This is a genomic window from Mycobacterium paraterrae, from assembly GCF_022430545.2.
Lineage (GTDB): Bacteria > Actinomycetota > Actinomycetes > Mycobacteriales > Mycobacteriaceae > Mycobacterium > Mycobacterium paraterrae.
In genome coordinates this window covers 344963-402633 of sequence record NZ_CP092488.2, presented here as the reverse complement: position 1 = coordinate 402633, position 57671 = coordinate 344963, and the positions used below count along the sequence as shown (strand labels likewise).

Annotated in this window: 35 protein-coding genes (1 of these 35 cut by a window edge); 22 read left to right on the top strand and 13 right to left on the bottom strand. The window is 66.0% G+C overall.

The window, feature by feature from the left end:
* From MKK62_RS01725 to MKK62_RS01715, 3 genes are all read left to right on the top strand, one after another.
* Positions 1-381: the end of an MFS transporter gene (locus MKK62_RS01725; protein ID WP_240262692.1), read on the top strand. The gene continues 822 nt to the left of window position 1, outside the view; 381 of the gene's 1203 nt are visible here — the last part of the coding sequence; its start codon lies off the left edge, out of view; the stop codon is at positions 379-381.
* Positions 382-770: 389 nt separating this feature from the next.
* Positions 771-2006 carry a PPE family protein gene (locus MKK62_RS26405; RefSeq protein ID WP_286670882.1) on the top strand — a complete coding sequence of 412 codons (1236 nt, stop codon included), beginning with the start codon at positions 771-773 and terminating at the stop codon, positions 2004-2006.
* Positions 2007-2074: 68 nt separating this feature from the next.
* Entirely contained in the window at positions 2075-2953 is an 879-nt protein-coding gene (locus tag MKK62_RS01715; RefSeq protein WP_240262693.1) for a DUF4436 domain-containing protein, read from the top strand.
* 144 nt (positions 2954-3097) lie between these two features.
* Here the strand turns inward: MKK62_RS01715 and MKK62_RS01710 are convergent, their stop codons facing one another.
* Genes MKK62_RS01710 through MKK62_RS01695 form a run of 4 tightly spaced genes read right to left on the bottom strand, consistent with a single transcriptional unit; the run spans position 3098 to position 5307 of the window.
* The gene (locus MKK62_RS01710; RefSeq protein ID WP_163776065.1) at positions 3098-3382 is read right to left on the bottom strand and encodes a WXG100 family type VII secretion target; all 285 of its coding nucleotides are present in this window, start codon (positions 3380-3382) and stop codon (positions 3098-3100) included.
* Between the two features lie 31 nt (positions 3383-3413).
* The gene (locus tag MKK62_RS01705; RefSeq protein ID WP_067336047.1) at positions 3414-3710 is read right to left on the bottom strand and encodes a WXG100 family type VII secretion target; all 297 of its coding nucleotides are present in this window, start codon (positions 3708-3710) and stop codon (positions 3414-3416) included.
* Positions 3711-3766: 56 nt separating this feature from the next.
* Positions 3767-4993 (bottom strand): PPE family protein, encoded by a 1227-nt coding sequence (locus MKK62_RS01700; protein ID WP_240262694.1) that lies wholly within the window; start codon positions 4991-4993, stop codon positions 3767-3769.
* A 17-nt stretch (positions 4994-5010) separates the two neighbouring features.
* Positions 5011-5307, bottom strand: coding sequence for a PE family protein (locus MKK62_RS01695; RefSeq protein WP_240262695.1), 297 nt, complete (start codon positions 5305-5307; stop codon positions 5011-5013).
* Positions 5308-5607: 300 nt separating this feature from the next.
* Here MKK62_RS01695 and MKK62_RS01690 point away from each other — a divergent pair, with 300 nt between their 5' ends.
* The 8 genes from MKK62_RS01690 (at position 5608) to MKK62_RS01655 (ending at position 35429) form a co-directional block, all read left to right on the top strand.
* Positions 5608-6318: a thioesterase II family protein gene (locus tag MKK62_RS01690; protein ID WP_240262696.1), complete on the top strand. Its 711-nt coding sequence runs from the start codon at positions 5608-5610 to the stop codon at positions 6316-6318.
* Between the two features lie 652 nt (positions 6319-6970).
* Positions 6971-8716, top strand: coding sequence for an AMP-binding protein (locus MKK62_RS01685; RefSeq protein ID WP_240262697.1), 1746 nt, complete (start codon positions 6971-6973; stop codon positions 8714-8716).
* Between the two features lie 258 nt (positions 8717-8974).
* Entirely contained in the window at positions 8975-14269 is a 5295-nt protein-coding gene (locus MKK62_RS01680) for a type I polyketide synthase (RefSeq protein WP_240262698.1), read from the top strand.
* Positions 14269-19038 (top strand): type I polyketide synthase, encoded by a 4770-nt coding sequence (locus tag MKK62_RS01675; RefSeq protein ID WP_240262699.1) that lies wholly within the window; start codon positions 14269-14271, stop codon positions 19036-19038. Before MKK62_RS01680 ends, MKK62_RS01675 begins: the two co-directional genes overlap by 1 nt.
* A 6-nt stretch (positions 19039-19044) precedes the next feature.
* On the top strand, positions 19045-24324 hold the full coding sequence (locus MKK62_RS01670; protein WP_240262700.1) for a type I polyketide synthase: 5280 nt from the start codon (positions 19045-19047) through the stop codon (positions 24322-24324).
* Positions 24325-24340: 16 nt separating this feature from the next.
* The gene (locus MKK62_RS01665; protein WP_240262701.1) at positions 24341-29752 is read left to right on the top strand and encodes a type I polyketide synthase; all 5412 of its coding nucleotides are present in this window, start codon (positions 24341-24343) and stop codon (positions 29750-29752) included.
* Positions 29753-29796: 44 nt separating this feature from the next.
* A complete protein-coding gene (locus MKK62_RS01660) occupies positions 29797-34149 on the top strand; it encodes a type I polyketide synthase (protein WP_240263877.1) in 4353 nt (1450 codons plus the stop codon).
* A gap of 26 nt (positions 34150-34175) precedes the next feature.
* Positions 34176-35429: a phthiocerol/phthiodiolone dimycocerosyl transferase family protein gene (locus MKK62_RS01655; RefSeq protein WP_240262702.1), complete on the top strand. Its 1254-nt coding sequence runs from the start codon at positions 34176-34178 to the stop codon at positions 35427-35429.
* Here MKK62_RS01655 and MKK62_RS01650 read toward each other — a convergent pair.
* Positions 35422-36252 carry a class I SAM-dependent methyltransferase gene (locus MKK62_RS01650; protein ID WP_240262703.1) on the bottom strand — a complete coding sequence of 277 codons (831 nt, stop codon included), beginning with the start codon at positions 36250-36252 and terminating at the stop codon, positions 35422-35424. The two genes, MKK62_RS01655 and MKK62_RS01650, sit on opposite strands and share 8 nt — an antisense overlap.
* Positions 36253-36294: 42 nt before the next feature.
* Between MKK62_RS01650 and MKK62_RS01645 the strand changes: the two genes are divergently transcribed.
* From MKK62_RS01645 to MKK62_RS01610, 8 genes are all read left to right on the top strand, one after another.
* Positions 36295-37002, top strand: a complete 708-nt coding sequence (locus MKK62_RS01645) for a flavodoxin family protein (protein ID WP_240262704.1) — start codon at positions 36295-36297, stop codon at positions 37000-37002.
* Between the two features lie 7 nt (positions 37003-37009).
* Positions 37010-37510, top strand: a complete 501-nt coding sequence (locus MKK62_RS01640; RefSeq protein WP_240262705.1) for a DUF2505 domain-containing protein — start codon at positions 37010-37012, stop codon at positions 37508-37510.
* A 49-nt stretch (positions 37511-37559) separates the two neighbouring features.
* A complete protein-coding gene (locus tag MKK62_RS01635; RefSeq protein WP_240262706.1) occupies positions 37560-37814 on the top strand; it encodes an antitoxin in 255 nt (84 codons plus the stop codon).
* On the top strand, positions 37811-38263 hold the full coding sequence (locus MKK62_RS01630; protein WP_240262707.1) for a type II toxin-antitoxin system VapC family toxin: 453 nt from the start codon (positions 37811-37813) through the stop codon (positions 38261-38263). Before MKK62_RS01635 ends, MKK62_RS01630 begins: the two co-directional genes overlap by 4 nt.
* Positions 38256-38984 (top strand): nitroreductase family protein, encoded by a 729-nt coding sequence (locus MKK62_RS01625; RefSeq protein WP_240262708.1) that lies wholly within the window; start codon positions 38256-38258, stop codon positions 38982-38984. Before MKK62_RS01630 ends, MKK62_RS01625 begins: the two co-directional genes overlap by 8 nt.
* Before the next feature lie 190 nt (positions 38985-39174).
* Complete coding sequence (locus MKK62_RS01620; protein ID WP_240262709.1) at positions 39175-40896, top strand: hypothetical protein; 1722 nt, start codon at positions 39175-39177, stop codon at positions 40894-40896.
* Positions 40897-41180: 284 nt separating this feature from the next.
* Positions 41181-42914 carry a hypothetical protein gene (locus MKK62_RS01615; RefSeq protein WP_240262710.1) on the top strand — a complete coding sequence of 578 codons (1734 nt, stop codon included), beginning with the start codon at positions 41181-41183 and terminating at the stop codon, positions 42912-42914.
* Positions 42915-43142: 228 nt separating this feature from the next.
* A complete protein-coding gene (locus tag MKK62_RS01610; RefSeq protein WP_240262711.1) occupies positions 43143-44882 on the top strand; it encodes a hypothetical protein in 1740 nt (579 codons plus the stop codon).
* Positions 44883-44891: 9 nt separating this feature from the next.
* On the opposite strand, the gene MKK62_RS01605 is transcribed toward MKK62_RS01610, so the two are convergent.
* Together MKK62_RS01605 and MKK62_RS01600 are read right to left on the bottom strand one after the other, a co-directional pair.
* The gene (locus MKK62_RS01605) at positions 44892-45716 is read right to left on the bottom strand and encodes an SDR family oxidoreductase (protein WP_240262712.1); all 825 of its coding nucleotides are present in this window, start codon (positions 45714-45716) and stop codon (positions 44892-44894) included.
* A 9-nt stretch (positions 45717-45725) separates the two neighbouring features.
* Positions 45726-46979, bottom strand: coding sequence for a PE-PPE domain-containing protein (locus tag MKK62_RS01600; protein WP_240262713.1), 1254 nt, complete (start codon positions 46977-46979; stop codon positions 45726-45728).
* Between the two features lie 150 nt (positions 46980-47129).
* Between MKK62_RS01600 and MKK62_RS01595 the strand changes: the two genes are divergently transcribed.
* Positions 47130-47933 (top strand): SDR family NAD(P)-dependent oxidoreductase, encoded by an 804-nt coding sequence (locus MKK62_RS01595; RefSeq protein WP_240262714.1) that lies wholly within the window; start codon positions 47130-47132, stop codon positions 47931-47933.
* Positions 47934-48012: 79 nt separating this feature from the next.
* Entirely contained in the window at positions 48013-48798 is a 786-nt protein-coding gene (locus MKK62_RS01590) for an alpha/beta hydrolase (protein WP_240262715.1), read from the top strand.
* Position 48799: 1 nt separating this feature from the next.
* On the opposite strand, the gene MKK62_RS01585 is transcribed toward MKK62_RS01590, so the two are convergent.
* The 3 genes from MKK62_RS01585 to MKK62_RS01575 form a co-directional block, all read right to left on the bottom strand.
* Positions 48800-50116, bottom strand: a complete 1317-nt coding sequence (locus MKK62_RS01585; protein ID WP_240262716.1) for a cytochrome P450 — start codon at positions 50114-50116, stop codon at positions 48800-48802.
* A gap of 58 nt (positions 50117-50174) precedes the next feature.
* Positions 50175-51011, bottom strand: coding sequence for a phthiotriol/phenolphthiotriol dimycocerosates methyltransferase (locus MKK62_RS01580; protein WP_240262717.1), 837 nt, complete (start codon positions 51009-51011; stop codon positions 50175-50177).
* 153 nt (positions 51012-51164) lie between these two features.
* Positions 51165-52154 carry an AurF N-oxygenase family protein gene (locus MKK62_RS01575; RefSeq protein ID WP_240263878.1) on the bottom strand — a complete coding sequence of 330 codons (990 nt, stop codon included), beginning with the start codon at positions 52152-52154 and terminating at the stop codon, positions 51165-51167.
* Positions 52155-52582: 428 nt separating this feature from the next.
* Here MKK62_RS01575 and MKK62_RS01570 point away from each other — a divergent pair, with 428 nt between their 5' ends.
* Entirely contained in the window at positions 52583-54076 is a 1494-nt protein-coding gene (locus tag MKK62_RS01570) for a flavin-containing monooxygenase (protein ID WP_240262718.1), read from the top strand.
* 7 nt (positions 54077-54083) lie between these two features.
* Here MKK62_RS01570 and MKK62_RS01565 read toward each other — a convergent pair whose 3' ends face one another.
* The 3 genes from MKK62_RS01565 to MKK62_RS01555 are packed head-to-tail and all read right to left on the bottom strand — an operon-like array spanning position 54084 to position 57180.
* Entirely contained in the window at positions 54084-54890 is an 807-nt protein-coding gene (locus MKK62_RS01565) for a phthiotriol/phenolphthiotriol dimycocerosates methyltransferase (protein ID WP_240262719.1), read from the bottom strand.
* A 30-nt stretch (positions 54891-54920) separates the two neighbouring features.
* Positions 54921-56288 carry a cytochrome P450 gene (locus MKK62_RS01560; protein WP_240262720.1) on the bottom strand — a complete coding sequence of 456 codons (1368 nt, stop codon included), beginning with the start codon at positions 56286-56288 and terminating at the stop codon, positions 54921-54923.
* Positions 56289-56340: 52 nt separating this feature from the next.
* Positions 56341-57180 (bottom strand): phthiotriol/phenolphthiotriol dimycocerosates methyltransferase, encoded by an 840-nt coding sequence (locus tag MKK62_RS01555; protein ID WP_240262721.1) that lies wholly within the window; start codon positions 57178-57180, stop codon positions 56341-56343.
* Positions 57181-57671 lie beyond the last annotated feature (491 nt).

The following is a 57671-nucleotide window of genomic DNA, read 5'->3' as shown; positions in this document are numbered from 1 at the left end:
CGTTGGTCGGACCGTGTTGATTCGCGGTTGCGCCCGATGCGCGCGGTCGCCGTAGCCGGTTTTCTCGCGCTGATCACGACGGCGTTGTTCGATTACGTCGACTCACCGCTGGCGGCGCCGGCCATGGTAGTGGCAGCCGTGACGGCGGTTGGCTATAACGGGCTGGCCGCCACCGCCATCGTCGAAGTTGGCGGGCCCTTTTGGACGGGTCGAGCGCTGGGCGTGCAAAACACCTGTCAGCGATTAGCTGCTGCCGGCACCCCGCCAGCATTCGGCGCGCTAGTTACCGCTGCGGGCTATCCGCTGGCTTTTGCTGTATGCGCCGTGATGTCACTTGCGGCTGTTCCGTTGGTTCCGGTGCTTCTCGAGCGAAGCGATTGAGACTCCGATCGGACGGCGTCGGACAAGTCGCATTTTTGGTATTAGCGTCCCGAATTTCGGCCATATTGCTGCGGCAAAGCTGATTTTCTGCTGAGATTTGAACACGCAAACAGTTGGTGGGGGAGGAAGCATCATTGATCGGTTGACCTGACGACCGCGCCCTGAAAATCGCATCAGACAACGGTTTTCAGTCACCCGTCAATATCCTTCTGCTGTTGCAGGTTTCTTGGTCGAGCGCCGAAGCTCGTCCTCATCTCTGAAATGTCTCCGCTGCGGTTGAGCGTTGTCTTGCTGCGGTCGTCGACATTATCTTCCTTGTCCCGAGGAGCACCCGTGTCGCCAACCGCGCATGTCGAAGCGTCGTCTCTATTTTCGCGGAGCCTATGGTGATGGATTTTTTCGCGCTACCGCCTGAGGTGAACTCGCTGCGGATCTACAGCGGCCCGGGGTCCGGACCGCTGATCGCCTCCGCAACCGCATGGCAAGGCGTGGCGTCTGAGTTGCAGTGGGCGGCACGCGCATTCGAAGCCATCGTCACTGGTCTGACGACGCAGGCCTGGCTGGGTCCGTCGTCAATGGCGATGGCCGCTGCGGCCGCGCCGCAGATCCAATGGTTGACAACGACGGCGGGGCTCGCAGAGCAGACCGCGCTGCTCGCCCAGGCCGCCGCGGGCGCGTTCGAGACGGCATTCGCTATGACGGTGCCACCGCCGGTGATCGCCGCCAACCGTGCCCAATTGATGACCTTGATCGCCACCAACCTACTCGGACAGAACACCGCGGCGATTGCAGCTACCGAGGCGCAATACGCCGAGATGTGGGCACAGGACGTTACGGCGATGTCGAATTACGCCGCTTCCTCAGCGGCGGCCACGAACCTGACGTCGTTCGCGTCTCCGGCAGCAGACCCTCCTGCCAATAATTGTGGCTGTGACGATGACGAGGAAGAGGAGGAACTCGCTGCCTTGAACGTGACCCAGCTTGCTGGGTTGGCAGTCGGCATCGTCGGTATCAGCATCGCTGCCACCAATCTGCAGCGGAATTACTATCGGGACTACCTCAGCGACGTCAAGGATGCCGAAAAGGCCGCCAAGGAAGCTCAAAAGCCTGCTGCCGCAGGCGGTCTCGGCGCAGCTGCGTTGCGGGGCTTCGGCGGCGCCGGCGGTAACGGATACCGAGCCGTCACGGCCGGTGTGGGCCGAGGCCCAGTGTTGAGCGGCCTGTCTCTACCGCAGGGGTGGACGCTGCCCGCCGAGATTCGTCCGGTGGTGCAGGCGTTGCCGTTGAAGACGGCTACCGCCGCTGCTCCGGCCGCACAAGACGACGAATTCGGCAATCCCTATACCGGGATGGCGTTGGCCAGCGGAATCGGCACTGGCATGGGAAGTTTCGCCGGCCACGGTGTGCAGGGCGTGGCCGCCGGCGCGAGCCGCCCGGGTGCGGTTGCGGCTGCCAACACGAAGACGGCGACGCCCACCGTCACGCCGCAATTCGCGCCGGTCACCGTGACAAATAGTGATGCGGTCCCGGTAGAGGACACTGTGGCGCAACTGGCGGCTGCGCTGGCCGCGATGCCTGGCGCCACTGTTGTGCTCATTCCGCCGGCGGCCGCGGCGACAGATTGATCGCGGTGGCCAGGTTTCAGTTAAGGCTATTCGAATCTTGTTGCCGGACAATGCTTCTGGGAGGTTGAGTGGAAATCAAACGAGCGTGGGGCAAGACGCAGACGATCTTCTCGGTAATCGTCGCAACCGTCATCGGCATCGCACTCTATGGCGTCTTCATCCGGGCTGCATGGCACGGCGAGGAGGCGCAGCCCCTGCGCGTCGTGGAACGGCTGCCGGATGCTGCGTCGACGGAAGTCACCCTCGAAGTCGAGGACGTCGAGTCGAACTACAGTGTGCTGCAGACCAATTTGACAGTGTTGCCTGGTGCGCAGCTGCTGGATCCAGTAACCCGGAGCCTCAAAGAGGATCTGACGGTCGCGGTCACATCCGTCGCCAAGCCGACCACCATCACCTGGTCAAAAGGCACCTTCCCCGGTGTCGTTCCGGTACCGCTGACGCTGGCGGGCAATGTCGAGCTTTGGCCATTCGACCGTTACCGTTCTGGCCCGGTGAGTGTCGAGGTCTACACCGGGCCTGATCACCAGCCCTTCCGTGCGGCGGTGACGTTCTTCGACCAAATGCCGGGCTGGAAGGTCGAATCCGTGCGGAGTAAGCGGGGTGACCTGTTGCCCACTTACCGCATCAAGTTGCACCGCTCGGCTGGTGCCACGGCTTACGACATCGTCGTCCTCGCGGTCCTGGTGGCCATCGCGTGCGTCGCCGCGACGGTGTCGATATTGACAATTCGCGGCCGTCGTAAGTTCCAGCCGCCCATGACGACTTGGTACGCGGCCATGTTGTTCTCAGTTGTCCCGCTGCGCAACTCGTTTCCCGGCGCTCCTCCTTTTGGCAGCAACATCGACTTGGTGCTCGTGCTCTGGGTCATCGTGCTGCTGGTCGCCTCAATGCTCGGCTACATCTATTGCTGGTGGCGCGATTTGAGGCCCGCGCCCACGGGGGCGTGAACTATCCGCGACGCCCAGACCGGTCGACAGGTGTGGCGACGGGGCCGTCAGCAAAGCGGCCGAAAACCGGCTAAGAGATAACGAAAGCGCCGGCAGGCCCGCAGGGTGCGGGCGCTGCCGGCGCCTTTGATCGACTGTTAGGTGTCAGGCCCAGCTGGATCCGACGGCGGAGTCGGTGGACGACATGTTGTTGCCTGCCGTCTGGACCTTCTGGCCGTGGGAGTTGGCTTGTTCGTAGATGACCTGGAAGTTGCGGCCCAACTGGGTGATGAACTCCTGGCAGGCCACCGAACCCGAGCCACCCCAGAAGTCACCGGCAGCCAGCACATCGCGAACGATGGCTTGGTGCTCGGCCTCCAGGGAAGCGGCCTGGGCGCGGATTAGGGCGCCGTGGGCATCGACGTCACCGAACTGGTAGCTGATCGACATGAGCGTTCTCCTAAGTAGTTTCGGTGACCGGCTAGCTGGACAGGATCTGCTGGCTGGACTGCTCTTGGGCTTCGTAGTTGTTCGCGTCGCGGATCAACCCGTCGCGCACACCGTGCAGCATGTTCACGATGTTGCGAAACGCCGTGTTCATCTGACCCATGGTGTCGTAGCTGGTGGCCTGAGCGGTACCGGACCAGCCGGCCCCGGCGATGTTCTGGCTCGAGGCCCACATCTTGCGGGCTTCGTCCTCCACGGTCTGGGCGTGGACATCGAAACGTCCCGCCATCGCCCGCATTTCGTGCGGGTCAGTCATAAAACGAGTAGGCATATCTCTTCTCCTTATGTGGGCGTGTAGAGAGGTTATTGCGTTGTCGGATAACGGATTTATCCGCCGGCGGGCGAACGTGGCATCACCTTGGCAGCGACACGCGAGCCCATGGAACTCATACCGCGTCCCGCGAGCGCACCCATCAGACCCTGCGAGAAGGGGCTACTGGGCAGGCCGTGCATCATGCTCGGCGGGGCGACGCTGGTGGACGGCAGCAGCGGGGCGGCGCGGGTCATATCCGCACCGGGAGCGCCGGTGTGCCAGGCTCCGGGGACGGACAACCCGCCCGCGTGCATCGCGTTGGCCATCTGGGCCTGGATACCGGCCTGGATACCCGCACCCCATTTGCTCAGCTGGCCGCTCACTCCGCTCATCACGGTCGAGGCTTTGCCGTCGATCATCTTGCCGACGTTGTCGAGCAGCGAGTCCTTCATGCTGACCAGCGTGTCGAGCGTGCCGGTCGCGCCACCGCCGCTTCCCGAGCTCATGAACATACGAGCGGGCGTGCTGCCGAGCATGCCCATGTAGTAGGCCGCCTGGACGGGAAGCAGAGCGGCGCTAGGGTTGACCGAAATCGCCGTACCTACCGCCGGAAGGTAAGTCCCCAGGTCAGCGAGTGAGGTCAGCGTTGGAAACCCACTGGCTCCGCCACTAAATAAGTTGAAAAAGCCCTCGATGCCCCCCACCAACACCGCTTCGAGGCCGTTCGATGCGGCCGGCGCGGCCGCGGCGGCCGCAGCTGCTGGCTCGGCCCCGCTCGTCACCATTGGCGCCGGCGTCTGGGCGGGCAGACCTGACGCCGCTCCGGTCGAGTTCACCTGGTAGGTGTCCATGCCCAACGCGTCCTGGATCCACATGTCCAGGTACTCGGCCTCGTTCTGGGCGATCGCCCCGGTGTTCTGGCCGAGGAAGTTGTTCGACACCAAGGTGGCCAGCTCGGCCCGGTTGGCCGCGATCACCGGCGGCGGAACCATCGCCGCGTACGCGCTCTGATAGGCGGCGGCGGCGGCCTTCGCCTGTGCCCCCGTCTGGGCGGCTTCGGTCGCCGTGCTCTGCAGCCAGGCGATGTACGGCTCGGCGGCCGACGCCATGTGCGCCGACGACGGGCCGAGCCATGCCCCGGTGGTGAGGTTGGTGACGGCGGTCTGGTACTGCGTGGCGGTGGCCTCCAGGTCGGCGGCCAACTCGTCCCACGCCGTCGCGGCCTCCAACAACGGTCCAGACCCCGCACCCTGATACATCAGCGCGGAGTTGATCTCAGGCGGTATCAGCGAAAAGCTCATCGGAACCCGCGGTCCGACTAGTGGGCGGATGCGACGTTGGTCGCCTCAGTCAACGCGTAGGCGCCGGCACCGGAACGCAGCGCGGCCACCAACTGCTCGTGCACCTCGGCGGCCTGAGCGGCGATCTGCTGGTACAGCGCGCCGTGCTGACCGAACTGAGCGGCCGTCATCGCCGAGACCAGATCCGAGGCCGCCGGGGCCAAGGCTGTCGTCGGCGCGGCGGCTGCCGAATTGCGGGCGACCATGGCATCCCCAATGCCGGCCAACGTGCCCGCAGCCCCCTGCAACACGTCTGGTTGTGTAGTAACGAACATCTTGTAAACCCTTTCCCACGACCCCGGGCCGGTACTAGAACGAACAGTACGTGAGGCCGGGCGTTTGGATAGACCTCCCCTAGACCGATCGCCACACCTGGTGGCAGGGAAATCCTAAGGCCTTTTCGCCTTTGGCGATAGCTGAATCAACGAACCGGTGTCACCTAAATCGGCCCAGTTCTCTTGGCCTTTTCACAGGTTTTGTATTGCTCAACTCGGCGCCGTTAACGAGAGTTGTCCGGGTCGCATCGCAACCCGTCACCTCTGAGGGCGCCGACGATGGGACTGTATCGTTGCCGCGTGACCGGGCAGCCACCGAAACTTTTCATCTTTCCGCACGCCGGGGGATCGGCAGAGTTTTACGTCCCCTTTGCCAAAGCCTTTGCCAGCGATATCAAACGGGTGGCCGTTCGGTATCCCGGCCGCGGCGGTAATCACGACCTTGGGTCGTTCACCACTATCGGCGATCTGGCCGACAAGGTTTGCCAGATGATCAAGCCGCCGGTCGACCCCGAGGAGAAGATCGCGTTCTTCGGCCACAGCATGGGTGGTCTGCTGGCCTTCGAGGTCGCGCGCAGGTTCGAGCACGAGGGCAGTCCGATTTCGGCGCTGTTCGTCTCGGCGGTCGCCGCGCCGGGTCACGTCGGCTACGAACACGTCCCCGAGTCGGACCGCGGACTCCTAGAGGCGGTGAGCGAGATGACGGGTGTCAATCCCGAGTTTTTGGAGAACGAGGAATTCGCGGCGAGCATCCTGCCGACGCTGCGTGGGCTCAAAGCGATCTCGAAATACGACTGTCCGCCCGAGGAGAAGTTGTCGTGCCCGATCTCAGCCTTCCTCGGCGACGACGACGAAGTGGCCACTCCCGAGAAGGTTCGACCGTGGGTGGACCGCACCACTTCTGAATTCTCTATGAAAGTATTTCCCGGTCACCATTTTTATCTGACCGAGCATATTGCCGAGTTGGTAAGCGAGATCGAACCGAAGATCTTGTCCTCGACGAGAGGTTGAACGATTCGTTAATCGACGTCGCTGTCAATCTCTGCCCTATCACAAACGAGAAACGACGTCGTTCTTTAATCGTTCGAAAACATTATTGCCAATTTATCGGAGAGAAATACCGGCAGCCTGGACGGATCGCACCCGCCGCGTGGGCGCGGCCGACGGCGGCCCGACGCGCCGGGAGCGTGCAACTGAGGACCGCGGGGGAAGTGAAAATCGCCACACCGCTGCCCGGGCGCAGCAACAGCCAGCAAATCGCCTCTTCGGCGGAGGTTTCGTGACACGCACGTACCACACGCCAGCATCGATGCTCTGCTGACCGCCGATTCGGCAGCGGGGAGCACCGCTGTGGATTCCGTCACGCGTGCGACCTCGGTAAAGGTTCCGCAAAGCCGTTGACTTTTCAAGGTTATGCGATTGATCTGACCGTCGGGTAAGGTGAAGACGTCGCGACCGGGGAGTGGACACCCTCTGTCACGAAGTGCATAGCAAACCTATAGCTCAGCAATGACGCTGACGAGAACGGGCCTGCTGTTTGGCGCACGTATTACGTTCTTGGATTTTTGGTCCAAGAAGTGCGTGGCCCCTGTTAATCTCTCGCATCACAAGCGCCCGTCTAGTTGTTGTCCGGGGCTCTAGATATTTAAGGGGTGGTGTCCCGATGGCAGTAACCGAAGCTTCTATTGCAGCAGTGCTGCGGGAATGGGCACGGCAGCAACCGGATGCACCGGCCTACACGTACATCGACTACGACGTCGACCCGAACGGCTTCCGCCAGACGCTCACGTGGTCCGAGCTCTATGGCCGCGTGCAGACACTGGCCGCCGAGATTTCCTCGTTCGGCGCTCCGGGTGACCGCGCCGCCATCCTCGCTCCGCAGGGCCTGGACTACGTCGTCGGCTTCTACGCCGCGCTGGAGGCCGGCCTCGTCGCGGTTCCGCTGCCCGTCCCGCAGTTCGGCGCTCACGACGAGCGGGCGTCGGCGGCACTGCAGGACTGCGCCCCCACCGTCATGCTGACCACCTCAGCGGTCGTCGACGACGTCAACGGCTGCGCGCGTTCGCTGCCCGGCAAGGCCCCGGCGCTGATCGAGATCGACAGCCTCGATCTCGACGCGGTGCCCGACTTCAACGCCCCGCCCGCGCCGCGGACCAAGAACGCGGTGCTGCAGTACACCTCGGGCTCGACCCGTCAGCCGAAGGGCGTCGTGGTCACGCACAAGAACATCATGGCCAACGTCCAGCAGGTGCGTGACGACTACTTCGAGGCCGAAGGTGCGGTTCCGCCCTCGGACACCACGTTGGTGTCCTGGCTGCCCGTCTACCACGACATGGGACTGCTGCTCGGCATCACCGGCGCGCTGACCATGGGCCTGCACTCGGTGCTGATGAGCCCGATGGCTTTCCTGCAGCGTCCCGCCCGGTGGATTCATGAGATGGCGACCAACACCCGCGTCTTCACCGCGGTGCCCAACTTCGCCTTCGAGCTGGCCGCACGGCGGACCACCGACGAGGACATGGCCGGGCTCGACCTGTCCGGCGTGCACACCATCCTGTCCGGCAGCGAGCGCGTGCACGCGGCCACCATCCGGCGCTTCATCGACCGGTTCTCGCAGTTCGGCTTCCCGGCCAGCTCGCTCAAGCCGTCGTACGGCCTTGCCGAGGCGATGGTCTACGTGAACTCGTCCGGCCCGGGCCGGCCGCCGACCGTGGCGACCTTCGACTACGAGAAGCTGTCCGCCGGCCACGCCGAGGCCTGCCACAACGAGAACGGAGTTGAACTGGTCAGCGTCGGCGTCCCGCGCGCATCGACCATTCGCATCGTCGATCCGGAGACCCGCACCGAGAATCCTGCCGGCATGGTCGGGGAAATCTGGTTGCACGGCGACAACATCGCCACCGGTTACTGGCGCAAGCCGCAGCAGACCCAGAAAGCCTTCGGTGGTCAGCTCGTCGACCCGTCGCCCGGCACGCCGCTGGGCCCGTGGCTGCGTACCGGTGACCTGGGCACCATCCACGACGGCGAGCTCTATATCATCGGCCGGATCAAGGACCTGCTGATCGTCGACGGGCGTAACCACTACCCCGACGACATCGAGGCGACCACCCAGGAGATCAGCGGCGGCCGTGTCGCGGCGATCTCCATCGAAGACGGTCGTACCGAGCGTCTGATCGTGATCGCGGAGATGAAGGACAAGGGCAACACGCAGGAGATGGCCGAGCGTCTCCGCGATGTGAGAGCGCAAGTGACATCGGCCATTTCGAAGTCGCACGGGCTGCGGGTGGCCGACCTGGTACTGGTTCCGCCCGGCTCCATCCCGATCACCACCAGTGGGAAGATCCGTCGTTCGTCGTGTGTTGAGGTTTACCAACAGAACGACTTCAGCCGTTTGGATTCCACCGCTTAGTGGGGCCCGGACGGCTTTGCACCGCAGCGGGAGTAAAGCCAGTGCCTTCGAACGGATTCTCGATTCCCGCTGTGCAGGGGGGGTGCGTTCGGCAACAGCCGAGTGGCGGTAGCATCAGTCACTTCGGCTGGGATGAACGTTGTGGGCGCGACGAGGCGAACCGACTGGATACGCCCGGATGACATCGGCAGGCGAGGCCGCGTTTCTCGCGCACGGTGTAATACGAGATCAACTTTCCGACAGACCGAGGGGAGCGCGATGACTGCTGCACCGTCGGACCGTCGGGCGATCATCACCGAGGCGCTGCGCAAGATCGACGATCTGACAGCGCGGCTGGAAATCGCCGAGAAGGGTGACACCGAGCCGATCGCGGTGGTGGGCATCGGATGCCGGCTCCCCGGCGGGGCCGATTCCCCCGGCCAGTTCTGGCAGCTGCTTCACGAAGGCGGCAGCGGGATCGTCGGTGTACCGGCGGAGCGCTGGGATGCCGATGCCTTCTTCGCCGAAGACCACTCGGTGCCCGGCACGATCGTCAGCAAGGAGGGTGGCTTCCTCACCTCCTGGCGTCCGGCCGAGTTCGACGCCGAGTTCTTCGGGATCTCGCCACGCGAGGCCGCGGCGATGGATCCGCAGCAGCGGCTGTTGCTCGAAGTCACTTGGGAGGCATTGGAAAACGCGGGCATTACCGCGCCGATGATCCGTGGCAGCCAGACGGCGGTGTTCGTCGGCATGACCACCTACGACTACACCCTGACCTTGGCCGGGCGCTTGCCTCCGGAAGAGGTCGACCCGCACGTCCCGTTCGGGAACGCGGCGAACTTCGCCGCCGGACGCCTGTCCTACTTCCTGGGCGTGCACGGCCCGGCGGTAGTCCTGGACACCGCGTGCTCGTCGTCGCTGGTGACGGTCCACCTGGCTTGCCAGAGCCTGCGCCGGCGGGAGAGCGACCAGGCCTTGGCCGCCGGGGTCAACCTGATGCTGAGCCCGGAGAACAGCATCGCCACCTCGCGCTGGGGGATGCTGGCGCCCGACGGCCGGTGCAAGACGTTCGACGCCGCCGCCGACGGCTACGTCCGTAGCGAGGGCTGCGGCGTCGTGGTGCTCAAACGACTGAGCGACGCTGTGCGCGACGGCGATTCGGTGCTGGCGGTGGTGCGCGGGTCGGCGGTCAACCAGGACGGCCCGAGCAGCGGCCAGACCGTGCCGAGTGGTCCCGCCCAGCAGGCGGTCCTGCGGGCGGCGCTGGCCGCGGCGCGGCTGACACCCTCCGACATCGACTACATCGAGGCCCACGGCACCGGCACCGCACTCGGCGACCCCATCGAATTGGGCGCCCTGCACCAGGTGTTCGGTGAACGGGACGGGTCGGAGCCGCTGGTATTGGGATCGGTGAAGACAAACGTCGGTCACCTCGAGTCGGCCGCCGGTATCGCCGGCTTCATCAAGACCGTGCTCACCGTGCAGCACGGCTACATCCCGCAGCATCTGCACTTCACCGAACTGACGCCCAACGCCGTCGAGGGCGCCTCGAAGTTCACCATCGCCGCGGACGGCATGGACTGGCCCGAGGTCGGGCGGGTGCGCCGGGCCGGGGTGTCATCCTTCGGTGTCAGCGGTACCAACGCCCACGTCATCGTCGAGCAAGCACCAGCGCTGGAAGCACCCAAAAACGAAGGGGCGCAACCTGAACCGGCGATCACCACGCTGGTGGTGTCAGGCAAGACACCGGCGCGCGTCGCGTCGTCCGCCGCCACGCTGGCCGACTGGATGATCGGCGCGGGTGCCGCGGTGCCGTTGGCCGACATCGCCCATACGCTCAACCATCACCGCACCCAGCACAAGAGCTTCGCGACGTTGGCCGTGCGCGACCGTGCCCACGCCGTCGCCGGCCTGCAGGCGCTGGCTGCCGGCCAGTCGGCGGCCGGGCTGGTCGAACCGCACGACGGATTGTGTCGGCCTGGAACGGTTTTCGTGTATTCCGGCCAAGGGTCGCAGTGGCCCGGCATGGGCCGCCAGCTGCTGGTCGACGAGCCGGCCTTCGCCGCGGCGGTCGAGGAGTTGGAGCCGCTGTTCCTCGAGCACATGCGTTTCTCGCTGTATCAGGTGCTGGCCGAGGGGCAGCGGGTGTCCGGCGACGCGCGCGTGCAGCCGGTGCTCATGGGTCTGCAGCTGGCGCTGACCGCGCTGTGGCGCTCCTACGGTGTGCAACCCGATGCGGTGATCGGACACTCGATGGGAGAGGTGACCGCCGCCGTGGTGGCCGGTGCCCTCACCCCGGACGAGGGCCTGCGGGTCATCGGCATCCGCTCGCGACTCATGTCGCGGCTGGCCGGGCAGGGCGCGGTCGGGCTGTTGGAGATGGACGCCGAGGCCGCCGAAGCGTTCCTAGCCGACTACCCCGACGTGAGCCTGGCCGGCTTCCTGTCGCCGCGCCAGACCGTGATCGCGGGTGCCGTCCCGCAGGTCGATGCCGCGATCGTCGCCGCCACTGCCCAGGAGCGTTTCGCGCGGCGGGTCAACATGGAAGTGGCCTCGCATACCGCGCTGATGGACCCGATCCTGCCCGAATTGCGTTCCGCGCTGGTCGATCTCAAGCCCAAGACGCCCACCATCCCGTTCATCTCGACGGTCGCCGATCCGTCTAGCGCGCCGACCCTGGACGCCGACTACTGGGTGTCCAACGTCCGTCAGCCGGTGCGGCTGCACCAGGCCGTCACCGTCGCCGCCGCGCAGCACGCCACGTTCGTCGAGATCAGCCCGCACCCGACGTTGACCCACGCGATCACCGAGACACTGGAAACGGAACATCACCACAGCATCGGGACGTTGTCGCGCAAGGACGACGACACGGTCAGCTTCCACACCAACCTCAACCGGACGCACGTCATGCGCCCGCCGGCACTGCCGCACCCGCCCGAGCCGCATCCGGTAATCCCCAGCGCGCCGTGGCACCACACCGAACACTGGATCAGCGCAGAGGAATTCGTGAAGACCGCCGAGACGGCGCCGCTGCGCGGTACCCTGCTTGGTCAGCACATCCCGGTCGCCGCCACCCCGCCGACGCACCTGTGGCAGGCACGTCTGGCTCCGAACACCAAGCCCTATCCGGGATCGCACCACAACAACGGCGTCGAGATCATCCCGATATCGGTTCTGCTGCAGACGCTTTCGGCGGCCGCCGGCGAGTACGACTCGTCGGCGCTATCCGACATCCGCTTCGACTACCCGATCGTCGTCGGTGAACCCCGCGTCGTCCAGGTAGTCGCCGACGGGACATCGGTCACCGTGTCGTCGAGCACCGGGGGCGCAGGCTGGATCCGGCACGCCAGCGCTCGGATCGCGCAGAGCGACTCCCCGGCTGCATCCGCGGACGCGGTCGCCGCGCCCGGCGCCGTCGACACCGAGTTCGACGACGAGTCGCTCACCTCTTTCTGGCAGACCTGGGGCAGCGAAGGCCGCCCGTTCGGCTGGTCGATCGGCTCGTGCCACGCCAAGGCGGGCGAGCTCAGCGCTGATATCGAGCTGACCGAGGCCTCGGCAGTTGCGTTGCTGGACGCCGCGATTCACGTCGCACGGTTACTGGACAGCGAAAACCCGCGGCTGATGGTTCCGGCGACGGTCAGCGGCGTCCAGTTTGCCGACGAACTCACCGACCCGCGTGCCCGCATCGAGGTCCGCCGTCGCGGCGGCGGCGACCAGGACCTCGTCGTCGACATCGCCGCGACCGGGCCGGACGGCAGCACATGCTTCGAGGTGCGCGGGCTGCGTTACGCAGCCGTGGACTCCAGCGCTGCCGTCGGCCGCAACGACGACCCCGCCTCGATGGTGCATGGCATCGACTGGCAGCCCGCCACTTTCGAAGAGAGCGCCGGCGCCGGCTCGGGCAGTGTTGCGGTGCTGGGCGACAACGACATTGCCGCCAGCCTGCGCGACGGCCTGACCGGGCGCGGGTACACCTCCGCCGCGATCGCCGACGCGCGCTTTGTCGTCTACGTCGCCGAAACCCGTTCCGGGGAAAGCCATGTCGACGGCACCGTGCGGATGTCGATGGAACTCGTCGAGCTGGTCAGCGAGCTGGCCGGGCGCGACGAGAGCCACCCCGTCACGCTGTGGATCATCACGCGCGGTGTCCGCGACGGCAGCTCGGACGCCGCGGTGGCGCAGAGCCCGCTATGGGGGACCGCGGGTGTCATCCGGGCCGAGCAGCCGCAGCTGTGGGGCGGTCTGATCGACCTGCCCGAGGATGCCTCGATCGACGCCCTGGTGCCGACCCTGGCCCCGGTCCTGCGCACGCCGGCCAAGTCGATCCTGTCGCTGCGCGACGGCGAGTTCTTCGCGCCCGGGCTCAAGACGGTCTCCGGTGAGCCGGTCCGCGAGGCGCTGCGCTGCCGGCCCGACGCGGCCTATTTGATCACCGGTGGTCTGGGTGCGCTCGGACTGCTGACCGCCGGCTGGCTGGCGGACCGCGGAGCCCGACGGGTGATCCTCGCGGGACGCACCGCGCTGCCGCCGCGCCGCGACTGGGACAGCGACACGCTCGACGACGCGACCCGAGACAAGATCACCGCCGTGCGCGCGCTGGAGGCCAGCGGTGTCACGGTCGAAGCCGTCGCACTCGATATCGGCTCGCCCGAGGCGCTGGCCGCGCTGCTGGCCAAGCGTGACGACGAGGGCGCCGTGCCGGTCCGTGGCGTCGTCCACGGCGCTGGTATCACCGACGCCGAGCTGTTCACCGAGCTCGAGGAGAGCCGGCTGCGCAGCACGGTGTGGCCGAAGATCGCCGGCGCGCAGGCGCTGAACCAGGCGTTCCCGCCGGGCAGCCTCGACTTCATGTTCCTAACCGCCGCGGCCGGTGCGGTCTTCGGTGTGCCGGGCCAGGGTGCTTATGCCGCGGCCAACGCCTACCTCGACGGCCTGGCCCAGGCGCGCAACCGGCAGGGCTGCTACACCGTCAGCCAGGACTGGGTGGCATGGCGCGGGCTGGGTTTCGGCGCCGAAGCGCAGATCGCGCTCGCCGAACTCGAGCGGCTCGGATCGCGCGCCATCAGCGCCGATGAGGCATTCGCCGCGTGGGAGCACCTGTCCCGGTACGACGTCGCGCAGGCCGTGATGGCCCCGATGGCGTCGACGTCGACCACCGACGCCGCCGGCTCCGAGCCGCGCGCGGCCACTCCGGCCTGGTCGGAGATGGCCCCTGAGGACGTACGCGCCGAACTGCGGACGGGGCTGCGGGCGATCCTGGCCCGCGAGCTGCAGTTGCCCGAATCCGACCTCGACCTGGACCGACCGTTCGCCGAGTACGGCCTGAACTCGGTGATGGCGATGTCGGTGCGGCGGGATACCGAGCTGTTCGTCGGGATCGAGCTATCCGCGACCATGCTGTTCAACTACCCGACTATCGTGGCGCTCGCGGAACACCTCGCGAAAAAGGTGTCCCCGCAGCCGGAATCGGACAGCGATGACGACGCCAGGGATGACCCGGGCGGCGGCGTGCTGGATGATTTGTTCGCTCATGTGGAGTCGACACCGGCTGGTAGTGAAAGGGGCATGTGATGACGTCCTCGTACGACGAGGAAGCGCTACGGCACTGGCTGGCTGATTACCTCGTCACCAACGTCGGTTGCAGTCCGTACGACATCGACTTCGACGCCCCGATGAGCGATCTCGGCCTGGGTTCGCGTGACGCCGTGGTGCTCTCCGGCGAGCTGTCCGAGCTGCTCGGTCGCAAGGTCTCGCCCGTCGAGTTCTGGCAGCATCCGACGATCGCCGATTTGGCCCGCTTCCTGACCGGCACCGAGTCGCTGGCCGCCGAAGCCGAGGTCGAGGCCGACCGCAGCCACCTGGACGAGCCGATCGCGGTGATCGGTTTGGGCTGTCGGCTGCCCGGCGGCATCTCCGGACCGGAGCAGTACTGGCAGTTCCTCTGCGAGGGTGGAAACGCCGTCACAGAGGTGCCGGCCGAACGCTGGGCACCCTTCGACGACGGCACCCCCGAGGTCGCGGCGGCGCTGTCGCACACCACCCGCTACGGCGGCTACATGGACAACCTCGACGCCTTCGACGCCGAGTTCTTCGACATCTCCACTCGCGAGGCCACCAAGATGGACCCGCAGCAGCGCATGCTGCTCGAAGTGGCCTGGGAGGCGCTGGAACACGCCGGCATCCCGCCGAGTTCACTGCGCCGCTCGCAGACCGGTGTGTTCGCCGGCGCCTGCTACACCGACTACGGCTACGTCGCGGGCATCGACCTGACCAATGTCGACGCGTGGACCAATTCCGGTGGCGCGCTGAGCATCATCGCCAACCGGCTGTCGTATTTCCTGGACTTGCGCGGGCCGTCGGTCACCGTCGACACCGCGTGCTCGTCGTCGATCGTCGCCCTGCACCTGGCCTGCCAGAGCCTGCGCGTCGGTGACTCCGACGTGGCGCTGGCCGCCGGGGTGAACCTGATGTTGGCCCCGTCGGTGGTGCGGGCCTTCGACCAGACCGGTGCCCTGTCGGCCACCGGCGCCTGCCACGCGTTCGACGCCGACGCCGACGGTTTCATCCGCGGTGAGGGCTGCGGTGTGGTGGTGCTCAAGCGGCTCAGCGACGCGGTCCGCGACGGCGACCGGGTGCTGGCCGTCGTGCGCGGCTCGGCGGTCAACCAGGACGGCCGGTCCAACGGCCTACTGGCGCCCAACCCGGCCGCCCAGATGGCGGTGCTGCGTTCGGCGTACGCGAATGCGGGTGTGGCGCCGCAGGAGGTCGACTACGTCGAGGCGCATGGCACCGGCACGCCGCTCGGCGACCCGATCGAGGCCCGCGCGCTGGGTACCGTGCTCGGTCGCGGCCGCGCCGAGGATGCGCCGCTGCTGATCGGCACGGCCAAGACCAACCTCGGCCACCTCGAGGCCGCCGCCGGTATCGCGGGCCTGATCAAGACCGTGCTGTCGGTGTACCTGGGCACCATTCCGCCCAACCTGCACTTCCATACCCCGAACCCGCACATCCCGTTCGACCAGTTGCGCCTGAAAGTCGTTGCCGAGCAAACGGAATGGCCGCAGACCGGTCAGCCGCGCCGCGCCGGCATCTCGTCCTTCGGGTTCGGTGGCACCAACGCACACGCGGTGATCGAGCAGGCGCCGCCGGCTATGCCGGTGATCCGCGAAGCCGACCCGGCCGTCAGCACGCTGGTCCTGTCGGGCAAGTCGCCGGAACGCATCTCGTCGCAGGCCGCCTCGCTGGCGTCCTGGCTCCGCGGCGCCGGTGCCGAGGTGCGGCTGGCCGACGTGGCCCACACGCTCAGCTACCACCGCGAGCGGCACGCCCAGTTCGCCACCGTCTGTGTCCGCGACCGCGCGCAGGCGATCGAGCGACTGGAGGCGCTGGCCGAGGGCCGCACGGCCGACGGTGTCATCGGTCCGCACGACGGGCCGTGCAGTCCTGGAACGGTGTTCGTGTTCTCCGGCCAGGGCTCACACTGGGCGGGCATGGGCCGCCAGCTGCTGGCCGACGAGCCGGTGTTCGCCGAGGCCATTGCCGAGCTCGACCCGATTTTCGTTGAGCAAGTGGGCTTTTCGCTGCAGAAGATCATCGCCGACGGCGAGGCGATCAGCGGCGACGCCCAGGTTCAGCCGGTCCTGATGGGCCTGCAGTTGGCGCTCACCGAACTGTGGCGCTCCTATGGTGTGCACCCGGACGCGGTGATCGGCCACTCGATGGGCGAGGTCACCGCCGCGGTGGTGGCCGGTGCGCTGAGCGTGGTCGACGGACTGCGAGTGATCTCGATTCGGTCGAAGCTGATGTCGAAGCTGGCCGGTGAGGGAGCGGTAGCGCTGCTCAAGCTCGACCCCGAGGCCACCGAGGCCATGTTGACCGATTACCCGGAAGTGAGTGTGGCGGGCTACATCTCGCCGCGCGAAACGGTGGTCGCCGGTCCGGTGGAGCCCGTCGATGCGGTGATCGCTGCGGTCAGTGCGCAGAACAAGTTCGCTCGCCGGGTCAACATGGAGGTCGCGTCGCACACCGCGTTCATGGATCCGATTCTCGGCGAGTTGCGCGAGGCGCTCGCCGATCTGACGCCCGAGATCCCGACCATCCCGTTCTACTCGACGGCGATGGAGGGCTTCCAGTCGCCGATGCTGGACGCGGACTACTGGGTGGCCAATGTGCGCCAGCCCGCGTTGCTCAGCCAGGCCGTCGCGGCCGCCGCCGAGGAGCACGGCACTTTCATCGAGATCAGCGCGCACCCCATCCTGATGAACGCGGTCGGTGACACGCTGGATCCCACCAGCCACCACCACAGCGTCGGCACGCTGTGGCGCGACGGCGACGACACGGTCCGGTTCCACACCAACCTGAACGCCGTGCACACCAGCCACCCGCCGCAGACGCCGCACCCGGTCGAACCGCACCCGGTGTTGCCGACCACGCCGTGGCACCACAGCAAGTTCTGGGTCAGCACGCGACCGATCAACCCGATCAGAAGCGTTGCCACCGTGGCTGATTCGGCCTCGGCGTCGGCCCCCGTCGACGGGCCGATCCCGGCGCAGTGGTACCTGAACCTGGCCTGGCCGGCCCGCGAGTTGTCGATCGAGACACCCGACGCCGACGCCACCTGGTTGGTGATCAGCGACTCCGCTCTGGGCGACGAGATTGGCCGTGTGCTGGGCGACGAGTACGCCGCGACGGTCGAACCCACATCGCTGCTGGCCGACGGCGCCGATCCAACGGCGATCACCGACGCGCTGGCTGGGGTAACTCACGTCCTGTACGCCCCGCAGCCCGGTGGCGGGCAGTTCGATTACGAAGCCGGCTACGAGCTGTTCAATGCCGCCCGACGGCTGACCGCCGCTATCGCCGAAATGGGCGTCGCCCCGCGGCTTTACCTGCTCACCCGCAACGCCCAGCCGGTCAGCGACGGCGACCGGGCCTACCCGTCGCAGGCGGTGCTGTGGGGTCTGGGTCGCACGCTCGCGCTGGAGCATCCCGAATTCTGGGGTCGCGTCATCGACGTCGACGAGTCGGTGCCCGACGCGCTGGCCGCCCGGTACGTGGTCGACGAGGCGCAGGCCGACGACCACGAGGACCAGGTGGTCTATCGGGCCGGTGTGCGTCGCGTGCCGCGCCTGCAGCAGGCGCCCGTCCCGTCGACGGCCCCAGCCGAATTGTCTTCGGAGAGCAGCTATCTGGTCATCGGTGCGACCGGTAACATCGGGCCGCACCTGATCCAGCAACTGGCCGACTCGGGTGCGGGCACCGTGGTCGCGGTGTCGCGCAACCCGGGCGCCAAGCTCGACGACCTGGCCGCGCGCTTGGCGCCAGGCGGCACCACGCTGGTGACCGCCGCCGCCGACGCGGCCGACGAGTCCGCGATGAGCGCGGTGTTCGACCGCTTCGGCAAGGACCTGCCTCCGCTGGGCGGCATCTACGTGGCCGCGTTCGGCGGTGGACCGATCACACTGCTCGAGATGACCGAAGACGACGTGACAGCGATGTTCCGGCCGAAGCTCGACGTAGTCTCGCTGCTGCACCGACTGTCGTTGGGCCACAAGGTCGAACAGTTCGTGCTTTTCTCGTCGATCTCCGGTCTGACCGGCTCGCGCTGGCTGGCGCACTACACCGCGACCACCACATTCCTGGACACCTTCGCGCTGGCCCGCCGGGCCGCCGGCCTGCCGGCCACCGCGATCAACTGGGGCCTGTGGAAGTCGTTGTCCGACGGGCAATCCGAGGAGGAGCGTCAGGTCACGCTGGCCTCCGGTCTGGAGCCGATGCCCGACGACGTCGCGATCAAGGCGCTGCCGCTGCTCACCGGGCCGGGCGCCGGTTCTCGTCCGACCGTCGTGGCCGCCGACTGGCCGCTGCTGGCCGCCGCGTACCGGACCAGGGCAGCGCTGCGCATCGTCGACGACCTGCTGCTGACCTCCGAGACCGGCGGCTCGGACGCCGGTGCCGCGCGTAGCACCGAGTTCCGGGAGGCACTGCGTGAGGCCGACCCCACCCGGCGTCGCGGCATCCTCGCCGACCACGTCACCGCGCAGGTGGTCGCCGCCATGGGCCTGGCGTCGGCGCAATTGCTCGACCCGACCGCGGGCTTCTTCCAGTCCGGAATGGACTCGCTGATGAGCGTCACCCTGCAGCGTGCGCTGTCGGACAGCCTGGGCGAGACGCTGCCCGCGTCGGTGGTGTTCGACTATCCGACCGTGGAGGCGTTGTCGGATTACCTGGCCACCCTTCTTCCGGAGGTGGCCGAGGCCGCCGAGGACGAAAGCGCTGACGACTACGACGACTTCAGCGACGACGAACTTCTCAAACAGCTGTCAGAAAGGCTGGGTTGATCTCCGATGACTGCACCGCCAGATCGTCGGGCGATCATCACCGAGGCTCTTCGCAAGATCGATGACCTGACGGCACGGCTGGAGATCGCCGAAAAGGCCGACCTCGAACCGATTGCTGTGGTGGGCATGGCCTGCCGGCTTCCCGGCGGCGTCAACAACCCCGACGAGTACTGGCAGTTGCTGCACGACGGCCGCAGCGGTGTCGTCCGGGTTCCCGAGGACCGCTGGGACGCCGACGCCTACTACTCCGACGACCACACCCGGCCCGGCACGATTGCCAACCGGGAGGGCGGCTTTCTCACCTCGTGGCAGCCCGACCAATTCGACGCGGAGTTCTTTGGCATCTCGCCGCGCGAGGCCATCGGGATGGACCCCCAGCAGCGGCTGCTGCTCGAAGTCGCTTGGGAGGCCTTGGAAGACGCCGGCGTGACACCGAAAGCGGTGCGCAACAGCCAAACCGGTATCTATGTCGGGCTGACCACCAGCGACTACTACTGGCTGTCCACCGCAGGCGGAGTGCGACCGGAAGACTTCGACCCCTATCTGGTGTTCGGCAGTGCGTCGAACTTCGCCGCCGGCCGGCTGTCCTACTTCCTTGGGACGCATGGCCCGGCCGTGGTGCTCGACACCGCGTGCTCGTCCTCGCTGGTCGCCATCCACCTGGCCTGTCAGAGCCTGCGCCGCCGTGAGACGGATTACGCGCTGGCGGCCGGCACTAACCTGATCTTGTCCCCGGAGAACAGCATCGCCTGCTCGCGCTGGGGAATGCTGGCACCGGACGGCCAGTGCAAGACTTTCGACGCCTCCGCCGACGGCTACGTGCGCAGCGAGGGATGCGGCGTGGTGGTGCTCAAGCGACTCAGCGACGCCGAGCGCGACGGGGATAACGTGCTCGCGCTGGTGCGCGGCTCCGCCGTAAATCAGGACGGTCCGAGCAGCGGGCAGACGGTGCCCAGCGGCCCGGCGCAGCAGGCGGTGCTGCGGGCGGCGCTGGCTTCGGCGCGGTTGGAGCCTTCGGAGATCGACTACATCGAGGCGCACGGCACCGGCACCGCGCTCGGCGATCCGATCGAACTCGACGCGCTCAGTGCGGTTTTCGGTAACCGCGCCGACTCGGCGCCGTTGGTCCTGGGATCGGTCAAGACCAACCTGGGCCACTTGGAGAACTCGGCTGGCATCGCCGGGTTCATCAAGGCCGTGCTCAGCATGAATCACGCGTACATCCCGCCGCACCTGCACTTCACCGCGTTGACCCCGAACGCCGGCGCCGGCGCGTCGAAGTTCACCATCGCCGCCGACGGAATGCCGTGGCCGGAGGTGGACCGGCCGCGGCGCGCGGGTGTGTCGTCGTTCGGTGTCAGCGGCACCAACGCACACATCGTGATCGAGCAGGCGCCCCTGCCCGAACCCGTTGCGCCGCAACCGGAGCCGGCGGTCAGCACCATCGTCGTCTCCGGCAAGACGCCGGCGCGGATCGCGCCGATCGCGGAGATGCTGGCCGACTGGCTGTCCGCTGCGGGCGCCGACGTGCCGCTGGCCGACGTGGCGAACACCGTCAACAACTACCGCGGCAGGTACCGCAGCTTCGGCGCCGTCGTGGCGCGTGACCGCGAGCATGCCGTTGCCGGCTTACGGGCGCTCGCGGCGGGCGAACCCGCGACCGGAGTCGTCGAACCGACCGAGAAGCCGCACGGTTCTGGCACGGTGTTCCTGTATTCGGGTCAGGGGTCGCAGTGGGCCGGGATGGGTCGGCAGTTGTTGGCTGACGAGCCGGCGTTTGCGGCGGCGGTCGACGAGTTGGAGCCTGATTTCGTTGCTCAGGTTGGTTTTTCGCTGAAGGACGTGTTGCTGGCCGGTGAGCCGGTGGTCGGTATTGACCGTATTCAGCCGGTGCTGGTGGGGATGCAGCTGGCGTTGACGGCGTTGTGGCGTTCTTACGGGGTGGAGCCCGATGCGGTGATCGGGCATTCGATGGGTGAGGTGACCGCGGCCGTCGTGTCCGGTGCGCTGAGCCCGGCTGATGGTTTGAAAGTCATTGCGACGCGGTCGAAGTTGATGTTGCGGTTGTCCGGTCAGGGCGCGATGGCACTGGTCGAGCTAGGCGCCGACGAGGCCGAGAAACTTGCCGGCCAGTATCCGGATGTGACGGTGGCGGTGTATGCCGCGCCGCAGCAGACGGTGATCGCGGGCCCGCCGGAGCAGATCGACGCCGCGATCGCCGCGGTCGACGCGCAGGGGCTGCTGGCGCGTCGCGTCGAGGTCGACGTCGCGTCGCATCATCCGACCGTCGACCCGATCCTGGCTGAGCTGAAAGACGCGCTGGCCGACCTGAAGCCGATGACGCCGAAGATTCCGTTGATCAGCACGGTCGGGGAAAGCGCCGAAGTTCCGAGTTTCGACGCGGACTACTGGGTGGTCAACCTGCGCAACCCGGTGCGCTTCAGCCAAGCCGTCGCCAAGGCCGCCCAGACTCACGCCACGTTCGTCGAGATCAGCCCGCACCCGCTGCTCACCCACGGCATCGGCGAAACGCTGGCCTCGGTGGGCTCTCGCGACCAGTTCGCCGTCACCGCCGCGATGAAGCGCGGCGACGACGAAACACTGTCCGTGCACGAGCAACTCGCGACACTCGGGGTCACCGGCGACCAGACCGGGCGGCGCCGAATCGCGATTCCAGCGTCGCCCTGGCTGCATGCCAGCTACTGGGTCGACAGCAAGCCCGCAGCCCAGCGGCTCGCCGGCGTCCACCCGCTGCTGGGCGTGCATGTCGAACTGCCGTCGGGCAACGAGCACATCTGGCAGACCGATATCGGTGTCGACGCGCTGCCCTGGCTGGCCGACCACACCATCGGGGGTCAGCCCGCGGTCTCGGCGGCCGGTTTCGCCGAGATGGCGTTGGCCGCCGCCACCCAGGCGCTGGGTGCCTCCGCGATCAGCAGGCTCGCCATCGAGCGACCGCTGGTCCTCGATGCCCAAACCCGAGTCACCACCCAGCTCTCGGTCGGCCCCGACGTGAATCGCATTGAAATCCAAGCCCGTTCGGGCACTGGAAGCTGGACCCGGTACGCGGTGGCCGACATCACCGAGCAGGGCGCGCCAGCCGGCCCGGTGCCCGGCCAGGGGATCGAGATCGCGCTGCCCGGCGAGGTCGCCGACAGCCCTGAATACCGGATACACCCGGTGCTACTCGAAGCGGCCCTGCAGCACTTGGCGGCCGCAATTACGGCGGATGCCGCGTCCTATCAAGCGGTTTCCGTCGAGACGATCCGTGTCTTCGCCCCGGTCCGGGGCAGCATCCGCGTGCACACCGAGGTGGCCGGCGAGCGTGGCCGGGTTGTCCTCGCCGACGATGTCGGGGCCGTGCTTGCGGAGCTGATCGGCGTCGAGTTCAAGCCGGTCGACTTGGCTAGCGTGCCACTGTCGTTGCAGCAGAAGGTCTTCGACGCGAGCTGGGTCCAAAGCCCGACGGCCGGCGACGGCGCGGTGGCCGACGGTAGCTGGGTGGTGCTGGCCGAAACCGACCCTGAGACAACTGCTCTGGCGGCCGAGCTCACCGATACCCTCACCTCGTCGACCCGTCGTGCGGTCAGCGCCGCGCTGGCCGACGGGTCCGCGGTGGCCGAGGCGTTCGCCAAGACCGCCGACTCGAAGCCGGTCGGCATCGTGGTTCTGTTGGCCAAGCGGTCGTTCGATGGTGTCGATACCGACGCCGCGCTGCAGCGGGCCCAGGACCTGGTGACGGACATCTCCGCCGCGGCGCACTCGGCCGTCGACGCCTGGCAGGGGACCTCACCGCGACTGTGGCTGGTCACCCGCGACGGCCTGTCGGTACACGACGACGAGCCGGGGGACCCGGCCGTCGGTGCGCTCAAGGGACTCATCCGCAACTGGCGGTTCCCGGGCGAAGCGGCCCGGGTGCTGGCTGGCGAACCCGACCTCGGCGCCACCCTGCTCGACGTCGGCAGCGCGGATGTCGTGGCCAAGCTGACCGGCGAGCTGGCCGCCTCTACCGGCGACGACGTCATCGCGCTGCGCGAGGACGGCCGCTACGTCGAACGGATGGTGCGGGTCTCGCTGGACGGTGAGCGGCATGATGCGGTGGTCCGACCGGACGGCTCCTACATCATCACCGGTGGCCTGGGCGGCCTGGGCACAGTCGTCACCCGCTGGCTGGTGGACAACGGTGCGGGCCGCATCGTGCTCAACGGGCGCAGCGAGCCGTCGGACGAGCAGCGCTCCTACCTGGACAGCCTGGGCACCGAGGTGGTGTTCGTGGCGGGCGACATTGCCACCCCAGGCGTCGCGGAGCGGCTGGTGGCCGCGGCCGAGGAAACCGGGAAATCGTTGCGCGGTCTCGTGCACGGCGCCGGCATCACCGGCGACGGCCTGGTCAGTGCCCTCACCAGGGAAGGCCTGCAACGGGTCTGGACACCCAAGGTCGCCGGCGCCCTGCGGCTCAACGCGGCAACGGCCGACAAGGAGATGGATTGGTGGGTCGGCTTCTCGTCGATGGCCACCATGCTCGGCCTGCCCGGACAGCTGGCCTACGCGACCGGTAACGCGTGGCTCGACGCGCTGATGACCTGGCGCCGCGCAGCCGGCAGACCCGCCACCGCGATCAACTGGGGACAGTGGTCGGCGGTCGGTATGAGCAGCAAGCTGACCTACAGCGTGCTCGACCCGATCACCCCGGACGAGGGAATCGAGGCGTTGCAGGCCCTGGTCGGCGGCCCGTTCAACCGGGTGGGCGTCGGACGGCTGAGGCTGGACCGGGTGCTAGCCGCCACTCCGGAATTCGGCGAACTCGCGTACTTCGAGAAGATCGCTGCCGAGTTCGGCGGTCCGAGCGCCGACCACCGGGTCACCGTCGAGGAGGCGGGATCTGCGGTGGCCGCGGCTCCGGACTGGTCCACGCTGTCGACCGAGGAGCGGCTGGCCGAGCTGCAGACCCGCTTGCAGGCCATCCTGGGCCGTGAACTGCGGATGTCGCCGTCGTCGATCAAGCTGGACGCGCCGTTCCCCGAGCTGGGACTGGACTCGATGATGGCCATGACGGTGCTCAAGGAGACCAAGAAATTGGTCGGGCTGGACGTCTCGGCGAACATGTTGTTCAACCACCCGACGATCGCATCGCTGGCCACCTACGTGGCCGGTCTGCTTGCGCCCGTCGAGGTGCCGGAGGAAGATTCCGGCGGTCCAGCGACCGAGCCGGAGCGCGGTGTGCTGGATGACCTGTTCGACAGCGTCGAATCGGCTTCGGCGAGCAGTGACGGCGGTCTTCTTTGATGGGAAGAATCTTCTAATGGCGACCATTTACGACAGAGTCTCGGCGATGTCCGGCGAACAGCGGGACGCGATCACCCAGAAGTTCGACAGTTCGTCGCGGGTGGTCGCCGCTGAGCCGATCGCGGTGGTCGGCATCGGGTGTCGTTTCCCCGGCGACGCGAACGGCCCCGACGGCTACTGGAACTTCCTGGCAGGAGGCGGTGACGGGATCAGCGAGATCCCGGCCGACCGATGGGACGCCGACGAGTTCTACGACGCCGACCAATTCGCGCCCGGCCGCATGCAGTCCAAGTGGGGTGGCTTCCTGTCCGACGTCGCCGGCTTCGACGCCGACTACTTCGGGATCTCCCCGCGCGAGGCCGAGGCGATGGACCCCCAGCAGCGGTTGATGCTGGAGGTGGCCTACGAAGCGCTCGAGCACGCCGGGATTGCCACCGAGGACCTGTCCGGAGTGCGCGCCGCCGTCTTGATGGGCGTGTATTACGGTGAGTACCAGACGATTTCGGCGGCCAACCCGGACGCGATCGATGCCTACTCCGCGACCGGCAACGCGCACGCGGTCGCCGTCGGGCGGATCGCCTACCTGCTGGGACTGCGTGGCCCGGCGGTCGCCATCGACTCCGCATGCTCGTCGTCGCTGGTGACCATCCACCTCGCCTGTCAGAGCCTGCGGTTGCGGGAAAGCGACCTGGCGCTGGCCGGCGGGGTGAGCCTGATCCTGCGCCCGGAGACCCAGATCGCGATGGCCAAGTGGGGCATGCTGTCGCCGAACGGCCGGTGCTATTCGTTCGACTCGCGCGCCGACGGGTTCGTCCGCGGCGAGGGCTGTGGTGTGGTGGTGCTAAAGCGGCTCACCGACGCCGTCCGCGACGGCGACCGGGTGCTCGCCGTCGTGCGTGGCTCCGCGGTCAACCAGGACGGCCGGTCGAACGGGCTGACCGCGCCGAACACCATTGCCCAGCAAGACGTCATCCGGGCCGCGCTGCGCAGCGGCGACGTGCAGGCCCGCTCGGTCAACTACATCGAGGCACACGGCACCGGCACCGGTCTGGGCGACCCGATCGAATTCGAGGCGCTGGCCGACCAATACGGCAAGGGTGACGGCGACTGCGCCCTAGGGGCGGTGAAGTCGAACTTCGGTCACCTGGAAGCCGCGGCCGGTATCGCCGGCTTCATCAAGGCCGCGCTGTCGGTGCAGCACGCGCAGATCCCGCCGAACCTCAACTTCTCGCAATGGAATCCGGCCATCGACCACAAGTCGACCCGGATGTTCGTACCCACCGAGCTCCGCCCCTGGCCGGCCGGGGAGGGTCCGCGCCGCGCTGCGATCTCGTCGTTCGGTATCGGCGGTACCAACGCACACGTGGTGATCGAGCAGGGCCCGGACCCCACGCCTGTCGCGGCGACTCCGTCGCCGGTGACCACACTGACCGTCTCCGGTAAGACCGAACAGCGCATCGCGGGCTGGGCGGCGGCGCTCGCGGAGTGGATGTCGGGTTCGGGTGCCGAGGTGCCGCTGGCCGACATCGCGCACACCGTGAACCTGTACCGCAGCCGTCACAACAAGATCGCCACGGTGTCCGGCCGCGACCGCGACGAAATCGTGGCCGGGCTACGGGCGCTGGCCGCCGGCAAGCCAACCCCCGGAGTCGTTGCCGCGCATGATGTTCCGCGGGGCAAGGGCACGGTGTTCCTGTATTCGGGTCAGGGGTCGCAGTGGGCTGGGATGGGTCGGCAGTTGTTGGCTGACGAGCCGGCGTTTGCGTCGGCGGTCGACGAGTTGGAGCCTGATTTCGTTGCTCAGGTTGGGTTTTCGCTGAAGGACGTGTTGCTGGCCGGTGAGCCGGTTGTGGGTATCGATCGTATTCAGCCGGTGCTGGTGGGGATGCAGCTGGCGTTGACGGCGTTGTGGCGTTCTTACGGTGTGGAGCCCGATGCGGTGATCGGGCATTCGATGGGTGAGGTGACCGCGGCCGTCGTCTCCGGTGCGCTGAGCCCGGCTGATGGTCTGAAAGTCATTGCGACGCGGTCGAAACTGATGTCACGGTTGTCCGGTCAGGGCGCGATGGCGCTGCTGGAGCTCGGCGCGGCCGAGGCCGAGAAGCTCGTGGGGGAGCACCCCGACATCACCGTCGCGGTGTACGCCGCGCCGCAGCAGACCGTGATCGCCGGCCCGCCCGACCAGGTCGACGCCGTGGTCGCGATCGTCGACGGGCAGGGCAAGCTGGCCCGTCGCGTCGAGGTCGACGTCGCGTCGCATCATCCGACCGTCGACCCGATCCTGGCCGAGCTGAAAGACGCGCTGGCCGACCTGAAGCCGATGACGCCGAAGATTCCGTTGATCAGCACGGTCGGTCAGGATGGTGACGCGAAGTTTGACGCCGACTACTGGGTGGTCAACCTGCGTAACCCGGTGCGCTTCAGCCAAGCCGTCGGTAAGGCGGCCGAAAACCACTCCGCCTTCGTCGAAGTCAGCCCCCACCCGCTGCTCAGCCATGCCATCAACGGCACGCTCGAGGCCGCCAAGCCGCGCGGCGGCGTCCAGGTCACGGGGACCCTGACCCGCGACAATCCCGAGACGCTCACGTTCCACACCCAGCTCGCGACCATCCGACCGCCGTCGGTCGCTGCGGCCCAGAGTGCCAATGGCGCAAAGACATTGGTCGATCTGCCGCCGACGCCCTGGCAGCACGTCCGTTACTGGGCGGCGCCGACCGCGACCAACAGGCAGCAGGCCAGCGCCCACCCGCTGCTCGGCACCCATGTCGAGCTGCCGTCGGGCCGCGACCATGTGTTCACCGCCGACGTCGGCACCGACCTGGTGCCTTACATGCTCGACCACAAGGTGCACGGCCAGCCGGTCATGCCCGGCACTGGTTTCGGCGAAATCGCCCTGGCCGCCGCCAGCGAAGCGCTCGGCTTGCCGGCCACGTCGGTGTCGGTCGGCGTCGAGGTCGAGCAGATGTTGCCGCTGGCCGAGTCGACCCAACTCACCACCCAACTCAGCCGCGGCGAGAAGGACGGCGACGACATTCGCGTCGAGATCCACTCGCGCTCGGCCACCGGCGCATGGATCCGCCATGCCGTCGCGAAAGTCACTGTGACACAGAAGGACACAGGGGGACAGCCGGAACCGTCGGCCGTGCCGCCCGCGTCGTCAGAACCAGGCACGGTGCTCTCACCCGCCGACCTCTACTCCGCGCTGCGCGCCACCGGCTTGCACCACGGGCCGGCGTTCGCCGCGCTGACCCGCATCGTGCGCCGTCCGAACGGCACGTCGGAAACCGAGATCGTGCTGCCCGACGAGGCGACCGGACACCGCGGCTACCGCATCCACCCGGTGCTGCTCGACGCGGCGCTGCAGGGCCTGGCCGCCGCCCTGCCGAGCGAATCGTTGTCCGACTCCGACGAAGCGACCTACCTCCCCGTGTCGTTCGAAAAGATCCGGGTGTTCGGCGAGGTAGGCCGTCGGGCCCGCTGCCGTGCGGAACTGATCAGCACTGACGGTGCAGGTATCAACGGCCGCGTCGTGATCACCGACGAGACGGGCGCCCCGACCGCCGAGATCAGCGGCATCTACTTGCAACGCGTGCAGCGCCGCAGTGTGCCGTTGCCGTTGGAGCAGAAGATCTTCGACACCGAGTGGGTCGAGACCCCGGTCGACGCGTCGGCGGCTTCAGTGCCCGACGGCAGCTGGCTGGTGCTCACCGACGGCGCCGAGGCGCAGAAGGCCGCCGAAGAGTTCGCCGCCGCGTTCGCGGCCCCGGCCCGCAGGGTGCTCACCGCCGACCTGTCACAGGAATCGGCTGTGCTGGAAGCGTTCTCGCAAGCCGCCGGAGACGCGGACCTGCCGCCGGTCGGCGTGGTGGTGTTCGCGGGCCGATACTCGTTCGACGGCTCGGAGTCCGGTGACCCCGCGGGTCGCGGCCGCGACCTGACCTGGCGGGTCGCGTCGACGGTCCGCACGATCCTCACCGGTTGGCACGGCAAGCCGCCACGGCTGTGGGTGGTGTCTCGCGGCGGACTGGCCGTCGGCGACGGCGAGGCCGGCGACCCGTCGGTCAGCGCGCTGACCGGCCTGATCCGTGTGCTGGCCTACGAGCACCCGGACCTGCGCACCACGCTGGTGGACCTCCCGGGTGACGCGGTCTCGTCGCTGAGCGTGGAATTGGGCCTGTCCGGCGACGACATCATCGCGTGGCGTAACGAAAAGCGTTACGCCAAGCGGCTTTCCCGCGCGACGCTGGCTAATGCCAGGAGCGAGACAGCAGTCCGGGCCGACGGCTCCTACATCATCACCGGCGGTTTGCGCGGGCTCGGCCTGGCCATGGCCCGCTGGCTGGTCGACAGGGGAGCGAAACGGGTCGTGCTCAACGGCCGCTCCGAGCCGTCCGACGAGGCGCGGGCAGTGGTCGACGAGCTCGGGCAGCACGCTCAGATCGCCGTCCTCCTCGGCGATATCGCCGCACCGGGCGTCGCTGAGAAGTTGGTCAGCTTGGCCGAGGAGACCGGGCTGACGCTGCGCGGGGTGATGCACAGCGCCGTCGTGCTCGACGACCAGATCGTCGCCGGCCTCAGCCAGGACAGCCTGGAGCGGGTGTGGGCGCCGAAAGCCAACGGCGCGCTGCGACTTCACGCGGCGACCGTCGGAAAGGACCTCGACTGGTGGCTCGGGTTCTCCTCGACGTCGTCGCTGCTGGGCGCGCCCGGCCAGGGCGCCTACGCAGCCGCCAGCGCCTGGCTGGACGGCCTGGTCGAATGGCGACGGGCGTCGGGATTGCCGGCCACCACGATCAACTGGGGCCAATGGTCCGACATCGGGGTGGCCCGCACCCTGACGTTCAGTGCTCTGGACCCGATCTCGCCGGCGGAGGGCATCGAAGCGCTCGAGGCCATCCTGGCCAGCCGGCCCGTCAACATCGGGGTAGCGCGGCTGCGCCTGGACCGGGCCGCCGCCGCGTTCCCCGAGATCCAGCAGCTCGGCTACTTCGCCAAGCTGGCCTCCGAACTCGACATCGACAGCGAGGACGACGACTGGGCGGGACCGGATGCGCTCCGCGAGCTCGACGCCGCCGAGCTCAACCGGGTGATCGTCGGTCGACTGGCCACCCGCATCCTGGCCATCATGGGCTACCCCAAGGGAAGCACCCTCGACACCGACCAGCCGTTGACCGAGCTGGGTATGGATTCGCTTATGGCGGTGCGAATCCGCAACACTGTTCGCGGCGACTTCGGAGTTGAACCGCCGGTGGCCCTGCTGTTGCAGGGCGCCTCGTTGACCGCATTGACCACCGACCTCATCCGCCAGCTGGGCCTGCAAGAGCCAGACAAGGCCGACAGCGGCGGTGGTGTTCGGGACCGAGCAGCCAAGCGCGCCGCAGCCCGGCAGCGAGCGGCGGCTCGGCGAAAGGTAGGAGATCGAGTGTGACCAGCAACAGCGAATTGCCGCCCAACGCGATCGCGGTGGTCGGCATGGCGGCCCGCTTGCCCGGCGCCAACACGCTGTCGGCATTCTGGGACAACCTGCGCCGCGGCGAGGAGTCGATCGTCACGCTGGCCGAAGACGACCTGCTGGCCGAGGGCATTCCCGAGAAGACACTCACGAACCCCGCATACGTGCGGCGTGCCGCGTTGATGGACGGTATCGACGAATTCGACGCCGACTTCTTCGGTTTCACTCCGCAGGCTGCGCGTTCGACGGATCCGCAGCACCGGCTGTTCCTGCAGACCGCGTTCCATGCGATCGAGGACGCGGGCTACGACCCGGCCGAGATCGAGGGCACGGTCGGCGTCTACGCGACAAGCACCACCAGTGGCTACCTGTTGCACAACATCATGTCCAACCGGGACCCGAATGTGGTCATGGGTCAAGGCATCACGTTCGACATGGTCGAGCTGTCGATGCAGAACGACAAGGACTACCTGGCCACCAAGGTCGCCTACGCGCTGAACCTGCGCGGCCCCGCGCTGTCGGTGCAGACGGCCTGTTCGTCGGCGTTGGTCGCGGTTCACCTGGCCTGCCAGAGCATCCTGAACGGCGAGTGCGAGCTGGCGCTGGCCGGCGGCGCGTCGCTGCGCATTCCGCATCACGTCGGCTACTGGTACGCCCCGGGTTCGATGGTGTCGCCGACCGGTCACTGCCGCCCGTTCGACGCGCGTTCGGACGGAACGATTTTCGGCAGCGGCGTGGGCGTGGTGGTGCTCAAGGCGCTGCAGGACGCCGTCGACGACGGCGACCGGATCCACGCCGTGATCCGCGGTTCGGCGCTGAACAACGACGGCTCGACCAAGATGACCTACGCCGCGCCCACCGCGGCCGGGCAGGCCGACGTCATCGCCGAGGCGCACGCGATCGCCGAGGTCGACGCGTCGGAAATCAGCTACATCGAGACCCACGGCACCGGCACCCCGCTGGGCGATCCCATCGAAATCGAGGGCCTGCGACAGGCTTTCGAGGTCTCCGAGCTGCCACGCTCCGGCCCGTGCTACGTCGGCTCGGTCAAGTCCAACATCGGCCACCTGGAATCGGCCGCCGGGATCGCCAGCCTGATCAAGGCGATCCTGTGTCTCAAGCACCGGGCCATTCCCGCCACGCTGCACTACACCAGCCCGAACCCCGAATTGCACCTCGACCGTGGACCTTTCAAGGTCCGCAGCGAATACGGCCCGTGGGAATGGGACGGCGTGCTGCGGGCGGGCGTCAGCTCTTTCGGTGTCGGTGGCACCAACGCCCACCTGGTGATCGAGGAAGCGCCGCGGGTAACCGCAGCTTCATCTTTGTCGCCGTTACCGGCGAAGCAGGTGCTGCTGATGTCGGCACGCAGCACCGACGCGCTGGAGCAGTCGCGCAAGTCGCTGGCCGCCGCGATCTCCGGCGACGACGCGGTCAACCTGGCCGACGTTGCCTACACTCTCGGCCGTCGTCGCAAAGAGAAGATCCGCCTGGCGGCCGTCGTCAACGACGAGCAGCACGCGAGAACCGTGCTGGAGACTCCCGAGAGCGACAATGTCTTCGTCGGCGAATTCACCAGTAATGCCGACCATTCCGACAAGGTCGCGTTCCTGTTCCCCGGTCAGGGCGCGCAACACGTCGGCATGGCGCGCGGGCTCTACGACCACGAGCCCCTGTTCGCCGAGCACTTCGACCAGTGTGCTGCCGGGTTCAACGAGGAACTCGGTGTCGATCTGCGTGCCGAGATCTTCGAGGGCACCGCGCGCAACCTGGAGCGCACCGACCGCACCCAGCCGGCGTTGTTCACTGTCGAGTACGCGCTGGCCAAGCTGATCGAGAGCTACGGCGTGCAGCCGGCCGCGCTGGCCGGTCACAGCATCGGCGAATACATCGCGGGCACCATCGCCGGCGTCTTCGACATCGAGACCGCCATCAAGGTGGTCTCGATGCGCGCCCGCCTGATGCACGCCGCGCCGCGCGGCGTGATGGTCGCGGTGGCATTGAGCCCCGAGGCGGTCGCCGAGTACCTCAACGGCGACGTCGACATCGCCACGATCAACGAACCGGGCGGCTGCGTGGTCGCCGGCTCCGAGGAGGGCATTCGCCAGTTCAGCGAGCGCCTCAGCGAAAAAGGCATCGTGGCCAGGCGGGTCCGCACCTCGCACGCGTTCCACTCGCGGTTGATGGACTCGATGATTCCGGAGTTCACCGGCTTCCTGTCCCGACAGACGTTGCGTGAACCGCAAATTCCTTTGCTGTCCAACGTAACCGGCACCTGGATGGCTGCCGGCGAGGCGACCAACCCGCAAACCTGGGCCCGCCAGGTGCGCGCCACGGTTCGGTTCTCCGACGAGGTCGACGTGTTGCTCGGGGACCCTAACCGCGTCCTGGTCGAGGTGGGCCCGGGCGGCACGCTGACCTCCTCTGCGAGTCGGCATCACCGCTGGTCGGCCGGACACAGCGCGGTCCGGCTCATGCGCCATCACGCGCAGAACCGCGACGACCGCGACGCGTTCCTGCTTGCGCTCGGCCAGCTCTGGTCGGCCGGTGTCGAGGTGGATTGGTCGCCGTTGCGGGGTGGACAGTCGGCGCAGTTGGTCACGCTGCCGGGTTATCCGTTTGAGCGGCAACGGCATTGGATCGAGCACCGCACCAACGTCTGGACGGGCGACGCGGCGGCCACCAACGGGGCTGGCGGAGCGCCGCAGGCCGCCGATGCGTCGGCGGCCGCCAAGAGCGGCCAGTCGCCGATGGAAGCGACTTTGCAGCGCATCTGGAGCCAGTGCCTCGGTCTGTCAAGCGTCGAACGCAACGCGAACTTCTTCGAGCTGGGCGGTGATTCGCTGGTCGCGATCAGTGTCGCGATGACCGCCTCCAACGAAGGCCTCGACCTCACCCCGCAGGACCTCTACGAGAATCAGACGGTCGCCGCGTTGGTCAGGGCGCTGACGGCCCGCTACACGGCCGGCGGACTGGCGCGTCAATCGCCCGGCGACGTGGTGCATCCGCCTGTGCCGCCGAACATCTCGTATTTCCTCGAACATGGTGTGCGCGAGCATGAGCAGTGGCGAGTGCCGCTGATCCTGCAGCTCCGCTCCGACGTGAAGGTCGAGGACATCTGCGCGGTGCTGACTGGGCTGCGCAACCACCACGAAGCATTGCGGTTGCGGCTTGTCGAACGTGCGGGCACCTGGGAGCAAGTCATCAGCGATCCCGGTGACTTCGCCGATATGGCAACCCGTTCGCTGCCCGAAGACATCAAACCAGGCACACCTCAGGAACGCGATGCGTTGCTGTCGACGTTGATAGACGTTGTGCGTCAACAGGACCCGTCCAACCCGCTGATTGCCACGTATGTCAAAGGTGTGCCGGGCGGCTCGTCCTACCTTGCGATCAGTGTGCGGGCGATCGTGGCCGACAACGCGTCGCGCGACATTCTGCTGACCGACATCTTCACCGCGTTCGGCCAGCAACTGGCCGGCGAAGAGATTGCGCTGCAACCGGTCACGACGCCGTGGACGGAGTGGTCGCAGCGCTGTGCGGCGTTGGCCATCCATCCCGCGGTAGTGGAAAGCCGCGACTACTGGCTGACGACGGCGTCGGCGTCGACGCTGAAGGTGGTGGGCGATCACGCCTCGGGTCCGCCCAGTCTGCCGGACCTGGCCCGCAGCGCGAGGTCGCTGACCGTCGCGGAAACGACCGAGATCGACGATGCGCGCAGGCGGCTGCGGGTGCCGATCGACGAAATGCTGTTGGCGGCATTGGGTCGGACGATCGCTCACCAATTCGGTGACGGGACCCTCAACGTGGACGTCAGCGGGGAAGGCCGGTCGGTGCTCAAGCCCGACGTCGACCTGCGACGGACCGTGGGCTGGTTCAACACGATCTATCCGATCGCGCTCCCGTGCGCAAAGGACGCCGGCGCCAAGCAGCTGCTCGGCGACGTGCACGACACGCTGACCGCCGTCCCGCACTACGGAATCGGCTACGGTCTGCTGCGCTACCTGTACGCGCCGACGGCGCGGCAGCTCGGCGCCGCCCCTCCGGCCGATATCTTCTTCTCCTACATCGGCACGATTCCCGACCTGCCGCCGCTGGGCGAGGACGTTGCGGTTCGGTTCGACTCCGACACCGCACTGCCGGTGCGCGAGGCGATTCCGGGCCTCGGCCACGGAATAGAGTTGCGTGTCTTCCGTACCGCCGGAGTGCTGCACCTGGACTGGTGGTACGACAGCAGGCGGATCGACGGGACCACAGTGCAGTCGCTGGCCGACGGGTTCTCGCGGGAGTTGCTGGAGTTGATCCGCGACGCACTCGCGGCTGACGAGGAGGACGCCGGCAGCGATGAAATGGAACTCGTTGACCTGTCGTAGGTTTCGACAAGGCTAGAAAGGCACCCGTGTTTCCCTCGTCGGTCATTCGTAAGCTGGCGCTCAGCGAAGAAATGCTCGCAGAGACGCACAACTTCGTGGGCCTGTCCGCGCACCTCGAAGGTCCCATCGACGTCGACGCCCTGACGGACGCTTTCGACCTGCTGCTCGAGGCGCACCCGGTGCTCACCGCGCGCCTCGAACGCGGCACCGACGGCCGGCACGAGCTGGTCGCCGACGACCTGATGCACGCCGGGCTCGAGGTGATCGAGGTCGATGCGTCCCAAACCGTGAATCCGCCACCACATTTCGACCAGGCTGAGTCACTGGTACACCTGAGGCTCTTCATCCGTGACGGGCAGTCACACCCCACGCTCTACGTGCACCACGCCCTGGCCGACGGTCACCACATGTATGGGCTGATCGAAGAACTGCTGTCGTTCTACACCGATCTGGTCACCAACGGTAAGACCGCTCCGGTCACCGCGCAGCCCGCCCCGGAGTCGATCGAGACCGTGCTCGCCGACCGCGGTATCCAGAAAGGTCCGCGTTCGGGTATCGAGCGCTTCATGCCGGCGCTGTTCGCCTACGACCTGCCGCCGTCACGGCGCGGCGACACCGGCGCGAAACCCGCGTCGCCGGTGCGGGTTCCGATGGTGTCCTGCCGGCTCAGCGAAGCCCAGACGCACGCCATCGTCGAGATCTGCCGCGCCGAGAAGATTGGTCTGCACTCCGTGCTGTCGGCCGCGATCCTGATCGGGGAATGGCAGGTGCGCGGCAGACTGAACATACCGGTGCCGTTCATCTACACCGTCGACCTGCGCTACTTCCTCTCGCCGCCGGTGTCGGCGACCGGGTGCACCAATCCGGTCGGGCTGGGTACGTATCTGGCCGAGATCAACCAGAAGACGACGGTGGTCGAGCTCGCCCGCGACATCGCCGCGACGTTCAAGAGCGACCTGGACGAGGGCGTGATCCAGCAGTCCCGCCTGCACTTCAGCCCGCAGTACGTCGGCAACGCCCCAGGCATGCCCGACGTTGTGTTGTTGTCCGACAACGGTTTGGTACCGCCAGTCCGCACACCACCCGGCGTCGAGGTGACATCGACGCACGGCGAACTCTACTTCCAGGTGAGCGCCGGTATCGAGATCTACTTCACCCAGATCTACGCCGAGCAGCTCAACGTGGAGTACCACTCCCACGGCCCGGAACCGGAGAAGTCGATCGAAGCCATCCGGTCACTGCTCGTCGAGGTCGCCGAGCAGCACGCGAGTGTCAGCTGACCGGTCCGTAGGCGTAGCGGTGGTACTGGAAGGTTCGGCGCAGCGGTGGCAGGGGGCGGACGAGGTGACGCATCAGCCGGAACACCCCCGAGGCGCGGCCGAACGTGCTGGCGTCGAAAAACGTGACGGCATCGACCAATCGGGCGCCGGCGAGGCGACCCAGAACGTCAGACGGCTTGTTCACTGCCCAATACAGCGTCGAACCGGATTGCCGCTGCAGACGATGCGTTTTCTGCGACCGGACCACGAGCCGGCTGTAATAGTCGATGGCGATCTCGCCGGTCTTGAACCGGTCGATCACGTGCTGCAGCAGAGCGATGCCGTCGTCCTCGGTCAGGTACATGCTGATGCCTTCGGCGAGCAGCAATGTCGGACGGTCGGCCGGGATCGCGTCGAGCCACGACGGGTCCGTTGCCGCGGTGGGTACCAGATGATAGTTGGGCCGGCTCGGAAAGATCTTCTCGCGCAACGAGATAACCGCCGGGAAATCGACGTCGTACCACTGCACGCCCGGGCCGGGATCGAGCCGGAACACCCGGCTGTCGAGCCCGCAGCCGACGTGGATGACGGTGGCGTCCGGGTGTGCGGCCAGAAACTCGCCGGCCCACACGTCGAACTGCGCGGTCCGCACCGTCACCAGCGGCGTCCAGCGGTTGTTGACCTTGAGTTCGTCCCAGTCGTAGTCGATTCGGGCCACCGCCGCCTTGGCGTAGTCGTCACCGAGAATCGGCTGTTCCCAGTCGGCGTCCAGCGCCTTGCAGTACAGGGTGGTCAGCATCGTCTGCGACGGCCCGCTGAGATCGATGGACACTTTGTCGGTCACGGGGCTTAACCCTACTGTGCGAGATCAGGAGAAGGAGAAGCCATGACGGATACCAACGGGAGCGGCGTACGGCCGCCGCGGGTCCTGCTGCTGTACTACTCGTACACCGGTCAGGCGCAGAAAGTGCTGAACGTCGCGGGGGAGGTTTTCCGGAGTCGCGGGTGTGAGGTGAGCGAAGCATCGATCGAATTCACCGACCCGAAGTATGCCGAGAAGTTCTCCCGCTTCCCGCTGCGTCGAGTCTGGCCTGACATGCTCAGTGTGTTGCAGGCCCAGAAACGCAACGAGATCGGGCAGATCAAAACCCCCGACACGGTGCGCGACGGCGACTACGACTTGATCCTGATCGGATCGCCGACCTGGTGGGACAACGTCAGCATGCCGCTGCGCTCGTTCCTGAAATCCGACGAGGCCCGACAGCTGTTGTCCGGCAAGCCTTTCGCGGTGTTCGTCGTCTGCCGCACGTTCTGGCAGGCCAACCTCGAAGGGGTACGTGAGCTCGCCGAAGCGCAGGGCGGCCGCTACGTCGACGAAATCCACTTCACCTACCCCGGCGACAACCTCCGCTCGATGCTGGCGCTGACCAGCTACCTCGGCACGGGGGAGTACCGGAAAAAGTCGCTGGGCATCAAGCTTCCGCCCACCAACGTGCAGCCCGACCAGCTGGAGCAAACCCGGATTTTCGCGGGACGTCTGGCGGATCGGCTCGTGGCCAAGAGCTCGGCGTTGCCGGGCCAGGAACCGGTCTAGGACTGTTATGGCGCGTCCCTTTGACGTATCGGTTGCCTCACCCGCCAGTGTCGACCAGGTCCATGCCGCATTCAGCACCGAGGGCTATTGGCTGGCCCGACTGGGCACCATGAGTGGGGGCACCACGCTGGAGTCTTTGGTCGTCGACGACGACGGGACCGTGCGCGTCACCACCACCCAGGACCTCGGCCGCGATCTGCTGCCCGGGATCGTGTCGAAGTTCTACCGGCGTGACATCAAGGTCCGGCACAGCGAAACGTGGACACCGTCGGGCGGTCAACTCAATGGCGAGATCACGGTCGCGGTGTCGGGGGCACCGGGTTCGGGCTCGGCCGCGGCCTCGGTCGCGCCGACCGCGGACGGTTCGCTTCTGACGTTGAACGGCACGGTGGAATTCAAGGTCCCGTTGGTCGGCGGCACGGTGGAAAGCTTCATCGCGCGTGAATTCGCGAACGGCATACCCGACGTCCAGGATTTCACTGCCCGGTGGGTCAGCGAGCACGCCTGAGATGCGGTTGACAGCAAGGCATCAATTCTGTTGATGCTATGCTGTCAAAGTGCGCACGACCGTGACTCTCGATGACGACACACTCGTCGTCGTCAAGAGGCTGATGCGTGAGCACAACGTGTCGTTCAAGCAGGCGCTCAACGACGCTATCCGGCGCGGCGCACAACGGCAGCCGGCTCAGGTGGTTTTCGAGACACAGACGGCCGACCTGGGTGTGCCGTCGATCAACCTCGACCGGGCCCTCCAGCTGGCCGGTGAACTCGAAGACGAGGAACTCATCCGGCGACAGCGCCGCGGCGCATGAGGATCGTCGACGCGAACGTCCTGCTTTACGCGGTCAACACCGCCGCAGACCACCACGAGGCCTCCCGCCGCTGGCTCGACGGTGCGCTGTCCGGCGGAGATACCGTCGGCCTGGCCTGGGTGCCGCTGCTCGCGTTCGTGCGGTTGACGACACGCCACGGACTGTTTCCTTCGCCTTTGACCACGGAGGCGGCAATGACGCAGGTGCTCGACTGGTGCAGTGCGCCAGGGTCGGTCATCGTGTCGCCAAGTCCGCGCCACGGCGACGTGCTGTCCGGGCTGCTGTCGCAGGTCGGTGCGGGCGGGAATCTCGTCAACGATGCCCATTTGGCCGCTTTGGCCATCGAGCATCGTGCACGAATAGTCAGCTATGACAGCGATTTCGGACGATTCGACGGTGTGCAGTGGGAAACACCCGGATCTTTGTTGGAGCGGAACGACCATGACTGACACGAATCCCTACGCCGACGCTTTCCGGGTGGCGCCGTCCACCGCCGACGCGCTGGCCGGGCTGAACATGCCGCTGCAAGAGGCGATGCTCACGCAGCGGGCGGTGCGCCGCGTGTATGCCGAGCCGGTCGACGACGCCGTCGTGCTGAAGTGCATCGAGTTGGCGCTGCGCGCCCCGACCGGCGCCAACGGGCAGAACTGGGAATTCATCGTCGTCAAGGACCGGGCCGTCATCAAGAAGCTCGCCGGGCGCTACCGCAAAGGCTGGAAGTTCTCCTACGGCGGGTTGCTCGGCAGTGCCGGTGACAACGACCCGTCGCTGGCCAAAGTCATTCGTGCCGCGCAGTGGCAGGTCGATCACTTCACCGAGATCCCGGTGTTGGTGGTCGCGTGCCTGCGGCTCACCGTCCGCGAAGGGCGAGCGCCGTATTCGCTGATGCCGCATGCCGCCGTGTCGGGATACTGGGGTTCGATCTACCCGAGCGTGCAGAACCTGTTGCTCGCCGCGCGCGGCATGGGTCTGGGCGCTTCACTGATCACCTTGCCGCTGTGGGGGGTGACCCGGGCCCGCAAGATCCTCGGCCTGCCGCGCTCGGTGACCCCGTGCTGCGTGGTGGCGCTCGGCTGGCCGCGCGGACGCTACGGCCCGACCACTCGGGTGGCCGTCGAGCGAGTCGTGCACCTCGACACCTATGGCAACCGCGCCTGGCTCAATCGCTGACCGGGCCGTTATCACGACGGCCCGACGACGGACAAATTCATTGTCGTAATTCGACGAAGTTCTAAATATGAATTTGGCCAGATGGATATGAACTTCTACTGAGGTGTCCCGTCGATAAAGACAGTTAAGGCTTTCTGAGTTTGAATTCAGGAGCTATTCAGCTGTCTTTACTCGGAGGGGGGATCGCGCCATGCAGGTTGCTGCGCGTCCGTATGTCATGGCCGGTGCGGTATTGGCGGCGACGAGTCTCGTCGCCGTAACACCCGTCGCGCACAAGGCCATTCAGCTACCGGCGCTGAGCATCGAGACCCGGCTGGTGGACGCGTCGATCCTCAACGTCCCGCTGAACCTGCTGTATGACTTCGCCAACATTCCCTACAACGAGGTGCAGGCACTCAACTCGCTGGCGGGGTCCAACTTCCTCGGTGGCAACTGGTGGGTGCCCAGCTCGACGAACCTATGGGGCATCGACACCGGCGACCCCACCAAGGTCGCGATGCTGACGAACCTGTTCGCGCCGTTCCCGGACTTCAACCAGGGCATCGGCGGTCTGCAGTACCAGCTCGCCGGCTTCCTGGCCGCCCAGCTTCCGGTCGACGGCTCATGCGACGCCGAGACCTGCTACCCGATGACCCCGCCGGACGTCATCACCGGCAGCACCCAGTGGGACCGGTTCATCGGCTACATCAACGCGCTGACCGCCCAGGGCAACGGTGAGAACTTCGGTCTGTTCCAGAACTGGTTCCAGGTCCCGCTGCAGAGATTGATCGACGGCTACACCTTCGAGGACGCCTACAACCCGAGCGGTCCGGCCACCAACGACCCCGCGTTCGGATTCTTCGGCAGCGACAACCCCTTCCTCGGCGGCACGGTCGGCGAGGACGACGCGATGCCGTGGAATGGCCACACGTTCTACTTCAACCTTTTCCAACCGTTCCAGAACTACTGGGAGTCGTTGCTGGAGGATCCGGCGACCGATGGCGACATTCCGGGAACCGGAATCGAAATTCCCACATTGGGCGAATTCGGCCAGTCACTGCAGTCCATCGCCGCGTCATTGATCGTCGCCTTCAACCCCTACACTCCGGGCAGCCCGGCATGCCCCGGTGTGTGCGAACTTCCCGAGGGCTGGTCCACCTATGAACTGGTGGACGCCCTGGATCCCGACGACTCCAATCCGATGATCCAGGCCTGGTTGGCCGGTTTCGCCGAGGACGCGCTGTACCCGAACAACAACGCGACGCAGGAGCAGATCAACTACGCGATCGCGCTGCTGCAGACCGGCATGTACAACTTGACCCCCGAGCAGCTCGCCAACTACAACGACGCGTTGACCAGCATCAATCCGGGATTGCCCGCGATGTTCACCCATGCCGGCATCGTGACCGATCCCGAATATCTGCAGTACCTGTTGCCCGACAACGGCGGGCTGGATCCCACGGTGCCCCTCGAGGGTGAGTACGGCGGCTACAACCCCGGACTGCTGTGGAGTGACCTCCTCGCGCTGGGCGAGAACGAGACCAACTGGGAACAGTTGCTCAACGTCAATACGTTGGGGACCCTGTTCTTCCCGCTCGCCTCGACCGCGGCGGAGCCCGGTGCGGCGACCGACGTGGCCGGCGGGCTGGATCCCACCCAGTGGCTGACGGACCTATCGGCTGTGTTCGGCATCGGCGACGAGGCGGCCGACCTCGGACAGGCTTTCGATCCGTCGGCATTCGACCCGAGCGCCCTGCTCGGTTTCGATCCGTCCGCATTCGACCTGGCCGCGGCGTTCGAAGATGTGGACCTGGGCGCATTGTTCGGCGGATTCGATCCGGCGGCACTGTCGACGGAGTTCGCCCACCTGGTGGAAGACCTCACCGCGGCCTTTGTACCCGATCTGGCAACGTCAGCACTGACCGCGTTCTGACCCAGACTAGGGCCCGTTGATCCGCCTGATTAAAACAGGCGGGTCAACGGGCCTCGTCGTTTACGGGCTAGCGATCCCGCCTGCATATATTGGCCCGTTTTGACCAATTCCGGCGGGGAGCCGTTTCGTCCAAATTATTGGACGTCTTTTCAGTATTGGACGCAGGTGTTAATTCTGTGATTGGAGTCACCAATGGGTCAATTGTCGGTATTCTGCACGAACTTAGAAACTCTTAGTGTAAGTTCAGTTGCTGTTGAGCTAGTCGAACATGAGAAGGGGGAGCCATGTTGGCTGCTTCGCGTTCATACCTCTTGGCCGCGGCTGCGCTGACCGCCACCGGGGCGGCGATCGCCGCGCCGCTCGTGATGCACATGCACCAGGGGGCGACGTTATCGCAGGCGGCGCTGCCGGTCCGCAGCATCGAGACCAAGCTGGTCGACGCCGGCGACGTCGCGAACATTCCGACGAACCTGTTCAACGACATCCTGAGCATTCCGTACAACGAGCTCGAGGGCGGCGGCTTGGCCAGCGTCGCGAACTCCTTCCTGTTCACCGGCACCTGGTGGGTGCCCAGCTCGACCAACCTGTGGGGCATCGACCCGGGCGACCCCACCCACATCGCGCTGATCGACAACTTCATCCCGTTCTCGGCGTTCACCGAGGGCTTCACCAACTCCGACGGCGTCTACGAGCCCGGCCTGAACTACGAGTTCGCCGGCCTGCTGGCCGCCGAGCTCCCGGTGAGCTCGTCGTGTGACGCGATGTCCTGCGCCCCGATGACTCCGCCGGACGTCATCACCGGCAACACCGGCTACGACCGCGACCTCGGCTTCCTCGCGGCGCTGATGGGCAAGGCCACCGACGCCAACGGCGACCCCAACGGCCTGTTCACCAACTTCTTCCAGGTACCGCTGCAGAACCTGTTCAACGGCTACCTGTTCCAGGCGCCTCCCGACGACATCCCGCCGACCACGGGCGAGCCGACTTACGACACCGGCATCATCAACCCCGGTGGCCCGGTCAACGACGAATGGGCTCAGCTTCTCGGTTGGGGCGCCAGCGGCGACCCGTTCGAGGGCGGTACTCACGTGGTCGATGGCCAGGACGTGATGCCGTGGGACGGCGTCAACTACCAGCTGAATCTGCTGCAGCCGTTCCAGACGCTCTACGACAGCCTGACCCAGGACCCGGCGTCGAACCCGGTCGAAATTCCGTCCTTCGACGGCATTATGCACACCTTCGAAAACCTCGCGGCCGGCTCCATCATCGACTTCGACCCGTTCACCGCGGGCAGCCCCGCCTGCCCCGCGCAGTGCGATATCCCGGATGCGTACCAAATCCCCAGCCTGGTGAAGGCGATCTCCGACGCCGACCCGAGCAACGAAGTCCTCAAGACCTGGGTCACCGACTACGCGATCAACCCGCAGTTGGTCAACGAGCCGACGCAGGACCAGATCAACGCGTCGATCGCGCTGCTGCAGACCGGTTCGTACAACTTCACCCCGGAACAGCTGGAAGAGGTCATCGGGGCGCTCGATCGGATCAACCCCGAGCTGCCGGAGCTGTACGTCAACTCCGGAATCATCACCGACCCGAACTACCTGACGTACGCTCTCGACCCGTCGGACACCAGCGTCCTGGAGGACGGCAAGCTGGTCGGCGAGTTCGGCGGCTACAACCCGTGGCTCGAGGGCACCGACTTCTTGAAGGTGCTGGAAGCGGCGGGAAGCAACCCGGTCGACCCGACGCTGTCGCAGGACCTCAACATCCTGTTCACCAACTTCACCTTCCCCGGCGACCCAGGCGCGCTCGCCTCGGTGTTCGGTGAAGGTGCGGCGTCGACATCCGCCTCCGCGATCGATCCGTCGTCGTACGCACTGGATCTCAGCAGCCTCCTCGGCGGCCTCGGCAGTACCGCTGGCGCTGACGCGCTCAGTTCGATCCTCGCGGAACTGTCGGCACAGTTCAGCGCGGACTTGGCGCAGCTCGTGCCGCAAGCAGTGCTGTCCGCTTTCTGAGCGGGACACATTAGCTGAAAAGCGGTCCCCCAGCCCTCCGCTGGGGGACCGCTTTTCCGCTGTATGCGAGTGTGGCAGCCGGGCAACACATCTGATGCGGAGCCATCAGGTGTCGCACAACCGTTTCTACGGAAGCTTTACGGCGCCTCAGCCCTTCCTGGGTGGAATCTCAACGTGCTTTGACTGTAGGTTCAGCCAGCACGATGCCGATCGGGGAAAGGGGGCGCCGTGCAAACTGCTTCGCGGGCCTGCGTTTTGGCTGCTGCGGCGGTCGCTGCCACCAGCGCTGTTGTCCTCACGCCGGCCACAACAAAAGCCGTGCGGGTCCCGGTCCGCGACATGCAGGTCAAGCTGGTCGACTTCACCGACGTCCCGATCAACCTCTTCGACGACGTCGTCAACATCCCGTACAACGAGTTCGCCGGCATCGACGTCCTCGGAAACTCGCTGCTCTTCAGCGGCGACTGGTGGGTGCCCAGCGCCACCAATATCTGGGGCACCGACCCCGGCGACCTCGGTCACTACATGGGCATTCTCGACACGTTGCTGCCCTTCGCCCCGCAGATTTCCGGTCTCGACCAACCCGAGATCGACCCGATCGCCGACGCGAACGGCACCGCCGGGCTGGCCCAGCAAATTGGCCTGCTGGCCGCGGCCGAACTTCCCACCAGCTCGTCATGTGACGCCGAAGCGTGCGCGCCGATGACGCCGCCCGAGATCATCACCGGCAACACCGGACTCGACCGCGACATTGGCTTCCTCGAAGCCCTCGGCGGGCACGGCACCGACGCCAACGGCGAGCCGTTCTCGTTGTTCTCCAACTGGCTGCAGGTGCCGCTGTCGGATCTCACGAGCGGCAACTTCACGTTCACGCCGGCGACCGACCCGGGTCTGCTCGACCCCAGCCCCGACGTGGGTCCCGACGCTCCCGGCGTGACCGGCTCCCTGGGCTTCGACGGCACCACCGGTGTCGACGGCACTGGTGCCGGCGACTACATGCCGTGGGCCGGAGATACGTTCCAGCTCAACCTGTTCGGGCCGTTCGAGGACTTCTACAACAGCCTGTTCCAGGCCCCGACCGGGGGCATTGACGGCACCGGCATCGACCTTCCGAGCCTGACCGACATCGGACAGTCGCTGCAAAACCTCACCGCCGGTGCGGTTGTCGCCTTCGACCCATTCGTCGCTGGAAGCCCGGCATGCCCGGCACTGTGCGATATTCCCGCCGGCACAACGCAATTGGATCTACTGAAAGATGTTCTCGCTCTGGATCCGTCGAACACGTCGCTGGCCAACTACGTCGGCGACTTCGCCGACCAGAACAACGCGACGATTCCGCAAATCAACGACGCGGTAGCGCTTTTGCAGACGGGCTCGTACAACTTCAGCCCGACCGAACTCGCTCAGGTTGACCAAGCACTGGCCAACATCAACCCCGAGCTACCGGCGCTCTACACCAACGAAGGCATTCTCACCGACCCGAATTACCTGACCTACCTGTCGGATCCGACGGCTGCGGGAATCACCAACTCGTCCGGGGAACTCGTCGGCGAGTACGGCGGCTACAACTACATGCTGGTCGGGGATGACCTGCTGAAGTTGGCCGAGACGAGTTTCTCGGGTTATCAGGACCCGACGCTGCTGACCGATCTGCAGACTCTGGCAACCGACTTCACCTTCCCCGGTGACCCGTCCGCGCTGGCGTCGCTGCTCGGCGAAGGCGCGGCGTCGACGGCGGCCGGATCGGTCGATCCAACCGGCGTCGCCACGGATCTGACATCTGTGTTGGGTGGCTTCGATCCGACAGCGCTGACGACCGACCTGAGCTCGCTGTTGGCCAGCCTCGGCACCGGAGTGGGTTCGGATGCACTGACTCAGCTGCTCACCGACTTCAGCACTCAGGTTGCCGCGGACTTCGCTCCCCAATTGGCCACGGACCTAGCCACTTTGGTCCCGAGCATGTTCTAGGGCGACGGGCTAACGTAACCCGGCGGTCATCACGCGCTCCCACATCCGGTCAGTCAACAGCGCTGCGGCCCAGACCGAGGCCTTGCCCGAGGCGCCGACGATGTAGCGCGGCTTGGGGTTTCGGGCCTTGACCACCCGGACCACCGCGCGGGCCACCGTGTCGGCGTCGACCGTCGCCCCCGGCGTGCTGGCCAACCGGCGCGTGGTCTCGGAGTACCGGACCTTGAATTTCCCGTACGGGTCGTCGTCAGGGTAGGAGTGCACGTCCTCGAACTGCTTGGCCACGAACGGTGTTCGCACTCCGGTCGGATCGATGAGCACCACCCGGACTCCGAACGGCGCGACCTCGGCACTGAGCGACAGCGACAGCGCCTCGACCGCGTACTTGACCGTGTGGTAAGCGCCGGCACCCGGACTGGCGAACCGCCCTCCGGTGCTGCCGATCGTCACGATCCTGCCGAAGCCGCGGTCACGCATCGCTGGTAGGACCGCTTGCGCCAAGTGCAGTGTGGCAACCACGTTCGTCTCGAAAAGATCGCGCAATTCGGTCAATTCGACCTGTTCGAGCGGCCGGGCCAGCGGATAGCCGGCGCTGTTGACCAGCACGTCGACTCCGCCGTGATCGGCGTTGACCTGATCGACCATCGCCGTCACGGCCGCCTCATCGGTGACGTCAAGTGAGACGGCCTGTAATCCATTGGAGCGCAAGGTGTTCAGCGCGTCCGGGTTACGGCCCGTCGCGATCACCGTGTAGCCGTTGTCGCGCAACCGGTATGCGGTGGCTTCACCGATGCCGCTGGTGGCACCGGTGATCAGCGCAATTCGAGATGTCAATGGGTGCGGCTAGCCGAGCGTGCCGGCCAGCATTTGGTAGAAATCGGCAAGGTTGGAGACCATGCCCGGAATGTACTGTCCGAATTCCACGATGAACGGGTTCGTCGAGTCGGACAACGCATCGGCCAGCGCCGCGGACGACAGCGACAAGTCCAGCGCCGCCGCATCGGGGTCGCTGAGCGCACCGCCGATCAGGCCTTCCAGGTCGGGCACGTACGGGTACAGATCCGCGATGCCGGCGAGGTCGGACTGTGGCAGCAGGCCAAGGTCGACCAGCGAGACGAGCATGCCCTGGTTGGCGCCGGCCTCCAAGTAGTCGTTGACCGCAGCGAAATCAATGTCGGGATTGGCCAGGGTGGCCGGGGTGGTGACGTCGGCAGCACCGGTGTAGTTGTAGCCGAGGTCGACCAGCACCCGCATATCGGGCTGTACCAGGTCGGCGTAGGCGTTGGGCGCTCCCGGGATCAGCCGTAGCCCATCCAGCAGCGGCAGATCCTGGGTCGGAATCAGGTAGTACTCGGTGCTGCCCGCGTAGCCGTCGCTCACGTTCTCCTTGACGGCGTCCGCCACGGTGGACGGGTCGAAGTAGGCAGGCCAGTTCGGCAGCAGATATGGATGCAGGTCGACGTATCCGTTCGCCGCATTGAGGTCAGCCCAGGTGTTGCCGTAGTACTGCGGAAAGTCCGAGGCGCCGCTGTATTGGATGCTGTAGATCGTCGTCTCGTAGGGCGTGTCGGAGGGCGTCGCCGGCAACATTGCGGCGAACGCGTCCGGGAAACGGGTGAAATACCCGCCGTTCGGGTTCTGCAGATCCTCGGCCAGCACGAATTTCAAGCCGTCGGTGTCGGGTGCCCCGCCCGCGGTGTTGGCGAGGTTGATCATCTCCTGGGTGATCACCGAGGTACTCATCGAATAGCCGGCCACCACCAGGTTGGCGTGGGGGTCAGCTTGCAGCAATGGTTGGAGCTGCTTGTCGAGATCCGCGATTCCCTGCGTCAGCCCCGTGTTGTAGTCGGTCTCCGGCGTGTACACGCTGACCGGATCGCCGGCAATGCTGTACTGCGGCTGTCCAAACGACACCGGATTGTCGACGTAGGTGTCGATGACTTCCTGCATGTACGTCGCATCCGGCTGCGACAGGAACGCGTGTCCCAGAATCAGCGCGGTGTAGCCGTCGTCGTCGGCCCACGCCGGAGCGGCGTTCAAGGCGCAGACACCCGCCAGCAACCCAAGGCCAAGCCCGCGCGCTTTCCAATGCGCCATTGAACTCCAATTCAATAAGAAATCCCCCGATGCACTTAGAAACTACTACCTTTCCCCTATATCTGAGACGTTCTCAGCTGTGAGTTATGTCGACGTGCGGTCTGCCCGTTTCTGTCGGCGTGTTCGCTAACGAAGGTAAGGTCAGTCGACGTGGTCCTACCGGCGCCTGCAGAAGACCGAGTGGCAGTTGTCACCGGCGCATCGTCGGGTATCGGTGCGGCCATCGCGCTCGAGTTGGCCCGGCGTGGCCATCAACTAGTGTTGGTCGCCCGGCGGGGCGACCGCCTGCAGGCTCTCGCCGACGAGTTGAGCATCAAGGCGCACGTCCTGCCCGCCGACCTATCGAGCCGCGACGAGCGCGCCGCGCTTCTTGGTCGCGTCGCCGAACTGGGCGTCGCGGCCGACATCCTGGTCAACAACGCCGGCCTGGCGAAGCGCGCGCCGGTCGCGAAATCGATTCCTGAGCAACAACTCAACCTGATCGAGGTTGACGTCACGGCTGTGGTTGATCTGTGCAGCAGATTCCTGCCCGGCATGGTGGAGCGGGGCACCGGCGCGGTGCTGAATGTGTCGTCGTTGGCCGGCTTCTACCCGCTGCCCGGGCATGCGGCGTACGGCGCGGCGAAGGCGTTTGTGTTGTCCTACACCGAAAGCTTGCGTAGCGAGCTGACCGGAACCGGGGTCGTCGCAAGCGCGTTGTGCCCGGGACCGGTCAACACCGGCTTCGACGACGTGGCCGGATTCGGCGCCGGAGAGCGGGCTGCCACGTTGCCGAGTTTCATGTGGAAATCCGCCGACCAGGTCGCACGAGCCGCGATCGACGGATTGGATGCGGGTAAGTGCCGCATCGTGCCGGGCCGGGTCAATCGACTTGTCGCGGCGTGTTGTCGTTTCGCGCCGCACGAACAGCTGTTGCCACTGCTCGCTTGGCGCGCTCGGACGAAGCTCCCGTAACGACGCGGTAATCATACGGAGACATACGGATTCTTGGACACTGCAGAGTTCCGGTATTGCGGACAGATAGGCTAACGCGGTGCTAGAGGTGATCGAGAAGGGCAGTGTGAGCGAGGCGCATCCCGTCCCGCTGCTCTTTGTCCACGGAGCCTGGCATGCGGCGTGGTGTTGGGACGAGAACTTTCTCAGCTTTTTCGCCGACAAGGGTTATCGTGCAGTGGCATTGAGCTTTCGAGGCCACGGTGAGAGCCCGACCGATAAGCCGCTGCGGGCCTGCTCGGTGGCCGACTACGTCGACGACGTTCACAGCGTTGCTGAGCACCTGCCCAGCGCTCCGGTGATCATCGGTCACTCGATGGGCGGGCTCATCGTGCAGAAGTACCTGGAACGCTACGACGCTCCGGCCGGGGTTTTGATGTCGTCGATTCCGCCGCAGGGAAACCTCGGAAACGCGCTGCGCTGGATCAAGGATCGCCCGATGGACTTCTTCAAGATGACGGTGACCGGGAAGGCGCTGCCTTACATCAATCCGCCGCGGTTGGCCCGTCAACGATTTTTCTCCGCGCACACCCCGGAAGCCGACGTCCGCAAGTACGCCGCCCGGTTACAAGAGGACAGTTCACGTATCGGCATCGATTGCCTGCTGCTACGACTGCCCCGGCCCAAGCGCGTGCGCACACCGATGTTGGTGTTGGGCGCCGAAGACGACGGGGCGCACACCCGCAAAGAGGTCCTGGCCACCGCGCGCGCTTACCGCACTACCGCGGAGTTCTTTCCCGACATGGGGCACAACATGATGCTCGAACCGGGTTGGGCGACCGTCGCCGAGTGCATCGACGGCTGGCTGAGCACCCGCGGACTCTGAGCTACGTCCCCTTGGCGGGAACCAGCTCCAACGGAAGGTGTTCCAGCCCCCGCATCGTCGGGTTGTCGAGGTAGCGATACTGGCCCGTCAGGCGAATCTCTTCGACCCTGGGCAGCAGCTGGGAGAACACCCGGGCGCCCTCCAGCCGGGTCAGGGGAACGCCGAGGCAGTAGTGGACGCCCCCGCCGAAGGCAAGGTGGTCGGTCGGGTTGCGATCGAGGTCGAAGGTGTCCGGGTCAGGGTAGTGGCGGGGGTCGCGGTTGGCTGCGGCGAACAGCAGCAGCACCCGGGCGCCGGCCGGAATCGTGTTGGCGCCCACGGTGTAATCGCACGTCGCGGTGCGGTAGAAGCCCTGAACCGGCGAGCCCATCCGGAGCTGCTCTTCGACGGCCGCCGGGATCAGTTCCGGGTGTGCCCGCAGCCGTGCGTACAGGTCGGGCCGTTGAGCCAGGGTCAGCAGCAGACCCGACAGCATGTTGGTCGTCGTTTCGCTGCCGGCGCCGATCAACATGGCGGCGCTCCAGAAGATCTCGTCGTCGGTGAGCACGTCGTCCGCGTCGGCCGGGGTCATCATCGAAATCAGGTCGTCACCGGGGTTGAGGCGGCGCTGGGCGATCAGCGGGTCGAGGCTGCGGCGCATCGCGGCGGTCGCGCTGCCCGACCGCGCGGACAGTCGGATGCCATGCGGGGTCAGCGGCGCGAAGGCGCCCGCCACCATGTCGTCCGACCACGCCACGAACTGCGGCTGGTCCTGGTGCGGGATGCCCAGCATCCGGGCTATCAACCGGGTGGGCAACGGCTTGGCCAGGCCGTTGACGGCCTCGGTGTAGCGTTCGGCGATCACGTTGTCGACGAGTTCGTCGGCGACCTCGTTGATGTTCGTCTGCCAGGCGGCCATCGCCCGGGCGGTGAACGCGCGGGAGACGAACTTGCGCAGCCGGGTGTGGGCCGGCGGATCGGCCGCGTTCATCGACGGCAGATACACCCGGAATCGGCTCTGGCTCTGGGCCGACGACAACGCCTCGTTGTCGCGCAACGCCTTTCGGACATCGTCGTAGCCGGCGATGATCCAGATGCCGCGTTTGCGGTTGTACCAGACATTCGGAACGTCGTCGCCGTTCAGCAACGACTGATAACCCGGATACGGATCGTGCATGACTTCGGCCGAAAAGGGGTCGAAGTCGGTGTGCGGCGCGGTTTTTCGGCCGGTCAACGAGTAGCCGTAGGAGGTGGCCTTGTCCTTCGCCACTCCGAGCGCCCCGTCGACACCGACCTTCATCAGGCTGGCGCGAAACCGCAGCCTACGAGCCAGCGTCATGCGGATAAATCCTCTCGTGAAGACTTACCGACGCAAGGGCAATCGCCCTTCAAAATTGTCAGTCCTTGGTGAGATGGTATGCGCGGTAATCGATTTCGCCGCGCTCCAGGTCGTTGTAGAACCACGAACCGTCGACGACGGCGAACTCCCGACCGAATTTGCGCAAGAACGCCGGAAGGCGGGTGTTGATGATCTCGTTCGAGCGGGCCGAATTCTTCTTGAGGCCGCGCAGAACCTCGTCGTTGATGACCCGCGACGACACCTGGCGCAGGCCCGAGTTCGCCAGATCCGACTCCCAGTTGGCGAAGTTGTCCCGGTTGCGGAAATCGACGTGCAGGAAGTGCCCACCTGGGCGCAGCACCCGGCGCACCTCACTGAGGAAGCGGTCGAAATGCGGGTAGATGTGTGAGGCCTCGACGTTGATCACCGCGTCGAACGACTCGTCCGGGAACGGCAGGTTTTCGGCATCACCGTGTACGAAGCTCAGGCCCGGGACCTTGTGCCGCTCGTTGCAGAATTTGACTCCGGCCGCATTGAAGTCCAGGCCGGTGTACGACGCCGGCTTCAGCGTGCGCGACAAGTAGGAGGCGCCACCGCCGTGCCCGGAGCTGCACTCCAGCACCTTCTTGCCGGCGAGGTCGAAGCCGTCCTGGGTCGCGCACTGGTGGTAGAGCTGGATGCTGTACCGGTTGGGCTCGTCGGCGGGGTCGAGGGGCAGACCCAGGGGCGGCTCCTCCTCATAACCCCAGTTCAGGAACTGAACGTCGTCCTGGTTGTGCAGGCGCTTGGTCATCAGCGGGTACCAGTACCGGAACAGCTTCTTGTACGTCGCAGTCGAACCGATGCGGTAGACGAGACTTGCGCCGACGTTGTCCAATGAAGGGCTACGAACCATGCAGGAAGTATCGCACAGTGTCAGCTGTGCTTGCTCTGGCATGCCTTTTTCGTACAACTGGGAACAGTCGCCCCACGCCAAAGTCATGCCCTAGCAACAAGAAGTGATCATGAAACACCGGCGAAATTCGTAATGAATTGCGCGACAAGGGATTTAGGCTGCGTTTACCGAAGCTGGGACGTTGGCGCGCTGTGGCTCACTGCGATAACGCGATGCGGGGCCGTTGATTCGGCACAGGCGCCACATCAGCAACGCGAAGGGGTTCATCAGATCCAGGTCGTCGCACAGCATGCGGATGTCGCCGAACATGTCTCGCAGCGTCTGCCGCGACTCGCCCTTACCGGAGTAGAGCTCCTTGCGCACCGAGCGCGGGATGTCGAACTGACGGAAGAACCTGCGCGACGGCACGACCATCGCCTGGCCCAGCATCCGCATCACGACGGGCACGTAGAGCGACAACCAGAACCGGGTGTGCCAGTTCAGCCGCGGAACACGCCGGTGCAAGTATTCGTGCGCAAACGAGATGTGCCGGGCCTCCTCGGCGACGTGGATCGCGATCAGGTCCTGCATGATCGGGTGGATCGATCGCGGCTCGGGTTCGCGCAGCAGGTTGGTCTGCAGATAGTCGAAGGGCACCTCGCCGGCCAGCACCCCGAAGAAGAACGCGTTGGGCAGGGGACCGGCGTAGAACGGGACGATCGGGGACAGCACCCGCAACCAGCGCGGCATGCCCGGAACATCCACGCCGATGCGGTTGACGATTTCCTGGAACATCAGGCTGTGGCTGCATTCCTCGATCGACTCGTGCACGCAGTAGCGGTATTCGGGGGAGCCGTTGGGCACCCAGAACGCGTAGTGCAAGAGCCCGCGGACCAAGATGCCCTCGAACTGCGTGCCGACCTTGGCCATGTTGGCTTGCCGCCACATCCCGATCTCGATCTGCTTGTCCAGCGGTTGGGCCTGGTACCAGGGGTGGCTTCCCAGCGGGTCCAACTCCGAGAGCACCCAGCGCGAGTCGTTCTCGGTCACCGAGAAGATCGGCGCTTCCCAGTCGACGTCGGTGTAGGGATTGAAGTGACGCACCGAAGCTTCCGAGAGCGAGGTCAGGGTGGCTGCATAATCGGCGTCATCGCTGACATCCATGTTGCGCTTCAGCCGCCTGGCCACGCAGAAGAAAGTGATCAGAAGGAGCAGGCTCACCGTAAGGACGGCGCCCGCGACGATCAACAAAATCGCCAGCGTGACCGGCAAACCGAGGCCTCCCTCCGGCACAGCTCTGCATGCGGCTCTACTGCACATGCGCTCCATGGGCACAGTTGGGATTGGAGCCTACCGGGTGAGAGTGAAAGACCTAACACGGAACGGCCTCATTCTCATGTCTATATAGATAGCCCCGGCCGACTCACGATCAGCGAAGTTGTGCCCCTCGAACAGCCAAATCTCATTAGACAGTACACACGCTCCGTCCGCTGGCTGACGCTCCGATCAAAAGGCGACGAAGCCGCGGGGCCTTCCCTGTGCGGGCGCTGGCGTTTCACCCATCACTGCAGCGCAAGGTACCGTTTCTCGTTATGGATGACCAGCAGTTCGATGTGATCATCGTCGGGGCGGGATTCGGCGGAATCGGCGCCGCGATCCAGCTGAAAAACCTCGGATACGAGAACGTTCTGATCGTCGACCGGGAAGACGATCTGGGCGGAACCTGGCACGTCAACCACTATCCCGGTCTTTCGGTCGACCAACCGTCGCCGACCTTTTCCTACCGGTTCGAGCCGAACCCGTACTGGTCGCGGATGTACGCACCCGGCGCCGAGCTCAAGAGCTATGCCGTCAACGTCGCCGAGAAGTACGACGTCCGGCGTTTCATGCGGTTCAACGTATGCGTCGAGGGTGCCCGGTGGGACGAGGACGCCCAGCTGTGGCGGCTGGCGTTGGCCGGCGGCGAGACGTTGACCACGCAGTTCCTGATTGCCGCCACCGGCTTCCTGTGCCAGCCCAAGATGCCGGACATCCCCGGCATCGAGACCTTCGCGGGCCGGATCCTGCACACCGCGCAATGGGATGACGACTTCTCCGCGGTCGGGCGCCGCGCCGCGGTCATCGGAACCGGCTCCACGGGCGTCCAGGTCGCTCCCGCGCTGGCGAAGGACGTCGCCGAGTTGACGGTGTATCAACGCACCCCGATCTGGGTGCTACCGAAATTCGACGTCAAGTTCCTCCCGCCCGTGCAGCGGCTGTTCGCCAAGTTCCCCGCGACCCAGCGCGGCCTGCGCTGGTACACCGACGCGATCCTGGAACTCTCGATGGTCCTGACCATGTGGAAGTTCCGGTACTTCAGGCTCTTCAACAAAGGCATCTCGCAGTTCTCGCGGTTGTATCGCCTGTTGTCAGTGCGCAACCGGGAGCTGTCGCGCAAGCTGGACCCCGACTTCGACTTCGGTTGCAAGCGACCCACGATCTCCAACGACTTCTACCAGTCGTTCACCAAACCCAATGTGCACCTGGAGACCAACGGCATCGAGCGGATCGAGCCCGACGGCATCGTCGCCCGCGACGGCACCAAGCGGCTGATCGACACCCTGGTCCTGGCAACCGGATTCGACGTCTGGGAGGCCAACCTGCCGGCGATCGAAGTGATCGGCCGCGACGGCAAAAACCTCGGAAAGTGGTGGCGCGAAACGCAATTCCAGGCCTACCAGGGCATCTCGATGCCAGGTTTCCCGAACTTCCTGTCGATGGCGAGCCCCTACGCCTGGGTGGGCCTGTCGTGGTTCAACACCGTCGAGTACCAGATGAAGCACATGGAACGGCTGTTCGGTGAGATGCAGCGGCGTGATGCCCGGACGTTCGAGGTCACCGAGGACGCCAATGCCCGCTTCCTCGAGCGGATGACCACGCTGATGAAGGACTCGGCGTTCGAGCTCGGCAACTGCGTCGGCTCGCGGTCCTACTGGTTCCGCAACCACACCGGCAAGGGCGAGGCGCCGCTGTTCCGCCCGACCTCGGTGCGCAGCGCCGTCAAGGAGCAGGAAACCTTCCCGATGTCGGACTACGCCATCGCCTGAGCGGCGATCAGTCCTTGATGAAGTGGTAGATGCGGTATTCCGCGCCGCCGCTTTCGATCACGTTGTAGATGCCGGTGCCGGGCACGCCGGCAAAGTGACGGCCGAACGGCCGGAACCATTTCGGCAACTGCGCGCTGATCAAGTCGAGTTTTTGCTGTGCGCTGGCGTCCAGTGACCGGATCACGCCGTCGTTGATTACCCGCATCGACACCTGACGCAGCGGCATCGCGTCGAGGGCGGCTTCCCAGACCGGGAACTCGGCCCGGCCGCGGAAATCGGCGTAGAGCAGGCTGCCGCCCGGCTTCAGCACGCGGTTCACCTCGGACAGGAATTTGTCCAGGTTGGGGTAGGCGTGCGACGCCTCGACGTTGACGATTGCGTCAAAGCTGTTGTCGGGGAACGGCAGATCTTCGGCGTTGCCGTGCACGAAGCTCAGACCGGGCAGCTTGTGGTGCGCGTTGCAGTAGGCCACGCCGTCCGGGTTGTAGTCCAGGCCGATGTACTCGGCCGGTTTGAAGGTGCGCATGATGTATGACGCGCCGCCGCCGTGGCCGCAGCTGCACTCAAGCACCTTTTTGCCGGTCAGGTCGATCTGCGAGGCAACCTGGTTGTACAGGTTGGTCGAGTAACGAGTGGCCGCGTCGGCGTCGTCAAGCGGCAGGTTCAGCGGTGGGTCGCCCTCGTAGCCGTAGTTGAGGAAGGTGACGTCTTCGGTGTTGAGCCGACGGGTGAGGAACGGGTACCAGACCTTGTTCATGAAGGCCTTGTAGCCGCGGTAGCCGATGTCGGTGACGCGTTCCTTAGTCGTAGGCATGCCGGGAAGTATGCCAGGCCAGCGTTGGAGTCAGCTGCCGTGGTCGGCGACCGACACGGAGTCGCGACTGGCCCGCTCGGCATTGCTGCGCCGGTAGACCACCGCGCGTGCGCCCTTGCCCGGCGCGATCGCCACGCCACGGAAGTTGCGGCTCTCGTCCGGGGCATCGGTCGGGGTGAAGCGAAACTCACGGAACAGCGTCCGCAGCGTGACATCCATCTCCATGTGCGCGAAAGCCGCTCCGACACAACGGTTTATGCCGCCTCCGAAGGGGACCCAGCGGAAGGACGGCGGCGGCCCGCCGAGGAACCGGTCCGGGTTGAACGCTTCCGGATCGTCGTAGTTGACGTCGGATTCGTGGGCCAGCTGGAAATCGATCATCACCGCGGTGTCGGGCGGAAGCACCCACTCGCCGACCCGCACCCGGGTCTTGGTGGTGCGCAGCGATGCCGCGATGGTGGGCCGGACACGCTGGATTTCGTAGATCGTGGCCTGCCGCAGATCCGATCCGCCGGCGTCGATCTCTTCGGTGAGCCGTCTCATCACGTCGGGGTTGCGGCGTAAACGCTCGATGGCCCAAGCCAATTGGGACGCCGTGGTCTCGTGACCGGCAGCGACCAGGGTGAGTAGCTCGTCGGCAATGTGGCGATCGGAGATCGGCGAGCCGTCCTCGTAGCGGGCCTGCATCAGCAGCGCGAGCATGTCGGTGCGATCGGTCAGCGACGGATCCACACGGGCTTCGGCGAGGAGTTCGTCGATCACCGCGTCGAAGCGACGGCGAAATGCGGCCAGCTTGCTGCCGGGACTCCACGAGCCGTACTCGCGCCGTACGAACAGCGGCATCCGCTGCATCAGCGAGCCCAGCGTGATCAGCGACGGGATAACAGCCTTGAGCTCATCCAGGGCGTCGGCTCGTTCCCCGAAGGTGGCCCGCATGATCGCGTTGAGCGTCAGCCGCGTCATCGATTCCAGGGTTTCGAACTCCTCGCCCTCCGGCCAGTTCGCGGTTTCGCGTAGCACCTCGTCTTCGACGAGCTGCTCGTAGTTCTTCACCTTCTTGCCGGAGAAGTTGGGCAGCACCAGCTTTCGCCGCTCCGAGTGCTCCTTGCCGAGCAAGCTGAAGGTGGAGCCGGGACCGAACGCCTGTCCGAGCACCTTCGTCGGGCGTTCGATCAGGTCGAAACTGGTGCTGTACACCTCTTTGACGATGTCGCGGTCGTGGATGACAATCGTCTTCCCGAAGATCGGCAGGTTGATCGTGAACGGCCCGCCGTAGTGCTTGCTCAGCCACGGTGCCACCGAATACTGCAGCGACGTCAGGAACAGCACGCTTGTGACGAGCTTGGGCAACCGCAGCGCGGGCGGCAGCCGCACCGGGTCGGTCGTCTCCGTTGCCATGTCGCCCCCCTTCTAGTTCTCTACCAGCACATTTCAGCGTACCGGCGGGTGATCAGTCCTTGGTGAACAGATACACGCGATAGGTGTACTCGCTGCCGCGCAGCGCGCCGTTGAAGGCCCAGTCGGTCATGTCGCTGGCGTAGCGCGCGAAGGTGCGGCTGACGGCCGAACCGTGGTGCTGGCTGATCCGCTCCTGCTTGCGCGGGGTGTTCTTCTCGTTGCCGCGCAGCACGTTCTGGTCGATGACCGACATCGAGATCTGCCGTAGCCCGGAGTTGGCCAGGTGGGACTCCCACTCGGCGACCTCGGAACGAGGACGAAAGTCGGTATAGAGGAAATGCCCGCCCTGCTTGAGCACGCGCTTCACTTCGCTGAGGAACTTGGGGACATCGGGGTAGAGATGCGAGGCCTCGACGTTGACCAGCGCGTCGAACGACTCGTCCGCGAACGGCAGCGCCTGGGCGTTGCCCTCGACGAATTCGAGGTTGGCCAGGTGGTGGCGGTTCTTGGCGAACTCGATGCCAGCCGGGTTGAGGTCCAGCCCGGTGTAGGAGGCGGGGTGCTGGGTGCGTACCAGATACGAGGCGCCACCACCGTGGCCGCAGCTGCACTCCAGCACCTTCTTGCCGGCGAGGTCGACCTGGGTCGCGGTGCGGTGATAAAGCTGAATGAAGTAACGGTGGGGTTCGTCTTCCGGGTCGAGCGGAATACCCATCGGCGGGTCTTCTTCGTATCCGTAGTTGAAGAACAGCCAGTCGTCGCCGCCCAGCAGCTTGGTTTGCGAGGCGAACCGTGTGGTGGCGAATGACGTGAATATCAAACGAAAGACAAAGGGGTTTATCACCAGTCGGTGGACTAGCGGGCGTCGGGTCAGGCGGTTCGCGGTGGCCATCGCGGAAGTATGACAGACGCGCGCGGACACCGGGCAACACGGCTGGCGCCGTCGAGCGGGGGCGTGCGCGGAAACCGCAGGTCCGCACACTGATTGTGCGACAGCGTGCAACTGGGCACGTTTCGAGGCGACCGCCGCGCGCCGGGACGCAAACGCCGGGTACCGCGACGGCCGAGCCGTCGCAGGCTTTATCTGTCGCAAACTCGCGGCCCTGAAAAGCGGTGCGAATCAACGTCGCAATGCGGTCGGTTACCGACTAAAACACGTTGCCAGAAAAATGCCATTTTGGCGCTATCGAGCCAGGTCAGCGCCCAAATAATTACGAATGTCAATTCTTAGATAAAGCATGGAAAAAACCCCTGATGCTTCGTCTGCGCAGCGTGGTTTACTCGTCCCACTGGTCGCTTACGTATCGAAACGCCACAGGCGTTCGGGACGGGCAAGGGGATGTCGTTCGCGCTGACGAAGAAGTCAGTGGTGCACGGCGTCTT

Excerpts from the sequence above, each read along its gene's own strand:
- MKK62_RS26405 (WP_286670882.1), top strand. The coding sequence starts at position 771 with ATGGATTTTTTCGCGCTACCGCCTGAGGTGAACTCGCTGCGGATCTAC.
- MKK62_RS01710 (WP_163776065.1), bottom strand. The coding sequence starts at position 3,382 with ATGTCGATCAGCTACCAGTTCGGTGACGTCGATGCCCACGGCGCCCTA.
- MKK62_RS01705 (WP_067336047.1), bottom strand. The coding sequence starts at position 3,710 with ATGCCTACTCGTTTTATGACTGACCCGCACGAAATGCGGGCGATGGCG.
- MKK62_RS01700 (WP_240262694.1), bottom strand. The coding sequence starts at position 4,993 with ATGAGCTTTTCGCTGATACCGCCTGAGATCAACTCCGCGCTGATGTAT.
- MKK62_RS01695 (WP_240262695.1), bottom strand. The coding sequence starts at position 5,307 with ATGTTCGTTACTACACAACCAGACGTGTTGCAGGGGGCTGCGGGCACG.
- MKK62_RS01685 (WP_240262697.1), top strand. The coding sequence starts at position 6,971 with ATGGCAGTAACCGAAGCTTCTATTGCAGCAGTGCTGCGGGAATGGGCA.
- MKK62_RS01680 (WP_240262698.1), top strand. The coding sequence starts at position 8,975 with ATGACTGCTGCACCGTCGGACCGTCGGGCGATCATCACCGAGGCGCTG.
- MKK62_RS01675 (WP_240262699.1), top strand. The coding sequence starts at position 14,269 with ATGACGTCCTCGTACGACGAGGAAGCGCTACGGCACTGGCTGGCTGAT.
- MKK62_RS01670 (WP_240262700.1), top strand. The coding sequence starts at position 19,045 with ATGACTGCACCGCCAGATCGTCGGGCGATCATCACCGAGGCTCTTCGC.
- MKK62_RS01665 (WP_240262701.1), top strand. The coding sequence starts at position 24,341 with ATGGCGACCATTTACGACAGAGTCTCGGCGATGTCCGGCGAACAGCGG.
- MKK62_RS01660 (WP_240263877.1), top strand. The coding sequence starts at position 29,797 with ATGGCGGCCCGCTTGCCCGGCGCCAACACGCTGTCGGCATTCTGGGAC.
- MKK62_RS01645 (WP_240262704.1), top strand. The coding sequence starts at position 36,295 with ATGACGGATACCAACGGGAGCGGCGTACGGCCGCCGCGGGTCCTGCTG.
- MKK62_RS01640 (WP_240262705.1), top strand. The coding sequence starts at position 37,010 with ATGGCGCGTCCCTTTGACGTATCGGTTGCCTCACCCGCCAGTGTCGAC.
- MKK62_RS01630 (WP_240262707.1), top strand. The coding sequence starts at position 37,811 with ATGAGGATCGTCGACGCGAACGTCCTGCTTTACGCGGTCAACACCGCC.
- MKK62_RS01625 (WP_240262708.1), top strand. The coding sequence starts at position 38,256 with ATGACTGACACGAATCCCTACGCCGACGCTTTCCGGGTGGCGCCGTCC.
- MKK62_RS01620 (WP_240262709.1), top strand. The coding sequence starts at position 39,175 with ATGCAGGTTGCTGCGCGTCCGTATGTCATGGCCGGTGCGGTATTGGCG.
- MKK62_RS01615 (WP_240262710.1), top strand. The coding sequence starts at position 41,181 with ATGTTGGCTGCTTCGCGTTCATACCTCTTGGCCGCGGCTGCGCTGACC.
- MKK62_RS01600 (WP_240262713.1), bottom strand. The coding sequence starts at position 46,979 with ATGGCGCATTGGAAAGCGCGCGGGCTTGGCCTTGGGTTGCTGGCGGGT.
- MKK62_RS01585 (WP_240262716.1), bottom strand. The coding sequence starts at position 50,116 with ATGACGCTGGCTCGTAGGCTGCGGTTTCGCGCCAGCCTGATGAAGGTC.
- MKK62_RS01580 (WP_240262717.1), bottom strand. The coding sequence starts at position 51,011 with ATGGTTCGTAGCCCTTCATTGGACAACGTCGGCGCAAGTCTCGTCTAC.
- MKK62_RS01575 (WP_240263878.1), bottom strand. The coding sequence starts at position 52,154 with ATGGATGTCAGCGATGACGCCGATTATGCAGCCACCCTGACCTCGCTC.
- MKK62_RS01570 (WP_240262718.1), top strand. The coding sequence starts at position 52,583 with ATGGATGACCAGCAGTTCGATGTGATCATCGTCGGGGCGGGATTCGGC.
- MKK62_RS01565 (WP_240262719.1), bottom strand. The coding sequence starts at position 54,890 with ATGCCTACGACTAAGGAACGCGTCACCGACATCGGCTACCGCGGCTAC.
- MKK62_RS01560 (WP_240262720.1), bottom strand. The coding sequence starts at position 56,288 with ATGGCAACGGAGACGACCGACCCGGTGCGGCTGCCGCCCGCGCTGCGG.
- MKK62_RS01555 (WP_240262721.1), bottom strand. The coding sequence starts at position 57,180 with ATGGCCACCGCGAACCGCCTGACCCGACGCCCGCTAGTCCACCGACTG.